Here is a 47,518-nt window from a genome sequence, read left to right on the forward strand (position 1 = left end):
GAATAACCATTAAGTAATCATTTATTGTAAGGTCAACGCCGAATACTTGGGCAATAAAGACAGTTGCTACCCCCTGCATAATCGCAGTACCATCCATATTGATAGTTGCACCAAGCGGTATAGTAAAAGAAGCAACCGAATTATGCGCACCTAACTTTTTAGTTGCGGTTTCTAATGTCACTGGCATAGTCGCGCTGGAACTCGAGGTGCTAAATGCAAACATGCAGGCATCTTTCATTTTTTTGAGGAAAACAACCGGGCTTAGCCCTGTAAGTAACTTAAACAAAATAGAGTAGTTAATAAACGCATGAATAAGCAGTGCCAAGACTACCACCATAAAGTATTTTCCAAGCTCAACAATTAAGCCCATATCGATGGTAGTAAATAACTTGGCCATCAAACAAAATACCCCGTATGGTGCAACGTTCATCAGTAAAGTGACAAGCTTTAGTACAATAGTGTTTAAATCTTCAAATACTGCGGCCAATCGAGCACCTGCATCTCCACTCAGTGCCATGGCAATACCAAACAACAGTGCGAACACAATGATTTGCAACATATTGCCGTTAGCCATCGCATCAATTGGGTTGGTTGGGAACATATTGATAATAACTTGAACTAAGGTTGGCGCTTGCTTTGCATCGAACGCGGCTGTGCTAGGTACTTCAACGTCTCCACCTGGAGCAAAAAACAGAGCCAGCGTTATCGCAACTGTAATTGCTATCGCAGTTGTGATCAGATAAAGACCGATAGATTTCCCACCTAATCGGCCTAACTTTTTCGGATCGCTTAGACTACACGTACCACACACTAATGAAATAAAAACTAAAGGAACAACAAGCATCTTTAAGCTTGCAATAAAGATTTGGCCACCGATATGAAACAAACCATCAACAAAAAAACCTTTAACAGGCAGGTCAAAAAGACCTAAAGGTATAAGTACTTCTTTGCTGTCGCCAAGTATGGTCTGGAGTATAAAGCCTAACGCTACGCCTAATACCATACCTATCATAATGCGCGCCGTTAGGCCCATTTTTTGATTTTCTGACATTGTCCTAACACTATGTATTTTAAAATCCGTAAAGCTTAACAGGCTTAGCGCAGATGAACAGCATTTAGCGATAGAAAATCGAGTTAATCTAATAAAAAATTGTGATTTTATCGCTAAAATTGGGTTACTATTGAGCAATAATAAAATTAACTTAGCTAGGGAGACAGGTAAATGCCCTTGATGCGCTATTTTGGCTTGCTGATAATCGCATTTTTACTGACTGCATGCGGCGGTGGCGGCAGCATTCAAAAAGATACTGACAATGGAAATGGTGATGGTAGTGACGGCACATACGCTATAACATTATCAGGTTCAGACAGCGACGGTAATACAGCAAATACACTTTCGTCCACTTCTCCTCTTATTATTACAGCAACATTAACAAAAGATGGCAGCGCGCTTGCCAACAGTCGCGTTGTTTTTGAAAGCGATGAGTTTGCAGTAATGGAACCTAGTTCAGGTTCAGTGTTAACTGATACAGAAGGGAAAGCTTCGGTTACTCTAAAGGTAACCAATGTGGTTGGAGCTGGTCGCATTACAGCGTCTTATGAACAAGGTAGTAACGCAGTATCAAAGACGTTCGATTTTACCTCTCAAGGTGGTGGTGATAACTCAGATAATACGGCCTCAGGTAAGCTTGAGGTGATGCTACTAAGCCAGTGTCCTGTGGGCTGGGATACAAATCGTGACCAAGCAATGATAGATCCAATTGCGGCGGGGTGTACGCGTGTTAATCAAGTGTCATCAAATGAAACTGCCGATATTTTTATCAAGCTCACCTCAAGTCAAACAAGTGATGCAATCGCTAATGCGCTAATTAGTGCTGAAACTACATTGGGTACCATTTTACCTGCAACTGGCACAGCGTTAACTGATAATTTTGGTATTGCTATCTTAAAGTTTCAACCAGGAAATCAAGGTGGAGCAGGGACGATAACCGTAAATTCACCAGACTATGTTGATGTTACCCAAGCAATTAACTTTAACGTCGGTGTTGCGCAGCTAAATGTGTCTATTGATAACGGCCTGGTTGATGGTAATGGCGTTCAACAACAGCTTTCAGCTGGTGGTAGTACCGTGATTACTGTGACGCTGAAAGACCAAAATGGTGCCTTAATTAATAGCGCATTTGAGGTGGCATTTAGCTCTCCTTGTTCATCTGCTACACCGGCTTTGGCCGAACTTGATGAAAGTGTGAACACGTCAAACGGTATTGCACGTTCCACTTACCGTGCTAAAGGCTGTCAAGGTGAAGACCGCATTTCAGTGACCATCCAAAACGGTAGTTCGCCAATTAACAAAGAAACCACGATTGAGATCGACAGTGCACTTGCACAAGCCGTACAGTTTTTGCCAGAAGAAGAAGGCTTCAACCAGTTTATTGCTTTACCTCCGGGCGAAGGGGGCTTGCCGACGCAGTCAGTCGTGAGCTTTAAGCTAGTCGATGAAGACAATCTTGCAATTCCCCGTGCTCGTGTTGATTTCAGGTTATCTGATGAGCAAGGCTTGGCCTCTCTCACGCAAATTACGGGTAATACCAATGCTAATGGTATTGTGAGAACGACGGTTAAGTCAGGTATCGTGCCGGGACCACTCGTTGTTAGTGCATGTTATATCCCAGAGGAATCTTACGTTAACTTGCCAGATGGTGACGCAATAACTTGCTGGACAGATATTGCAAAGGCATGTAATGATACAGATGCCACAAACGATGATGTTCGTTGTCCTACCGGCGTTATGCATACAATCCCACTAAGTGAACAGATTTTTGGTGTTTCTTCAGGCTTAATATTAAGCTCTGGTGTTACCGATCAAGATACATTTGATGCCTCTCCAACCACGTTTAATACCAACTCACTTAATTACAATGGGGTAACCACCAATATAAGGTTATTTTTTGGCGATCAATTCAACCAATTTAATGCTGATGGGGTCGCAGCAACCGTTATTGCAGAGGCTGGGGCAATAGGTAGCCTTGATTCTGATACTACTTATGACTGTCGAACCAACAATGCTTCTTGTTCTGTAGTTTGGCGTAGTCAAGGTGTCCGTCCTTTTACTGATCCGAAGTGGGGCAATCGGCTAAATAGTATTCCACCTCGTAAGGTTGGCGTAGTTCCTAACACTTCAGAAAATTGGAATTGTGATCCATACTTTGGCCAAGCTGCTCCTTGTATTGGTGGCATGAAGAGACAAAAAGATGCACCATTAGAAGGAACAGACCCGTTTGCTGACGACCGGATAGTTATGGGCGGTCGGGTGAGCGTGTTAGCTTTCGTTAAAGGTCAAGAGACTTATGTTGACAAACCGTCAAGCGATGGTGTTTCACGTCGAAATGGTCAATTTGATATTGGTGAGTTCCGCGAAGAATTTGACTTATCAGAAGCATTCCTTGATACCAATGAAAACTTCCGTTTTGATGAAGCGATATGTGACACGTCACCTAATACAGGACCTTGTTCACCAACGGGAACAAGTACCGGTGGACATGATGATATTTGGATCGACAACGATAATAACGGCTTTTTTAATCAGCCAGACGGTCGTTATAATGGCTTACTATGCTCACCAGAAGCTGAGGGTGATGCAAAGGGGCAGTGCTCAAGAGAGTTGGTAAATGTATATAGTCAGTTTGAACTTGTGATGTCTGGTGATGACGTATATACACGTTTCACTGTTGCAAAAGGCGATATAGGTGGAAGCTGCACTAGTTCTAGAGGATTGGTACTCGAAGTATCAGATGATAGTGAGCATTGTGATATAGAGTCAGTTGACTTTACTGTACAAAATGCTTGGCAATCGGTACCAATCACAATTTATTTTTCAGATATATTTGGTAACCCACTACCTGCTGGTACCGAAATTGAGGTATCAACGAATAACGGCGAATTAGCGTCAGGTACTGTCACCTCTGCGGTTGGAAATACTAACACCGATATCGCACAAAGTATTACTGTAACACTGGTGCAGGAAACAGAACCAAATAATAAAAGGGACGGGTTTTTAACGATTAAATTTACCTATCCTGCCCTTGGGGATTCATCTGAGCAAAAGTCGGAGTCTGTAGGTATATTTGTCAGAGACGCAGGTTAATTCTTCAAATGCCAACTTTCGGGTTGGCATTTTTCTTTCTATTCCTTTATATTCCCGTGCCTTAACCTTATATAAAAGAAAACGTCCCTAAATTGGCTGTTTATTGTACATAAATTGGATAATAATTCAGTGATCAGGGAAAAGTTCGTATATTTAGCTTGTAACAATAGGTGTTTGTAGATATACCTATAAGTAATTCAACGCCCAAGTAAGGGCAAACACAGACAGAATCGGTCAAAAATAGGCAGCTATGGGCAAATCGCTAGTAATTGTAGAGTCTCCCGCGAAGGCAAAAACAATCAATAAATACCTCGGCAAGGACTACATTGTTAAATCCAGTGTGGGTCATGTTCGAGATCTTCCTACTTCAGGCGCAGGCAAAACAAAAGGTTTGGCAACTAAGTCGCCAGCTGAAGTACGCAAAATGTCACCTGAAGAAAAAGCGCAATACAAAAAGCAAAAAGACTATGCAAATTTGGTTGCGAGGATGGGGATTGACCCTGAAAAGGGTTGGGAACCGCATTACGAAATTTTGCCTGGTAAAGAAAAGGTAGTTCAAGAGCTACAAAAACTTGCTGAAGATGCAGACCACATCTATCTGGCGACGGATTTGGATAGAGAAGGGGAAGCGATTGCTTGGCACCTTGAGCAAATCATTGGCGGTGATGAAAGTAAATACAAGCGCGTGGTATTTAATGAGATCACCAAGAATGCGATAAAGCAAGCTTTTGAAGATCCAGGTGAGCTAAATACTGACATGGTATATGCACAACAGGCAAGACGATTCCTTGACCGTGTTGTGGGCTTTATGGTTTCGCCATTGCTTTGGCAAAAGGTTGCCAGAGGGCTGTCTGCTGGTCGAGTGCAATCAGTTGCAGTAAGATTACTTGTTGAACGAGAGCGTGAGATAAAAGCATTTATTCCAGAAGAGTTTTGGGATATTCACGCAGATGTTAAAGCAACAAAAGATGATATTCGCCTTGCGGTTACTAAGTTTAAAGGCGAAGCATTTAAACCAGTAAATAAAACTCAGGCTGATACTGCTGTACAAGTGCTCGAAAACAGTGCTTACGAAGTCGTCAAAGTTGAAGAAAAGCCAAGCAAGAGTAAGCCGAGTGCGCCATTTATTACCTCGACAATGCAGCAAGCGGCAAGTACTCGCTTAGGTTATGGGGTTAAGAAGACCATGATGCTAGCCCAGCGTCTCTATGAAGCTGGTTACATTACCTATATGCGTACCGACTCGACAAATCTATCCAATGACGCGCTTGAAATGTGTCGCGGCTATATCGAAAACGAGTTTGGTAATAAATATTTACCGGACGCGCCACTGCGCTACTCGGCGAAAGGAAATGCACAAGAAGCACACGAAGCCATTCGTCCTTCAGATGTAAACGTGTTGTCTGGCCACCTTGATGGCGTGGAAGCGGACGCTAAAAAACTGTATGAGCTGATTTGGCGTCAATTTGTGGCCTGCCAGATGACCCCAGCTGAGTATGATCTAACGACGCTTACCGTGGCGGCAGAAGACTACACCTTGAAGGCTAAAGGCCGCGTACTTAGATTTGATGGTTGGACCCGTGTACAACCTTCAGTTCGTAAGAAAAATGAAGAAGATCAAGCGCTACCAAGTGTAAGTGTGGGTGATAAACTCAACTTGATTGCATTAGACCCGAAACAGCACTTTACAAAGCCACCAGCGCGATATAGTGAAGCAAGTTTGGTTAAAGAGCTAGAAAAGCGAGGTATTGGCCGACCTTCCACCTATGCTGCTATTATCTCGACCATTCAAGATAGAGGCTATGTACGTGTAGAGAATCGACGTTTTTATGCCGAGAAAATGGGTGAAATTGTTACCGATCGCTTGGTGGAAAACTTCAACGACTTGATGAACTTTGATTTCACTGCGAAGATGGAAGGTCGACTGGATGATATTGCAGAAGGTGAGCGGGTTTGGACGCAGGTACTAGACAAGTTCTATGCTGATTTTTCTCATCAGTTAGAAATTGCTGCCGGTGATGAAAATGAAGGCGGAATGCGACAAAATGTCATGGTAGAAACAGACATTGACTGCCCAACTTGTTCAAGAAAAATGGGGATCCGTACAGCTTCAACCGGTGTTTTCTTGGGTTGTACTGGTTATAATTTGCCCCCCAAAGAACGTTGTACTACAACAATTAACCTTGTATCAGGTGATGAAGCTGTTGCAGCAGATGCTGACGAAGAAGCCGAAGCTGAGTCACTTCGTCATATGAAACGTTGCCCTATTTGTGAAACAGCAATGGACTCGTACCTCATTGATGAAACCAAAAAGCTTCATGTATGTGGTAATAATCCGGCATGTAAGGGTTATGTGATTGAAACTGGTTCATTCAAAATCAAAGGCTATGATGGCCCGGTTATTGAGTGTGACAAGTGTGGCGCGGATATGCAGCTTAAATCTGGGCGATTTGGCAAATATTTTGGCTGTACTAACGAGTCGTGCAAAAATACGCGAAAATTATTGAAAAATGGAGAGGCTGCGCCACCTAAGGAAGATCCAGTTCCATTACCTGAATTAGAGTGTGAAAAATCAGACGCGCATTTCGTGCTACGTGATGGCGCATCTGGTATTTTCTTAGCAGCGCATACGTTCCCTAAATCGCGAGAAACAAGGGCACCAAAAGTTGCAGAGCTTAAACGCTTTAGAGATAGAATTTCGCCAAAATTTTATTATTTGGCTGACGCACCAGAGCAAGACTCAGATGGAAACTTGGCAATTGTGCGTTACTCAAGAAAAACCAAGACTCAATATGTAATGACCGAAGTAGACGGTAAGGCTACTGGCTGGAAGGCAACTTACAGCAATGGTAAATGGGTTGAGGAAGAAAAGGCGACACGTAAGAAAAAAGCCTAACCGCTTTTAAGAACATAAGGCTGCTCAATCTCTTGAGCAGCCTCTTACCTGCATATGTTACTACTATTTGATTTCTACATCTTTGACTTTTTGATATCCAGTCGCTTGTAATTCATCGTTAACACAGCTTAGTACATACCTTTTTAGTTCGGAGGCTTGTACCTCATCATCTTTTGCCCAATCAAGGCACGTTTCAGTTAGCTCTTGAACCAAGTCTGCGGGTGCAACTGGTAACTCATCGTTTGCCTTTACCAAAGTAGAAGCAAATAAAGACAGAGCGATTAATGATGAAGTTAAGGTTTTCATTCGTTTTACCTGTTAATTGAAAGAACAAGTACGTTTTAAAGCAAAAATTAAAATAAAGAAAACGAATTAATTTTCTCTTAAAGAGCAAAAAATTGATTTAAGTTATGAACAATAAAACGTGAGAATTAGGATTCGTAATGCTACATTTAGCAGTTAAATGTAATCTTTAGAACAAGGTAATGAGTAATAATATGGAACAAGATGTTAGGTCTAAAAGTGAGCAGCCTAATCGCTACGAGCACCTTTTAGAGCGAACTCTTTTTAAGGGTAGATGGCTTCTAGCTCCTTTTTTTGTTGGTTTGCTATTAGCGATAGTACTACTGCTATTAAAGTTCTTTAAGCAGCTCTATGTCATGACTATCACCGCGCTTAGCGCGACAAATCAAGAGCTTTTAATTGGTATTTTGACACTGGTTGATACTGCTCTTTTGGCAGGGCTATTAATCATCATTATTTTTAGTGGGTATGAAAATTTTGTTTCGAAGTTAAATGTTGAACCGCAAGAAGATAAGCCTACCTGGATGGGAAAGGTTGGGTTTTCTGGCCTCAAAATCAAGCTTATTAGTGCCATTGTGGCTATCTCAGCCGTAGAACTATTAAAAGTATTTATTCACTCTCACGAGTTAACCAGCGAACAACTCGCATGGAAAGTTGGGATCCATATCACTTTTGTTATTTCTGGGGTGTTATTCTCTGTGACAGACTTTATAAACAGTCGGACGCATTCCCACTAAGCGTTACTCAACCTTCTTACTCGCATATAAAAGTAGCAAGCTGATAGCTATACAGTAGCCAAACATCACAAGTACGCTACTGATAGCTTGATGATGCTCTAAAAGGTAAGCTTTTAGAGCACTGTCTAAAACCAGAGCGAACATGCAGGAGAGTGAGAGTGAAATAGTATTGTTAACAATACTGCCAAGGGCAATACATAGCATAAAACTGGATACTGAGCCTGCAAAAATGAGAATATAAACGGAATAAGGTTGTGGTGCAGACAAGCTGTCGCAAACAACTATGATAATAAGTTGATATAGTGCCAGGCATAGAGCCAGTTTGCATGCGGCAATGTGATATGCCCGTTTAATGGAAGTCAGGCTCGAGTAGATAGGAAGCAAATAAAGTTGATCCCAGCTCATCCTAGTTTGTAACTTTGACCAACACACGAAAATCGCAACCATAATTGTCAGCACATCCATAAACATCATCAAAAACTGAGAGTTGGCATCAAAAAACACGGCGGCAATTATTGCAAGGAGACCTGCTAACACAAAAAGTTGGCAGGTTTGTAGCAGCAAGTTTCCAGAAAAATAACTCATAGGCATCAAAAAATGCCGAAACTTCTGTGTCAACCAAGCTGGCGTGAAAGTATGAACAGGTAGTAACCCCGTTTGAATATTATTAAGGTAGGTTTGATAGGCCTCTGGGTGCCAGTGGCAGTTTTTTTGCCTTGTAAAAATGAAGTATAAAGCAATGAGGCTCGGTGGGATCGCTAACGCGGCTAATGTAGTTGGTTGGTGACCAAAAAACATAGCAGCCATTAAAAGCAGCATAAAGAAGTAACTATTGTGCTTAAAGTGGCGACTGCTTCTTTGCGTGAGCAAAAAGAAGTAGCCGCAGTATGCGCTGGCAAATAGCATGCTACAGATAACCTCAAGCACCGGTTGGTTTATCATAGCTAGCGCATTGAACGCGTAGCCAAGTAATAAAATAAGTCCACCTTGCTTGTAAACATGATGCTTGAGCGCTGGGAATAACATTGCTCCTTCTTGCGCCTGAAGTTTTACAACTTGCCAGCAGAACGCCATCCATAAAGCACTAAGTGAGAAAACTAAAGCAAAACTTTGAAGATGTTGATCTGCTATCATGAACGCAAAAGGAGACACTAATGCGCCTAATACCCCAGGAATGAAAAAGTTGGCTGAGCCACATTCTTTCATCCACAGTCCAGAGAATCCTGACCAGTAATTTGCCTTGCCGATGAATCTCATTGATGTAGCTCCACAAAAAGCTGCTCAAGATTTGTGATGTTATGTTCTGGTTTTTTGGATCTTAAGTTACAGGAGCTTGCTTGATATACGGTAGAACGCTGAGACTGATGAAGTATTGTGGCTCCGGGTAAAGGGTCGCTGGCGCTATTTGGAACAATTTTGATCTGTTCTTTTAAGCTGTCGAGCTCTCCCGAAACGAGTACCTCTCCGTCTTTGATGATTGCAATATGGCTCGCGATACGTTCGACATCTGAGGTGATATGGGAAGAGAAAAGCACCCCTGAACCTGCGTCCAATGCCAACTCAAACAAATCACTCATAAAAGCTCGGCGTGCAATGGGGTCTAAGCTGGAAACGGGTTCATCCAAAATCAGTAACTGTGGACGGTATGACATAGCCATGATAAGCGCTAAGCTTTGTTGCTGCCCACCAGAAAGGTTACTAACTAGCGCGTTGCCATCAAGCTCAAGTCGCGATAGCCATGTTTGCTCTAGCGTACTGTCCCAGTTAGGGTAAAAGCTTCTGTGTAGTGCCAGTGCATCATTGACTTTAAATCCTTGATAGCCACACGGTTGTTGGGGTACATATCCGATTCTTTGCTTGCACGAAGGACTAAGCTGTCGATTGTCACTGTCTAAACATCTTACGACCCCTGTGTTTTGTGAGATCAGCCCAAGGGCGATACGTAGTAATGTGGTTTTACCCGCACCATTTCGCCCCAATAACCCCATCACCATACCCGGCTCAATAATAAGGTTGATATTGTTTAAAACAGCTTTGCCTGCAAACTGCTTATTTACTCGCTCAAATTCTAGTAGTGGGCTTGTCATTATTCTTGTTCCCAGTTTTTATCTATCAATGATAACAACTCTGTTTTACTTATCCCCAGCTGTTTAGCGTCAGTGATTAAAATACTTAAATTTTTTTGCAGAAGGTTGTCAGTTTGTTGCATGGCTAGTTGCTTTGCTACTCGGGTTGGCTGACCGCGTCTGCGCTCAAGCCAACCTTGATCTACTAGTTGCCCAATTGCACGAGATACTGTCATGGGGTTGACTGCAAAGTACTCTGCAAGTTTTCTCACCGAAGGCAATTCGTCTCCGGGATGTGCTTTACCTGACACAATTAACCGCACTATTTGATCAAATAGCTGTTTGTATATTGGCTCTGCGCTGTTGGGGTTGACATGAATAAGATCTAGCATTACTCTGATTCTACTGTATTAATACAATAATACACTGATACACTCATTTAAAGTTAGCATACTGGTGATGAGTCAACAAGGAATTAACTATGAAAAAGCCATTTAACATTAAGAAAAACTTAGTAAAGTTGGCGGCAGTACCCCTACTTATTAGTGCTGCGTTGCCACTTCGTGCAGCGACATCAGCAGTTGAATTAGCGCCTTGCTACGCTAAACACCTGAGTGATAGAGTGCAGTGTGGTAAATTGTCGCAACCATTAAGTGATGAAAAACAAGATCAAAAAATTGATATTCACTTTATGGTTATTCCTGCTATCAAGCCCTTATATCCGCAAGAAGCAATACTCGCGTTTGCAGGCGGTCCTGGGCAGTCGGCGACGAGCATCGCAGCGAACTTTGAGCGCATTTTAAAATATGCCAGAGAGAATAGAGACATCATCCTTGTTGACCAAAGAGGAACTGGAAAGTCTAATCTTTTACAGTGTGGGCTTGATGATCTCGCAAGCCAGTTTGCTGCGGATGATACTTTATTAGGTTTAGACTTTTACAAAGAAGACACTATTGAGTGTAAAGAAAAACTAGCGACAGACTTGTCTGATTACACCACACCCGCTGCGGCCAAAGACTTCGACGCGGTAAGAAAAGCGCTTGGCTATAGTAAGCTGCATTTATACGGTGGCTCTTATGGCACTCGTATTGCACTTGAGTATATGAGACAGTTCCCTGATAGCGTGGCGTCAGCAGTATTAGACGGTCTTGCACCAAGTAACCAAAGCTTATTAGCGATTGGCGGGGCGATTGAAGACTCGTTGAATGCGTTGTTTAAACAATGCCAGTCGGATAAAAAATGCTCCCAAGCTTACCCTAATTTAGCCCAGCGTTGGCAATCATTGCTTACTCAAGTTGAGCAAACTCCACTTAAAGTATCCGTTTTGCATCCAAGGACAAGTCAGCCATTAGATATGACAATGACCAAGTCTAAGCTGTATGGCGCAATCAGGATAGCTCTTTATGCTCATCCTTCAAGAGTATTGATCCCACTTGCTATTAGTGAAGCAAGTAAAGGTAACGTATTACCTTTAGTGGGTATGATGGCGCCGAATGAGGACGGTATGGATCTTGCCCTTGGTATGCATCAGGCCATTGTATGTGGTGAAGATTGGGCAAGGTTATCAGGTGCCGATAAAGAGAAGTACAGCAAGAATTATATTGGTAAGACAATGGTTGAAGGTCTCGATATTACCTGCCCAATATGGGATGTTAAACCGGTTTCTGATAGCTACTATGATCCTGTAGAGTCTGATATACCAACGCTTTTGCTATCTGGTGGTTTAGACCCAGCTACGCCAGCAAAGTGGGCTGAAGTGGCGATGGAAAAACTGACTAATGCAACCCATTTAGTGGCACCGACAGCAACCCATATTGTTGCGAGTCAAAGCTGTGCAAATAAACTTATTGCTAAGTTTTATGATGAAAAAGCAGTCGGAGATTTTGATACTAGTTGCCTTCAAGAAGATACACGTAAGCAATTCTTTATGAATATTAATGGCCCAGCCAGCATTGCTGATAAGGAGTAAGTCATGATCCAAGTAGATAACTTATATAAAAAAATTGGTGAAGTGAACGCGTTAGATGGGCTTTCATTCACTGCCAGTGATGGCCAAATTACGGGGTTACTAGGCCCGAATGGTGCTGGTAAAACAACATGTTTGCGCACTGTGTTTGGTTTGCTTCAGGCTGATAAAGGTCATGCCACGATAGATAATATTGATGTTGCTAAAGAGCCAACAAAAGCGAAACAGCAACTAGGCTTATTTCCCGATCCATGTGGGCTCTATGAGCGAATGACCCCACGTGAATACACTCAGTTTTATGCACAGTTGAGTGGTATGGAACCAAAGGCAGCCGCAGATGCCACACAAACGGTACTTGAGAAGTTACAGATGCTTGATATCGCTGATAGGCGTTGTAAAGGGTTTTCTCAAGGTCAGAGAATGAAAACAGCGCTAGCACAAGCGATTGTACATAAACCAACAAATATTGTTCTGGATGAGCCGACTCGAGGGCTGGATGTCATGAGTACCAGAGTGCTACGTGATCTGCTGTTGATGTTAAAAGCACAAGGTCACTGTGTGTTGTTTTCAAGCCACGTAATGCAAGAAGTCGCTGCACTTTGCGATCATGTGGTCGTGATGGCCAAAGGTAAAGTGGTCGCACAAGGCTCCCCGCAATCACTTTGTGAGCAAACAGGTAAAACCTCCTTGGAAGAAGCATTTATCACCTTAATTGGTACAGATGAAGGAATTGCGGCATGATGAAGTTGATTTCAATATTGTTTAAAAAAGAAGTGCTAGATGCAAGTCGAGATAAGCGCTCAGTAATGGCCGGACTTTACTACTGTATTGGTGCGCCTATCTTAATGTGTGTACTGTTTACTGTGATGTTTAAACAAATGGCATCACCAGAGGCATTAAAAATCACGATAAAAAATGCACATAATGCACCAAATCTCGTGCAGTTCCTTGCAAGTAAAGAAATTGAACATGGAGAGGGAGAGGAAGTTAAAGCGATTACTTTGGAGATCAGTGACGATTATCAGGTCAATATGACGCAAGGAAAGAGCGCCACGGTATTTATTATTGCGGATAAATCAGAGCAAAAACTACGTGCTTCAATTAATCGTTTGGAACGTAATTTGATGCTATACAACAGCGAAGTTGCTTCACTACGTCTGGTGGCCCGTGGTATTGACCCAACCATTGCCCGCGCGATCGACGTGCAAACACATGATCAAGCAACGCCTACTTCTAAAGGCGGGTTTGTGCTTGGGATTGCCACGCTATCTATTATTATTTCGCTTTTCTACGCTGCGATGGGGATGGCCATTGACAGTAGTGCAGGGGAGAGAGAGCGCAACTCTTTACAACTGTTATTGAGTCACCCAATAAGCACAACACATATTGTACTAGCTAAAGTAGGCGCAATTGCAGGTTTCTCGATCATTGCATTAATTTTAACCACTGTAGTCTCCAAGTTTGCATACAACATGGTACCGTGGGAAATGATGGGCTTTACCGTTATTATTGATTTTACGTTTATTGTTACAGCGATTTTAATTGGCTTACCAATAGCACTAATGTCTGCCAGTTTGCTTATCTTTATCTCTTTTCTTGCCAAGTCTTTTAAAGAAGCACAATCTTATGTCGCAATGGCGTTGTTTATTCCAGTAATGATGAGTATGGCGACAACGTATGATATCGCCACGGATATTATGCAGTGGATGCCTATCGCGGCTCAGCAAAATGCCATGATAGAGATCATCAAAGGTAATGCTATCCCTGTACCGCAGTTATTACTCTCTAGTGCGGTAACTTTGGGGCTATTTGCTATCTTTACCTACTTAAGTAGCCGCATGCTGAAAAGTGAAAAAGTGGTGTTCGGATTATAATATCAATGAATTAGTTCGCTTGAGATCTACACCCTAAGATAAATGAAAATGGCGCTCCATGTAAGCGCCATTTTTTGTATTTAACCTCACTGTAAATTCACGTATAATCAGCGCCCCATAATTGATGTAGTAATGTAGCAAAGCTTGAAAGCTTTACTACAGACTTGAGTAAGTATGAGTACGGCACCTAACACCATGATAGAGCAAGATAATCGTAAAGAAGTTTTAGAGTTCAATAAGCTGCAAAAGCGTTTGCGCCGCAATGTCGGTAATGCCATTAAAGATTATAATATGATCGAAGAAGGTGACGTCGTAATGGCTTGCATCAGTGGTGGTAAAGACTCATTTGCAATGCTGGATATTTTGCTAAATCTAAAAAAAGCAGCGCCGATCCATTTTGATGTTGTAGCGGTAAACCTAGATCAAAAGCAGCCCGGTTTCCCTGAGCATATTTTGCCTGAGTACTTTGAAAGCTTAGATATTCCATACTACATCATAGATAAAGATACCTATTCAGTGGTTAAAGAAAAAGTACCTGAGGGTAAGACTACCTGTGGGCTCTGCTCTCGTTTACGCCGTGGTACTTTATATTCTTTCGCCGAGAAAATTGGCGCGACGAAAATAGCGTTAGGTCACCACTTAGACGATATTGTTGAGACACTGTTCCTAAATATGTTCTATGGCGCGAGAATGAAGGCGATGCCACCAAAGCTGCGTTCAGATGATGGTCGCAATGTGGTGATCCGCCCACTAACTTATGCTCGCGAAAAAGATCTGCTTCAGTATGCCGAGCATAAAGACTTTCCAATCATTCCATGTAACCTATGTGGCTCACAAGAAAACTTACAAAGGCAGAATATCAAGTCTATGTTGGTGGAATGGGACAAGAAAACCCCAGGCCGTGTGGAGAATATTTTTAAATCTATTCAAAACGTTAGCCCAAGTCAGTTGGCAGATACAGAGTTATTCGATTTTGAAAGTTTGCCTCTTGATAGAAATGGTGAACGAGAAGCGTATGACTTTAATGAGGCTGTAGTTTCGTCAACAAATATAGATGAGTCACTCTTTATTGATGTGACAAATATTTAATACCTATTAGCATTAATATTTGCTCAATTTGAAGGCGTAAATTTGACGCTAACTGCGTTAAGATTTTCTTATTTAGAACAACTAAATAGCAAAATTTTTTCCGAGTTATCGACAAGATTCTCTCACCTCACAATAGACCACTTAATTACGACAATTGGGATAACTTCTCATTGCGCTAGGTGCCTTTACCTAGCGCTGTATTTAGCTTCCTTTTAAAGTGGCTTTATCAGTCCGCCTTTTTGCTCAAATCTCCAATCAATCAACCCCATTTTGACTTTATTACTGAACAGTATTGCTGAACAGTTTGCGCTGCCCGATAGAAGGTTCATGTTTAACAAAACGGGCATGGATGCTTCCTTCATCCTCGGGTTAATGGGTATTACATGCGTTCGAGGCTGAGGTCGGAGCGGGGAACTCTATCAGTGCTTAATTAAAAGTTTATCATCAGGAGCAATCTAATACTAACTGTGTTGGAAATTGCAATTATTTTCTATTTGTTATTTTAAATGCAACTAATAATTGTTACTATTTGTGTGCTGTTTTTATAATTATCTTGTGTGACCCCTAATGAACAAAATATCTAAGCTTTCCCTTATTGTCTTAGCGATAATGTATCCCTCGCTGCAAGTGTCAGCAAAGCAACAAAATGCTCAAGAAGAAATGACAGAGCAAGAGATTGAAACGATCACGGTGGTGAGCCGAACATTGAATCTATATCGTAATGGTGAGTCCACTACGGCAAAGCTTGCGGTTGACCCATTAAATTCAACTCAGATGATTACCTCGCTGAATGCGAATTTGATCCATGACTTAGGTGCAAGAGACGCTAAGGACTTATACCGCAATATTGCAGGTGTTAGTCAATTCAGTTATGCCGGAGTCACAGCACGTGGTTTTCGTCAGGAAGAAATTTACTTTGACGGCTTAAGAGGAGACCCATACGTTGGTTTTAACGTACCGCAACTTTTTAATGTTGAACGTGTCGACTTTTTAAAAGGACCATCAGGTATGCTCTACGGACCTGGTGCACCAGGGGGGCTATTTAACTACATTACAAAAAAGCCACAAACAGAATTTAGTGCAAATACACGTATCATCTTTGGTACAGACAACCGTTTTGGCGGCTCTGCAGAAGTCACCTCTGAAGTTGCTGAAGCACAAAGCATTCGACTCGGCGCGTTTTATGAACAACAAGATACCTATCGTGATAACAGCGCCAGTGAAGTCGCAATAATTGATGCAGGCTATGCCTATGACTTTGATGATGCACGTCTGGTACTGCAATATACACACTACAAACAAGATCTTGATGCTAACCGACTTCGCGGTGTGCCAGCAGATGATAGTGGCGAGTTTTTGACCTACCCCCAATGGAATCATAATGAACCATCCGACTTTTTAGATCTGACATCGGATGTACTACAAGCGAGTTTAGTTGGTGAGCTAACTTCATCTCTAAATTACGACGTAGCACTGCGCTATATTGATAATGAGCAATCACAGAACTATCATGAGCCAAGGGCGTTAATAGACAGTGACGGTAATGGGAAGATTGACCTAGTAGCGCGTGAGTTTCGCGATCAATTAAGAGCGCAATCCCAACTGTCGTTTGCTGCAAACTTTGTCTATGAGAGCCAAGCATTCAGTGCCGAACAGCGTACAGCATTTGGTATTGACATCTATTCAGGTGAAGAAGATGCCTTGTTAGGTCGTGCCTCTGCTTCAAATGACTTTATTTTCCGCTATCTAAATGGCACCTCTCTAAACTCTGATATTTTGCCACTGTCTTTGCATAAGCCACGTTATGGAGAAACAGACCCGAGCCAATACAATGTCAAATTTGCGCCACAGCGCACTACAAAGCAAAAGTGTAACGGTGCTTACGTTTTAAATGAACTAGCTTGGGATAAATTTACTCTAGTTAGCGGTATGCGTTTCGATAAGTTTGAGGACGATGCGAACGGCACTAAATTTGACGATAGCAACATCAGCTTTAGAGTGGGTGGTATTTATAAGCTATCTAACGACGTGTCGATATACTCACAATGGGCTGATTCTTATGAGCCTCAGGGCGTTTCGAGTCAGGATTTGCAAGCTGGTGGACCGTTCGACCCGACAACTGGCGACATCATTGAAGTTGGTGTTAATGCTGAGCTATTCAGCGGCAGTACGTTGTTGAAGGTGGCGGGTTACGAAATAAAGAGGCAAAACCTGCTGCAAAGTACAGGGGTCGACCCAGAACAAGATGGAGTTGATAATCTAGCTGCAATTGGTGAAATAACCAGTAAAGGTGTGGAGGTTGAACTTATCACTGACGTGACACCAGATTGGGTGGTGAGTTTTGCCTATGCTTATAATGATGCCAAAATCACGGCTGATAATGGCTCTGGTGGGATCCGCAATAGTGTCGGTGATAGATTTGCCAATGCGCCAGAAAATCAATTGGGCATTTGGACAAGATACCAGATCCCACAATGGAACTTAGCATTTGCTGTCGGTGGGAATTATGTCGATGAGCAATTGAGCCTATCGGGGCAAACGCTTAATTCATACTTTGTTGCTGATACTTCAATCATTTGGGAAGTAGACAACTACAGCGTGTTATTTAGAGTTGAAAACGTCTTTGACAAAGAATATGCCGAGTCTGGTTTCTTAGCACGTACCGGGCATTTCCCGGGCGACCCTAGAAATGCGTTTCTTGAGTTCACCTATAATTGGTAGTTTATCGTTGTCATCAGTCGTTGTGAGGGCTAAATGTTAGACAAAACCAAACAAAGAAAACGACTGCGGAAACTGTATGATTTGCATGCTTGGGTTGGTTTTCAGCTTGCGATGGTCATGTTTGTGATCCTCACAACCGGCACGATTGCAACGGTATCAAATGAAATTGACTGGCTTGTCTTCGATCAAATGCGAGCGACGGACAAGCCCCAAGGAAAGTCTGAGCATACTGCGACAGCTTGGCGTGCGATGTACGAGTCAATCTCAACGCAATACCCTGATGGACGTATGTTAACGTTAGGCACTATTGGAGGCGACTATTTTACATATCGAGCGCGTGTGTCGTTTGAGAGTGGTAAAGACAGATATGTACATGTCGATCAATGGACTTATGAAGTAACAGGGGATATTTCAACACTGACCGTACAACGGTTTTTTAGAGACTTCCATCGTTATATGTTTATGCCTGCTGTCCCTGGGTTACCAATCGTTACTTTTTTCGCTTTTGTCTTATTGATTTCTCTTTACACCGGTCTAAAAACCACAAAAAACTGGAAAGTAGCGCTTTGGCGTGTGCGACTAACAAAAGGGTCGAGGGTGCTATTAAGTGATTTACACAAGGTGCTAGGGTTGTGGGGACTCTGGTTTACTACCATAATTATTCTGACGAGCTTTTGGTATTTATTTGAGTTTGGTTTACGGATAGTCGATCATAGTTTGGAGCCAAGAACGCCAAAAATAGAACAAATCAAATCAGTTCAAGGGCAAGTCGCGCTCTCTGGTGAGCAGTTCGAGGCTGCTTTTAATCAAGCTCAGGGGGCTATCAACGGTTGGACTATCACCAGTGTACATTTTCCAAGAACAGAAACATCTGCACTACGCTTTCAAGGTGTAGCCAGTAACCCATTACTTCGTGATCGTGCTCATAAAGTCTATATCAACCCCGCAACATTAGCGATCGTCGAGGTCCAAGCGCCGCAAAACCTAAAACTTAGCAGTTATCTCAATGAGTATGCCGATCCACTGCACTTCGGCTATTTTGCTGGGCTGGGCTCAAAATTGGTGTGGTTTTTAATGGGGGTTGCATTGAGCGGAATGTCATTAACAGGTGTGTTGATGACATGGAAGCGGACAAAATCATCACATATCACTCGAGCACAACTCGCTACCGCTCCACTCTTTTTGCTATCCGCGTTTTACTTCGTGTTCTGGATACAGAGATATATCTAGTCATGACAGGTTACTCTTGATTTTTCCTTAATTTTGGTAGCCTGACTGGCAAGTAGAACAAGGGTTTTATTTTATTGAACCTAGAGGCTGGATTTTTCGTATAAATAGTTGTTATTTATGAATAGTTCTAAGAGTTAGTAAACGGATAGAGCGAAAAAGCAACGAGTAGTGAATTGATACTCCAGCCTTTGTTTGCCTGCATGACTTACTATATAGTTGATAACAACCCTATTTAAACGCACATGGCGAAAGTAAATGTGCACGAGAGGCTTCGGTGAGACGACTACCACTAACATTTAAGTACATATTTTGTATAGCGGCTTTGGCAATGGGGGCCACAAATGTGCATGCCCAAGAGAGCATGTCGCAGCAAACTTGGCAAACTTCGACATCTTTACCCGTAGCATTTCAGGAAATTTATCCGACCGTTTTTATCAATCGCATTTTTGTAGGTGGTGGGTTTAGTGCTTCGGAGCTGGAGACTTTTCAAGGGCTTGGTCCGTCCGATAAGGTGTATCTGTTAAATCCATCGGAGGAGATATGGAAGCGTGCTCCCTCTTTACCTGATCCGAGGCACCATATAGGGTTTGCAAGTAATATTCATTACCTCTATGCAATAGGTGGATTTAGCGGAACAAAGGGAGCAGTATGGAAACCTCAATCGACAGTATATCGCTTAGATGGTCGCCTCAGACGTTGGGTGTCAGCACCAAGTTTACCAAGTCCTTTAGCTGAATCTGTATATGCTAGCATAGGGATGAATATTCATGTTATTGGTGGCAAGACTCTTGATGATGATTCTGTTAGCAACCTTGATAGTACAGCGCACTATGTATTAAAAAACAATGCTTACTGGAGTAGAGCAAAGCCGTTGCCGAGCCCAAGAAGTTCTGCGGCCAGTGCCGTGATTGGCGATGATATTTATGTAATTGGTGGGCGGACAAGCGGGGATGAAGCTACAAATTTAAACACGGTAGAAGTTTATAACAGCACAACTGATTCTTGGAGAGCGTTGGCACCTCTACCCATAGCTGCAGCTGGTTTAGCCGCAAGCGTGATTAACGGTAAGATCTTGGTTACTGGTGGCGAAGCTCTTGATTATCAAAATGAACAGGATACTGGCAAGGTTTACAAGTCTGCATGGCTTTATGATCCAAAACTTGATGCCTGGCAATCGTTGCCGGATATGCCATTTCCACGTCATGGCCATGGTCAAGTGAGTCATAATGGCTGGGTTTATGTGATGGGAGGCGCTTCAAAACTAGGCCCCAAAGAAACGCTAAAGAGTACGGTTAAATTCAAGTTACCCGATTAGTGCACTGTCACAAAAACAACGTAAATCTGAGGAGGAGTCTAATAAGACTCCCCTTGTTATTAGAGGAATATCAATCTGCTAGCGGTGATTGATAGCCATCAGGCTTTAATGCCAATACATCACAGTCAAGACTGTCGATAACATGCTCAGCAGTATTACCTACAAGCGCTGCGCTCAAGCCGGTACGACCAACAGTACCAATAACGACAAGTTCAGCATCTTTCTCTTTGGCAACATGCGGGATCACATCTTCAGGTAGACCTTCTTTGATAATGCAGTCATGTCTGTCAATCGAGAAGGTATCTGCTAACGCAAAGGTTTCATCTTCATGGTGTTTTTTAACCGCTTCATTGTACTGCGATGGATTAAACTCGGGGATCTCAATAGCAATATTGACAGGCGTCGCAGGATAAGAGTTGACCAAACTGAGCTTCGCGTTTGCCAACCCACATAAAAATTGTGCATCAGTAATAATGCGCTTATTTAACGTTTGGTGTTGCTCATTATCACTTACAGAGTTGACTGCGGCGATAATATTGCCTTGCTCAGGCCATGCGTGATCTTTCACCAGTAGGAGCGGAGCGGGGCACTTTCGAATAAGATGCCAATCGGTAGGTGTAAAGATAACGGACTTTAAAGTGTCATGCTCGTGAGTAGATTTAATGACGAGGTCATACTCATGCTCAAGCACGGTTTTGATGATGGCTTCGTATGGACGGTTATGCCAAACTACTTTGGTTTTTATATTGACGTCGGGGAAAGCTTTGACCATATCCGCCAGCCACAGCTCTCTATCTTTGATCACGGCTTCACGCATGCTTTCACGTTCGTCTTTAGATAACATGGTTGTCATCTCGTAAGAGAAGTCGTAGATAGACATAAATGCGGTGATATCTGCACCGGTACGTTTAGCGAGGTTAATTGAACGCGCTAGGCTATTCTGACGCTCTTTGGTTGGGTCAATAACGGTGAGTATATTTTTAATTTGATCCACGACTATCTCCTTAAAACGGCAAATTAACAATCAGAGCCGCAAGCTAGTATTACCTTTGCGACTCTATTGAGTGTAACCGATCTTACTTAAGGATAAAGCCCTAACAATAATTAGTTTGTTTTAAATCAAGATGCGATTGCTGCTGTTTCAGCGAGTGCCTCAGCATCATTAATCGTAATGAACTTACCTTCAACCTTTATGATCCCTGCTTTTTGAAAACGACTGAGCAGGCGGCTGATAGTCTCAACGGTTAAACCTAAGTAATTGCCAATTTCACCACGCGTCATCGTAAAGCGAAACTCTTTGCGAGAAAAACCGCGTTCACCAAAGCGGTTGGAGAGATTAAATATAAACGTAGCTAGGCGCTCTTCCGCTGTTTTTTTGTTAAGAAGCAACAGCATTTCTTGGTCATAATTAATTTCACTACTCATTAAACGCATGATTTGCTGGCGTAACTTAGGTAATTTTCCAGCAAGTTCATCTAACGTATCAAATGGGATCTCACATACCATTGAGGTCTCTAATGCTTGTGCAAAGCTTTGATGCTGCATCTTATTGATGGCATCAAAACCAACGAGATCACCCGCTAAGTGAAACCCTGTGATTTGTTCATCACCTTGCTCTGACAGGGTATAACTTTTAAATGAACCAGAACGAACAGCAAAAATAGCATTTAGCTTACTACCAGATTCAAACAGATAGTCACCTTTATGCAAGGGCTTTTTGCGCTCGATAATTTCATCCAGCTTATCCATTTCGCTGCCATTTAATGAAAAGGGCAAGCATAGCTGGCTGATGCTGCAATTGTTACAGCTAATGGTGCATTGGCTCTTTGAGCGATTTTGATTACTTAAGTCCATAAAATTTCCATAAGTCTATGACGCACACGAAGGCACTCCAGTTACTACTCATTTTTTGAGTGGCCTGGAGTGCCGCAAACTCTCACAACACGCAAAAGATGAAACTGTTTTTAATTGGAGCTCCTACTCTCAAAAATGTCACTAGTCATCTAAAATGATGAGTTTGCTTAGATAAGGATAGGTTAATGTACTAGCTTATCAGTTGCAATAATAATTAGATAAACGCCGTACCAAATCAGTAAGTTTCCCATGATAATTCGTGTAACTAGATGATTAATAAACTTTTGTAATAGTAACGCGGATTGTCCCATGGCAATAAGCGCAGGTAGAGTGCCTGCGCCGAAAGCGAGCATAATCAATGCGCCTTCAAGTGGGCTTTTAGCTTGGAGTGTCCAAGTTAGCGCCGAATATACTAATCCACATGGTAACCATCCCCACAATACGCCATATAGAAAGGCCTTTGGCTTTGTATTGATTGGTACCAAATATTTATTTAGCTTAACTATATGCTGCCATATTAGGCTTTTCGCTAGCGATTCAAGCCACTTTAGTGTGCTGGCGAGGCGCATAATATATATGCCTACCAATATCATAAAGACACCGCTCATCAATTGCAGCACATTGGCAATCATAGTATTTTGTTTTGCTAAACTTGCACCTAGTAGCGCAACTAATGCGCCTGCTAACGCATAGCTGCTGATACGGCCGACGTTGTAAAGTATAGCAACAACTAAACTTGGCAATTGTTTACTGGCAAGCTGTAATGAGCTGGCTATTCCCCCACACATGACCAAGCAATGTCCACTACCAGCAAGCCCCATGATAAGTGCACTCAGCAGGCTAACCTCATTCATGTTAATTATCTTGGTCTGACTTATTTGTGGAGCGTTTAGCGTTATTTTCGTCCGCTTTTATTTTATCGTCGTCAAATAAAATGCTGTGGCCTTGTTTATTCAAGTCGGAAAATTGCTCACTTCTTACCGCCCAGAAGAAAATACCAATTGCAATAATGACGAATAAAATAGCGATAGGTATTAATACGTAGATAATACTCATAGTTTTAATAGCCTTAATGAATTTCCAATTACGATGATGGAGCTTGCTGACATACCGATCACCGCAATCCAAGGGGGGATCAAGCCAAGTGCCGCGAGCGGTAAGATGGAGCCGTTGTACATTAATGAAATGGTGAGGTTTTGCTTTACAATCCTTCGTGTTTGCTTCGCTACCTGCTGTAGTGCCAAAATGGCGTTTAAATCACTGTTGAGTAGTACGACATCCGCTGTGTTTTTTGAAATATCAGCGCCAGTATCCATCGCAACAGATAAATGAGCACTATTAAACACAGGGCTATCATTAATACCATCACCCACCATAGCGACCACTTCACCTTGCTCTGACCACGTATCTACTGCTTGTTGCTTAAGCTCTGGTGTACAGCCAATTTGATAACTATCGAGCGCCAGCTGAGCAGATAGCTCCTTACCTGCGTTAGAGCTATCACCTGTGAGCATGTGACATGTAAGGCCAGCTTGTTGTAGTTTCTCTACGACAGACTCCGCATTATTTTTGACCTTGTCGTTGAAATAAAAATCGGCAATGGCTTTACCATCAACAAATAATGTAGCTTGCGCAAAAGAAGCATGGTTATTAAACCAATGACTTTTACCCAAGGCTAACTCATGGCTACGCCAGCGGCCTTTAATACCTGACCCTGCAATGACTTCAACATCTTGAATTAAGTTATCTGCAGGTGTTATGTGGGCAAATGCACGTGCAATAGGGTGCTCTGAAAAACGCTCTAATGCTGCCGCAAGTTCTAGAATTTGAGATTCTGTATATTGAGTCTGTAGTATTTCAACATGTTTAATTGAAAAGCGACCATCCGTCAAAGTCCCTGTTTTGTCAAACGCCACGCGTGTGAGTTTTGTTGCAGTTTCAAGGACATGTGCTTCTTTGATTAAAATTCCTTTTTTGGTTAGCGAAGCCACAGCGCAGGTTAAAGCAGTTGGTATAGCCAAGCTTAGGGCGCAGGGGCAGGTCGCAACTAACACCGAAATTGTAACCCAAAACGCTTTATCTGGTGAAATAGGATACCAGCCAATTGCTGTTATGGATGCAAATACAAGTAGGCAGGCAACAAACCATTGAGCCACTTTGTCGGTTACTTCGACCAGTTTTGGGCGTTTTGTAAGTGCATTATGTTGTAACCGTATTATCTGGTTCAACAGGGTGTTCTGACCAATTTTATTAATTTCTAGCGTGATCACACCATCGTGATTAACAGTACCGGCATATACCTGGTGACCTTGATACTTTTTAACAGGTTGGTGTTCACCTGTCATCATAGACTCATCAACAGTGGTATTACCGCTGATGACTATGCCATCCGCTGGAATGGTCTCGCCAGCCTTGACTAGTATACGATCGTTGAGTTTAAGTTTTTTTGCTGCGATATGCTGTTCGTTGTTCTGATCATCGATTTTTCTGGCAGTCAGCGGTAGTAATTTTTGTAGGTTAGCGGTAAATTCGCTGGCTTTTAATCGAGCTCTAAACTCTAAATATTTACCCAATAATAATAAAAAGGTAAACATACAGATAGACTCAAAATATACCTCACCGACTTCCATAAATGTGGCATAGGTACTCGCGCCATAGGCACCAAAAATAGCTAAGGAAACCGGCAAATCCATATTCAGTTGTTTGGCTTTTAGCCCTTTAACGGCATTGGTTAAAAATGGCATTGCTGAATATAAAATAACCGGGGAGGCAAGGATCAGGCTTATCCAGCGGAAGTATTGCTCAAAATCTTCTTCCATTCCTGAAAACATGCCAAAATACATGGCAAATGCAAACATCATGACTTGCATGGTCATCAAACCCGCAACACCTAGCCGACGGATATATGCTTTTGCTACAGCTTGTTTTTGGGCGGCTTCTTCATCGGCTTGAAAGGGGTAAGCTTTATAACCAATTTCCATTAAGGATTTTATGATGTCACTGAGCTTAACTTTTTTGTCTTGCCACACTATCATCGCGCGATGAGTTGAGGTGTTGACATCGACACGAATGATCCCCCCAAGAGCCAATAGTTGTTTTTCTATTAGCCAAGCACAGGCGGCGCAGCTTATGCCTTCAACACTCAATAACACCTCTTTGGTGTCGCCGCTCGTCTCTACGAAATCTTCTTGTATCTCGTCATTATCGTAGCTGAGCAGCATTTTTAGCTGCTCGGGGATCAGCTCTTCGACTTTTCCCGCACTTTCAGTTCGGTAAGTGTAATAATCGCTCATCCCTTGAGAAATAATAGTTTCTGCAACGGCCTGGCAGCCGATACAACACACAGGTTGAGTATTACCCTCAAAGGTAACTGAGCCTACAAATCCCTTGGGAATAGGCTCTAAACAATGAAAACACGAGTTGGCCATGGCAGTTTACTTATACTGAGGAGTAATTGCGATGATGCCATTGTGTGGAAGTTGGATCTTTTCTTTCATTTTCCAACTATTATCCATAGGCTCTATAAATACAGTAAATGCACCTTCATGGGGTTCATCAAATAAACCGGTGAACGCTCCGCTGGCATTTTTAGTAAGGGTGACGTCGAAATCGTATTTTTCTATGGTGCGGTGATAAAAAGAGAGTTTTAGTGCGTGAACTTTTGAAGCGTCGCCTTTGGTGAATTTAAACGTTACTTTTTGTTCTGCAACTTGCAGATCACCATGTAAGTAGAGTGCTTTGGCTTTATCAAACTTACTGAGTTCGAGATTGATCGCTTTACCTTTTTTGTAGTAATCATCAACGACCATATCGGGGCCATTACCGACGGCAAATGTGATGAGAAAAACACAGGCAACGACAGTGACAAGTGGGAAAAACATTAAAAACCAAGGCCAAAAATTCTTATACCAAGGGGTAGGGTTCATAGTTGCTCACATGGCTATAAAACTTGCGGATATTCTACCGTAAGTTACGGTAAATACCTAAAAAAAAGCCTCCAAATAGGAGGCTTTTTTGATCTCAAATAAAGTTCTAAACGGGCTGTTTACTTGTCTTGTGACAGGCTGTAAACATACGCCGTTAACAGGTGAACTTTATCTTCACCTAAGATGTCTTTCCAAGCTGGCATTACACCGGCACGGCCATGACGAAGTGTATCTTCAACTGCACGTTGAGAACCACCATAAAGCCAAATATTATCGGTTAGGTTTGGTGCTCCGAATGGTAGATTATGGGCAACAGAACCTTTACCATCCATACCGTGACATGCTGCACACATCGCAAATTTAGCTTTACCTGCATCCGCATCTTTTTGGTTAACAGTACGTCCAGACAGACTGAGTACATAAGCCGTCATTTCTTTAATACCTTGATCACCAAGTGCATCTTGCCAACCAGGCATTGCGGCAACACGACCGTGAAGTAATGTCGCTTTAATTGCGTCTGGTGTTCCGCCGTATAACCAATCTTTGTCAGTTAGGTTTGGAAAGCCTGTACCGCCACGAGCGTCAGAACCGTGACATTGTGCACAGTTTTGTGCAAATAGACGTTGACCGATCTCAAGTGCTTCTTCGTTTTCAGCTAATGCTAAAACATCTTGCTTAGCAAATTCTTGGAAGATAGGGCCAAAACGGTCTTCTGCTGCTTTCACTTCTTGGTCAAGCTGAACCCACTCGCCATTGGCTTTAGCTTCAGCGATCGCGTTTTTGGACTCTTCCAAAGTAGTAATACCTTGGTTTGAACTCGTCCAGTTCAAAAAGCCCTTAAAATTACCAAGACCTGGATAGGCTGCAAGATAATAAACAGACCAAACAAAAGTTGCGAAGAACATGTATGTCCACCACTTAGGTAGTGGGTTGTTTAGTTCCTCAATTCCGTCAAACTCATGACCACAGCTCTCGCCTTCTTTGACGCCTACATAGTTTTTTAGGTTCCAAAGCAGCAAGCCGAAAATCAGAGCTAGACATGCAAGGGTTAGTACGATAACCCAAATACTCCAAAAGCTAGTCATTTTTCAGACTCCTTTTCCTCGTTAGAGATAGTGCTATTGTGTTTTTTCTCATCTTCAAAAATGGCATTAGCTGCGTCGTCGAAACGGCGCTTAGAACGCTTGCTATATGCCCACACAACAATCACTAAAAACAGTACCAAAATTACCAGAGTCAAAATGCCTCTGTATGTGCCGTAATCCATAACAATTACTTCAAATGTGTGCCAAGTTGCTGTAAGTAAGCGATTAGTGCTTGCATTTCTGTTGCACCTTCGCCACCGTTCATCGCGTGGATTTCATCAACTTGCGCTTGTAGTTCAGCATCATCACCGTAGCCTTTGCCATTGTAGCGGTCTGACGACTTGTCAATACCAAAAGCATCACGGAACACTTGTAATTTTTTCAGAGTATAAGTGGTATCTACCTTAGTAGTATCAAGCCAAGGGTAGCCAGGCATATTTGACTCAGGTACTACAGAGCGAGGATCCATTAGGTGCGCATAATGCCAATCGTCTGAATAACGTTGACCAACGCGAGCAAGGTCTGGACCTGTGCGCTTGGAGCCCCACTGGAATGGGTGATCCCATACCGACTCACCTGCTACAGAGTAGTGACCATAACGCTCTACTTCATCACGGAATGGACGAACCATTTGTGAGTGACAGTTATAACAACCTTCACGAACGTATATGTCACGACCTTCCATTTCAAGCGCAGTCAGTGGGCGTAGACCCTCTACCGGCTGAGTGGTATCTTTTTGGAACATTAGGGGAGTGATTTCAACTAATGCACCAAAGCTAATCGCGAATACCGTTAAGATAGCCATTAGGCCAACGTTCTTTTCGACGATTTCGTGTTTGTTTGTTGAGTTATTGTTGCTCATACTCGACACCCCTTAAGCCACTTGCGGGTTTGCATCAGTGGCTAATTGACCACTTTTTGCAGTAACCGTACGGAATACGTTGTAAGCCATTACTAGCATACCAACCACGATGAATACACCGCCTAGGAATCGCATAATATAGAAAGGCTTAGAAGCTTCTAGTGACTGAACAAAGCTGTACATTAATGTACCGTCAGCATTAACTGCACGCCACATTAGACCTTGCATAACACCAGAGATCCACATTGCAACGATGTAAAGTACAACACCTACTGTGTGCAGCCAGAAGTGCGTATTAACTAGCTTGATGCTGTACATATTACCGTGACCAAATAGCGCAGGGATTAAGTGGTAAATTGCACCGATAGAAATCATAGCAACCCAACCAAGTGCACCTGAGTGTACGTGACCAACAGTCCAGTCAGTATAGTGAGAAAGTGCATTTACTGACTTGATAGCCATCATCGGACCTTCGAACGTAGACATACCGTAGAAAGATAGAGATACAACTAGGAAGCGCAGCACTGGGTCAGTACGTAGTTTGTGCCAAGCGCCAGATAGCGTCATGATACCGTTGATCATACCACCCCAAGAAGGAACGAATAAGATAACTGACATCACCATACCTAAAGACTGAGTCCAGTCAGGTAGCGCAGTGTAGTGTAAGTGGTGAGGACCTGCCCAAATATAAAGAGAAACAAGCGCCCAGAAGTGAACAACTGATAAACGGTATGAGTATACCGGACGACCAGCTTGTTTTGGTACGAAGTAGTACATCATACCAAGGAAGCCCGCAGTTAATAAGAAACCTACTGCGTTGTGGCCATACCACCATTGAACCATTGCATCTACAGCACCTGCGTAGATTGAATATGATTTAGTTAAAGATACAGGGATAGCCATGCTGTTTACAATGTGAAGCACTGCAACAGTAATGATGAAGCCAGCATAGAACCAGTTTGCTACATAGATGTGTGACACTTTACGCTTGATAAGAGTACCAAAGAATACTACAGCATAAGTAACCCATACTACTGCAATTGCGATATCAATTGGCCACTCTAGTTCAGCATATTCTTTAGAAGAAGTAATACCTAGAGGAAGCGTGATAGCCGCAGCTACGATAATGGCTTGCCAACCCCAAAAGGTAAATGCGGCAAGTTTGTCAGAGAACAGGCGCGTTTGACACGTGCGCTGAACAACATAGTAAGAGGTTGCAAATAGTGCACTTGTACCAAATGCAAAGATTACTGCGTTCGTGTGTAACGGACGAAGTCTAGAGTAAGTTAACCATGGAATGTCGAAGTTTAACGCAGGCCACGCAAGTTGCGCTGCGATAAATACACCTACACCCATGCCAACAATGCCCCAAATCACTGTCATGATAGCGAATTGGCGTACAACTTTATAATTGTACTCAGTTTGTGATGCTACTGTTTGGCTCATTTTCTGGATTCCGCTGCAATTTATTGCGATTAGAAATGAATTACCTGAATTACAGGCCCTAGTTATATTTCCTCAAGCCCGTCATGTTTTAACTCAAAATATGAGTGAAAACCTAACCAGCCCGAGAAACCTTTATTTTTGCGAGGAAATGATAATTTTTTTGCTTATGAAAAGATACCTAAAACGCCTAAAATTATGACATCAATCAAGTTTTCAAACGCTTTTTGTTCGCTTCTTAAGCAACCTAGCAATTCCCCCGAAACTTGCGTACACTGCGCAGGATTCAGAAGTGACGGTAAACCCCTATGGTTGTAAAGCAATTAACAATAGGATTGCTAGGTATTTTCCTCGTGGCCTGTTCAGACCCAAATATCATTATACATGAAAGTTCAGAAAAAAGTGAAAGTTCAGTAACAAGAAATGTCTGTAAATTTTCATCACCATGTAACTTAACACCTCAGGTCTCTATTTATCTGGGCTCTGGGCAGGTAGAACCTGAAACCGAATTTACCATAGGACTCAAAAGTGCGACTAAAGTAGTGGTGCATTCAGCTTGGTTGGAAGGTGAAAACATGAATATGGGCAGAATTCCAGTCTTCTTCGACGCAGACACACTAGAGGCAACGACAATGGTTGGTATGTGTACGGATAAATCGATGCGTTGGATGTTACGTTTGGAGTTGAGTTTGGACGGAGAACGGCTTTTTGCATCTCATGTTATTGCGGTTAACTATCGATGATTAAAACGGTTTTTATTGAGTATTTAAAATTTGCACTGGAACAAAAGTTGATAGAAGCGACTGCTGCTGCAAACAGTGCTCGTGCAGATGCGACTCATGAACAAAGCGCTGCTGAAACCCAATATGACTCACTCAGCATTGAGTATGGTTATTTGGCTGAAGGGCAAAGCGAGCGCGTTGATGCAATGTATTTGGCAAAGCAACAGATCCTCAATCAGGTGAGTAATCCAGTTAGTAACACGATTACCTATAATGCGTTAGTTGCAATAGATGATGAACAAGGTGACCGCCATTGGTTTTATTTTGCACCAAGTGAAGGTGGTCTAAAAATTCAATATAAAGAGACCCCTGTACTTGTAATCACGTTTGACGCACCACTTGCAAAGCGCTTGCAAGGGCTTACCATCGATGATGATATTTCGTTTTTATTCAATGGTCAGGAACAAACTTTAACGGTGTCGCAAATTCTCTAGAGATTGCTTACAGCTATTTATGAGAACAGCTTTTTGCGTACTACGTCACGATACGTTGAAGGAGACTTGCCGATCAGCTGGCGAAACACACGACTCAATTGACCTTGAGAGTTGAACCCACAGGTCAGGGCAATATCCTGTATGGATAGATTGCTACTTGCCAGTAGCTCTTTACACATTTCAACCCTTACTTGCTGTAAGTAGCCGATCGCTGTTTGACCCGTAGCTTGTTTAAAACGGCGATTGAAGGTGCGATAACTCATATCAAACTGACTTGCTACAGCTGGTAAAGTGATCTCATCAGCGGCATTGTTCTTGAGCCAAAATTGGATTGCGGCGATCTGTTCGTCAGCATGACGGTCAACCGCACCTTCTAAATAGCGCTGCTCTTCATATGGTTTTCGGATCTCGTGAGAAAAGTTTTGCTGTACATGATGTGCTGCATCTGTGCCGTATAACAGTTCTATAAGATGAACTATAACGTCTGCCAGCGCATTGAGACTGGCGATGGTGTAAATCCGCTCGGATTGCGTGATAAAGTAATCTGGTTTTAATTCGACATTAGGATAAAGCTGCGAGAATTGCTTGGCAAAATGCCAATGGGTTGTGGCTGAATGGCCGTTTAACAACCCTGAGCTGGCTAAAAAACACACCCCTGTACCAACACCAATTAAGGTGCTGCCTGCTTCCCACGCATCTGCGAGAGATGCGCTCAATTCTTGATTCTGTTTTACTATAGGTCGTGGATTACGCCAAATACTCGGTACGATAATATAGTCATACAAGGGTAATGCGCTAAAATCGCTTTGTGCTTCTAATGTGATGTATTCATCCGCTTTTATTGCCTCACCRTGACTACTACAAAGCACAATGTCTAAAGGGGTATAAGCGTCTTTTAGATGTACTTTCGCAAAGGCTTGTCCTGCTTTTAGCATCTCCAATGGTAAAGTAACACTCGTAATGAGCATATGTCGATAAAGAACAATGGCGATTTTTGTACAAGGCTTCATCTGCTCCGACCTCTTTAAGTTGGCGAAAATTGATTTATATATGGCGTATTTTGATAAGAGCTATGTGAAAATGCAATTAAAATCACAGCATTATCTTAGTTCAGAAGTAGAAATAACATGACAGCATTGCCAATTATTGTAGGAATGGGGGGGATTAACGCCGCTGGGCGCACCTCTTTCCATCAAGGCTTTAAACGGATTGTACTTGACAAATTAGRGGCCAAAGACAGACAAGAAACATACTTAGGTCTTGCAAGCTTGATGAACTTAGTCCGTTTTATTGATGGTCAACTTGTAGATAACGACAACCAAGTAATAAGAGAATCTGAAGTTGAATCGCGTTTTGGTGAGCAGATCTTAGCGGGTACGTTAATTCGTAAGATCGAAAAAAACCACTTTGATGTTGATGCTACTCCTTGGCAGCAGAAACTGACAATGAAAACGAATAACGACAGTAAAATTGTATTTAACTGTCGCAAACGCGATTTACCTAATCCCACACCTGAGAGTTGGCAAATACTCGAACTCGATCCGAAAACAGTCGAAGTCACCATTACGGATCAAGTTGAAGTAAAACATGACAGCTACAGAGATAACCCGATTAAAGCTGCTGGACAATTACCAACAGGGTTTGATCCCGCGTTGATGTATAACAGTCGCTATCAGCCCAGAGGTTTGCAGGCTACGATTTTTGCCGCTACGGATGCTATCCGCTCAACTGGTCTAGAGTGGGAAAATGTGATGAACAGTGTACACCCTGATCAAATAGGTACATATTCAGCGTCTATTGCAGGGCAAATGCACGATGAAGGGCTAGGGGGACTAGTTCGTAGCCGTTTACGTGGTGATAGGGTAAGCACCAAACAGCTAGCGCTCGGACTCAACACGATGTCCACTGATTTTATCAATGCGTATGTGACAGGAAGCGTTGGCACTACATTTACAACAACAGGCGCATGCGCAACCTTCCTATATAATTTACGCGCCGCGGTTAACGATATACAAGCAGGTCGGACTCGCGTAGCAATCGTTGCAAGTGTTGAATGTGCCATTACTCCTGAAATTATAGAGGGGTTTGGGAATATGGGAGCGCTGGCGAACGAAGAGGGGTTACGTAAACTTGATGGCACTGATGAAGTAAACTATCGCAAAACAAGCCGTCCTTTTGGCGAAAATTGCGGCTTCACTATCGGAGAAGGTGCTCAAGTGGCTATCTTAATGGATGATGCTTTAGCACTGGAATTAGGTGCCCATATTATGGGATCTGTAGCAGATGTGTTTGTTAATGCTGATGGGGTAAAGAAATCGATAACCGCCCCAGGTCCTGGCAACTATATTACTATGGCTAAATCAGTTGCACTTGCTCAACAAATTGCCGGTTCAGAGGCGTTAGCAAAACGTAGCTTTATTCTTGCCCATGGCTCAAGTACACCACAAAATCGTGTTACAGAGTCACTGATATATCATAAATTAGCACAAACGTTTTCGATCAATGGCTGGAAAGTCGCGGCGCCAAAAGCGTATGTTGGTCACACCATTGCGCCAGCTTCTGGCGATCAATTAGCAATGGCACTGGGGGTGTTTGAATACAATATCATGCCAGGGATAACAACCATTAGCGGTGTTGCTGATGATGTATATGACGAGCATTTAGATATTCGTACCGAGCACTATCATTGCGACCCTATGGATATAGCGTTTATAAATTCAAAAGGGTTTGGTGGAAATAACGCCACTGCGACTATGTTTTCTCCTACACTCACCAAAAAGCTGATAAGTAAGCGTTATAATCAAGAACAACTTACTGAATATGAGCAAAAATTAGGGCAAACATCACAGCGGCAGGTTGCGTATCAATACGCCGCAGATCATGGTCAATTTGAGATTATTTATCGCTTTGGCGAGGGGATGATTGATGAATCTGCACTGGTGATAAGCGAACATGAACTGTCTATTCCAGGGTTTACACAAAGCATTCAATTGTGCTCACATAACCCCTATGCAGATTTGACTGAATAAATAAGACAAGAAAGATTAATGTTAAGCAAGCAAGGCGTACAGGATGTACGCCTTTTTTCGTCACAGAAATAAAGTTTGCTGAAGTGAGAGGCTGAGATTAAAGTTATAGCAATTGATGTTAATACACTTCCCCGAAAGGAATATCAGCATGCGAAAAATCAAAGGTAGCACTTTATTCTTGCCGCTACTGGGCACTTTACTTCTTATCTCCAGTAGTTACTCGGCTCACAGCAAACCGACATTGACAGCAGAGCAGTCTGATCCCAAGACTATGGCGTGGATGCAAGGTTTCCCGCCCAAACCAGATAAGCGGATAACGCAACCCGATAGTAACTTTTTTAGTTTTCCTAAATTGCGGTGGTCTGTGTGCAATATGAGAGCGCTCTTGCCAACAGAAAGCATAAAGCGTCAGATTGCTGGTTATCGGCCACTAGAGTTTGATTTACTAGCAGGTATTGACGATGTGACATTTTTACCATCAGGAAGTGACAAGGAGCTTACTTGGGAACAAAGCCTGAAAGCAAATTATACTGATGGCATCATAATTTTGCATCAAGGCAAAGTTGTCTATGAACGATACTTTGGCTGCTTAGATCAAACTCAAAATCATGCTGTTATGTCTATGACAAAGTCGGTGACAGGCCTTATTGCTGAAATGCTTATTGCAAGGGGAAAGCTAGATGAAAACCTTATGGTATCCAGTATTATTCCTGAATTAAAAAATTCAGCTTTTGGCGGCGCAACCGTGCGCCAGGTGATGGATATGACAACTGCACTAGAATATAGTGAAAACTATGCAGATCCAAAAGCGGATATATGGCAGTACGCATTTGCAGCAAACCCACTGCCAAAACCAAAAGGATATGAGGGGCCGCAAGGTTATTTTGAATACCTGCAAACGATTAAAGCAAGCGGTGAACATGGTGAATCGTTTGGGTACAAAACAGTAAATAGTGATGTACTAGGGTGGATTATTTCTCGTGTAACTGGGAAAAAGTACAACGAGGTGGTATCTGAGCTCTTGTGGCAACCCCTAGGCATGCAGCAAGATGCAGACGTTACTGTTGATGGTCTCGGCACTCCTTTTGCTGGAGGCGGGATAAGTGCTAGCTTACGTGATATGGCAAGACTTGGCCTTACGATGTTAAATCAGGGGAAAGTAGCAGGTATACAAGTTATTGACAAAGCTGCTGTCGGTAGCATTGTTGCAGGTGGGTCTACCCAAGCTTTTGAGAAAGCGGGATTTGCCACTTTGCCAAATGGCAGCTATCGGAGTATGTGGTGGCACTTTCATAACCAATATGGCGCGTATGCTGCGCGTGGCGTACATGGGCAAACAATTTATATTGCACCAAAAGCTGAAATGGTTATTGTGCGCTTCGCATCACACCCAAGTGCAGGTAATAGCGTCATTGACCCGACTTCATTGCCTGCATACGCTGCAGTAGCGGAGTATTTGATGTCTAAAAATCAATGAGTGCTTAATACCAATTTGACTTAATACTTGCTCAATTTGAAGGAGTAAATCTGACGCTAACAGCGTAAAAAATTTCTTATTTAGAACAACTAAATAAGAAATTTTTGCCTTGCCTACACGGATGTAGGTACCTTGGAGATAGCAGGACGCGGTAGCGGAGTTATCGACAAGATTTTCTCGCCTCAAAATAGACCACTTAATTAAGAAAATTGGTATAACAAATCACATTATTAGCTATCTACCAGGCTTTCTTATTATTCAAGAGTTCAGCCACTACAAAACATAGTCTAGTCACGGCTTACAAAGTGACGGTGATGAAAGGCTAGATGCTCATCAATAAAACTTGAGATGAAAAAATAACTATGATCATAGCCGTCATGAGTGTTCAGTGTGATAGGGTAACTGGCGTTTTCAGCTGCCTCTTTAAATAACCAAGGTTTTAGCTGCGCTTCTAAAAACTGATCCTCAGTGCCTTGCTCTATCAATATCGGTCTTTTTACTGGCTGGTCGTAATTCGTCATTAATACCGTGGCATCATACTGCTGCCAGTGCTGGGGCTCGTCCCCCAAATAACCTGAAAAGGCTTTTTCCCCCCAAGGGCAGTTACTCGGGTTAACGATTGGGCTGAACGCTGAAATGCTGGTATACATATCTGGGTTTCTGAGTCCAATGACAAGGGCGCCATGACCACCCATTGAATGACCACTAATGGCTTTTTGATTGTTGACAGGGAAGTGCGCTTCGACAAGCTCTGGTAGTTCTTGTGTCACATAATCATACATCTGATAGTGCTTATTGTATGGTGCTTGTGTGGCATTGACATAAAAGCCGGCACCGAGGCCAAAATCGTAACTAGCATTTTCATCGTCAGCCACATCTTCTCCACGTGGACTGGTATCCGGTGCCACTATGGCAATACCTAGTTCGTTGGCTTTTTTAAAAGCTCCTGCTTTTTGCATGAAGTTTTCATCGCTGCAGGTTAACCCTGAAAGCCAATATAACACAGGCACTTTTTTCCCTTCATTGACAGTTTCAGGTAAAAAAATAGCGAACGTCATATCACACTGGGTTGTTTGACTCGAGTGCTTATAGCGTTTGTGCCAGCCGTTTGACACTTTGTTGCTGGAAATCAGTTCCATCGAATTCTCCTTTATGAAGCGAGATAGGGCGCGAACGCGCCCTTGAAAAATATTGTTAGTAGTGGATCACTGACCGAATACTCTTGCCTTCGTGCATTAAATCAAAGGCGTCGTTTATGTCTTCAAGCTTCATAGTGTGAGTGATAAAGTCATTGAGCTTGAACTCACCGTCCATGTAGCGCTCGACAATCTCAGGAAGCTCCGAGCGGCCTTTTACACCACCAAAGGCACTACCACGCCATACTCTACCTGTGACGAGTTGGAAAGGACGTGTTGATATTTCTTGTCCTGCACCTGCAACACCGATGATAACAGACTCTCCCCAGCCTTTGTGGCAGCACTCAAGTGCACTTCTCATGACATCGACATTACCGATACATTCAAATGAGAAATCGACTCCGCCATCCGTCATGTCAACGATAACTTCTTGGATTGGCTTATCAAAATTCTTAGGATTGATAAGATCCGTAGCACCAAGTTTTTTCGCAAGTTCGAATTTGTCCTCATTGATATCAACGCCAATAATACGGCTCGCACCAGCCATCGTTGCACCAATGATAGCGGATAAGCCGATACCACCAAGGCCAAAAATAGCCACGGTATCGCCTTTTTGCACTTTAGCAGTATTCATTACTGCGCCCATACCCGTAGTCACACCACAGCCAAGCAAGCAGATCTCTTCCAGAGGCGCTTCCTTATTTACTTTAGCCAAAGAGATTTCTGGCAATACCGTGTACTCAGAAAAGGTTGACGTGCCCATATAATGGTAAATGGGTTTACCGTCTTTATAAAAGCGAGTTGTGCCATCTGGCATTAAACCTTTGCCTTGGGTTTCACGGATCTGCTGACAAAGGTTCGTTTTACCAGATTTACAGAACTTACATTCGCCACACTCTGGTGTGTACAATGGGATCACGTGGTCGCCAACGGCAACGCTGGTAACGCCTTCACCGACCGCTTCAACGATACCTGCGCCTTCATGACCTAAGATGGCTGGGAATACGCCTTCTGGATCGTCGCCAGACAAAGTGAAAGCATCGGTATGACATACGCCCGTTGCAGTGATTTTTACTAAGACTTCGCCTTTTTTCGGTGGCATTACATCCACTTCTTCAATGCTAAGAGGTTGGCCCGGGCCCCACGCTATGGCGGCTTTAGATTTAATAAATTCAGACATAGTGTTTTCCTTTCTTTAAAACATGATGAAAAGTATAACGGCTTTATAATTTTTGATAATCTATAAAAATAATAAAGACTTTTACGTGAGTGTAATAATGGACAGATGGGTTGGTATTGATGAATTTGTTGCCGTAGCAAGTTATGGCTCATTCAGTGCAGCGGCAATACAGCTGAATACGTCAGTCGCGCAGGTGAGTCGTCGCGTAAAAATGCTTGAGCAAAGATTAAACGTACAGCTATTAATGCGTACCACAAGAAAGCTTGCCTTGACCCAAGAAGGAGAGGTTTTTCTATCTCATGCAAAACATTTACAGCATGGATTAGATGATGCGACAGCGGCGATAAGACAGCGTGACAGACAGCCGACGGGAAAGTTAAAGCTCACTGCACCAGTTATGTATGGTGAGTCTTATGTGATGCCTGCAGTAGTTGAATTTATGCGTTTATATCCCAAAGTGGAAGTAGAAATGCACCTTACCAATAACCAAGTCGACTTACTTGATAAGGGATTTGATTTGGCGATCCGACTTGGGAAATTACAGGACTCTTCGCTAAGAGCAAAACGCTTAACGACACGTAGTACCATGGTGTGTGGTGCAAACAGCTATTTGAATCAACGGGGTCAGCCGCACACCTTGGATGAGCTTTTGGATCACAACTGCTTAATTGGCAATAGTAGTGAGTGGCGTTTTGTTGAGCATGGCAGGACTAGGCAGATTAAAGTCGGTGGTTCGCTTCGTTGTAATAGTGGCTGGGGGCTGGTGGAAGCTGCAAAGCAGGGGTTGGGTTTAGTGCAACTACCACACTATTACGTTAAACCAGCGCTCGATAAAGGCGAGCTGACAGAAGTCTTGACCAATTTTAAGCCCGAGGAAGAGGGAGTCTGGGCGTTATATCCGCCCAGACAATTTGTAGCAACTAGTTTACGTTTGTTATTAGACCATCTAAGCGAATGCTTTAGTCAGCCGTAGCCATTGTTTCTATTGCTTGGCTCAATGCGATTTCGCGGCTAGCACAAAACGCACTGTCCCCTAAACGCTCATGAATATTCAAACGTTTTAGCTTGTCAGTAGTTTCGGTGTTTGGAGAGTAAATAAAGACTCGGCACTGGGCGTCTAATGCGTCTGTAATCGCATTCTCAATAGCCAAGCCGACGGTGACATCTATCATAGCAACGTCGCTTAAATCTAACACCATTGCATTGTACTCACTTATTTTACGGTGTTGTCTTGCGATTGCTTTTGAAACGCTGAAAATCATTGGTCCAGATAGATAAAAGAACAATAGTTTACCGTTGGCTTGATCCAATAACTCACTTTCTTTTTTCGTCAGAGGTACGTCTTCATCACTATCACTATCGCTTATTGCTTTCACGTGGTTTGCCTGCACGCGACTCAAGCGCTCAATTACCATAACGTTAGAAATAAAAACACCAAGCCCTACAGCAACGATAAGGTCTACAAACACAGTCAGTAGCATTACACCATACATAATTGCCATTTGACTCATACTCAGCTTATGAGCGCGCTGTATAAAGCTCCAATCAAGAATGTTAAAGCCAACATACACAGCAATACCCGCAAGTACAGCCATCGGGATAGGCTCTGTTAACCCGCCTGCGATAAATACCACGGCCATTAAAATGAGCGCTCGAAATATGCCTGCTATTGGAGAGCGAGCCCCAACCTGAATATTAACGACGGTTCCCATTGTTGCGCCTGCACCAGGAAGTGCGCCAAATAAACCGGCAATAATGTTAGCTATACCTTGGCCTCTCAGTTCTTTATCTGAGTCATGCTCTGTTCTTGTCAAACTATCGGCAATCACAGCCGTAAGCAGAGTGTCAATACAGCCTAAGGTGCCAAGCACCAGCGCATCGATAAGCATCTCAACGAATAATTCAGGTGTTAAAACAGGAAATACAAGGCTAGGTAGCCCACTTGGTATTTCACCAATCCGGCGGATACTATCGGTATCAAAGATAATGACAGAGAGCAGTGTTACCGCTACTAGGGCAACCAATTGAGCTGGGACATACTGTCGCCACTTGCTTGGCATTTTGAATAAAATAGCCAGAGTAATGACACCCAAAAATAGCTCAGAGAAATGCAGATCCATCAATAAATTTGGGATATTTGATAAGGTGCCGATTACGCCACCTGCCGGAGCTTGGTGGCCAAGTAACGGGGCGAGTTGGAGGATAATGAGAATAACGCCAATCCCAGACATGAAACCTGAGATCACACTGTATGGCATTAGCGTAACGTATTTACCTAGCTTTAGTGTGCCAAGCAGTACTTGGAAGGCACCGGCCATCATCACTACAGTGAAGCCCATCGCAAGGCCATTTTCTGGGTACTTGCTCATCATCGCTGTCAGTACCGCTGTCATAATGACGGTCATAGGACCGGTAGGCTCAGAAATTAGTGAAGTTGAGCCTCCAAATAATGCGGCAAATAACCCAACAAGAATAGCGCCCCACATGCCGGCTTCTGCACCAGCACCGGAGGCTACCCCAAAGGCAAGTGCCAGGGGTAAAGATATAATAGCGGTGGTAACACCACCGAATAGGTCACCTTTGAAAGATGCGTGTTTAAATCTCTTAAATGTGATCATACTTTTGACTATAACGATCAAAGAATTGACGGCATTCTACTGATAAATGATATGCAGTGCTATGAAGGACTGGTACTACCATTTCCATGTTCAGTAGCATTATACCAATTAGTCTTAATACGAGCTCAATTTGAAGGAGTAAACCTGACACTAACTGCGTTAAAAACTTCTTATTCAGAACAACTAAATAAAAATTTTTGCCTTCTCGCCTCAAAATAGACCACTTAATTAAGATAATTGGTATTAGATACAAAAAAGCCAGTCTACATAGACTGGCTTTTYTATTTTTACTTAATCAACCTGAGCTGGCGAGGCCATTTCGGCACTCGCTTTACCCATCGGTGACTTGGAGCCAACACCTAGGCCACTATTTGCAACTACTTCACGAAGCTCATGTGGCATTGCCGGTGGTACCTGTGCAATGACGTCGTCATTCACACCTTGAGCCTTGGTCATTGGCGCTGCGGCGGTTTGGTTAAAGCGAATACGGCTATAGGTCGTATTACCATTCGCATTATGCGGTGGGGTTTCTTTAACCGTTTCAGATGCTATTTCTGCTTGTGGTGCAACTTCTTCAACCGTTTCAGATGCAGCTTCCATCTGCGGTGCAACTTCCTCAGCGGTTTCAGGCGCTGCTTCTGCTTGCGGTGTAACTTCCTGAGCGGTTTCAGGCGCTGCTTCAGTTTGCGGTGCCACTTCTTCAGCGGTTTCAGGCGCTGCTTCAGTTTGCGGTGACACTTCTTCAGCGGTTTCAGGCGCTGCAGCTTCAGTTTGTGGTGCAACTTCCTCAGCGGTTTCAGGTGCTGCTTCAGTTTGCGGTGCCACTTTTTCAGCGGTTTCAGGTGCTGCTTCTGCTTGTGGTGCAACTTCTTCAGCGGTTTCAGGCGCTGCTTCAGTTTGCGGTGTCACTTCTTCAGCGGTTTCAGGCGCTTCTTCAGTTTGCGGTGCAACTTCTTCAGCGGTTTCAGGCGCTGCTTCAGTTTGCGGCGTCACTTCTTCAGCGGTTTCAGGCGCTGCTTCAGTTTGCGGTACCACTTCTTCAGCGGTTTCAGGCGCTGCTTTTGCTTGCGGTGCCACTTCTTCAGCGGTTTCAGGCGCTGCTTCTGCTTGCGGTACCACTTCTTCAACTGACTTCGCTTTTAGCTCAGCCTCATATTCAGCGGCGGCTTGATCGGCAACTGGGATGAAAGCTGCTGACTGACCTTTTTCTGGTGTATCAGGACGGCGGCGACGTTGGCCTGCTGCTCTCAAATGACGAGGTGAACGTCTAGAACGTGTACGACCTTCTTTGTTCTCTTCATCATTTTCTTCAGCAAGTTGCGGTGTTGGCGCCTCTGTGTCATTTACCTTGATAACTTCGTCAGCAGAAACTGTGGTATCAATTTCTGGCTGTGTCTCTTTGGCAGTCTCGTGTTTTTCAGGCGTAGCGCTTTCGCTCACGACAGCTTCATGTTTTTCTGTTTTTTGTACCGTAGGCTTGGACTTTTTATGTCTCTGCTTCGGCTCAGGCTTCTGCTCAGATACTGCTTTTTCAGGCTGTTCCAATGGCTTGACTTCAACTTTTACTTCTTCAGTCGGAGTTGGCTCTGCTACATTGCTCTGCTCTGCGTTTGTATCCTGTACACGCACTTTCTTACGCAGATTACGTCTTTGTCTACGAGGTTTAACTTTCGCTTCTTTGACCTGTGTTTCAGTGTTCGCTGTTTCATTTACCGATTCATCAACAGCTGACTTACTGGAACGGTTGGTCTTGTCTTGATCTTGACGTTTTCTGTTATTAGGGCGACGGCGCTTACGATTATCACCTCGTTGCTCGTTGCTGGTGTTTTCATCTTTCGCTTCAACAGCAGTTTCTTTCTGCGGTTCATTACGACGACGATTATTGTTGCGACGACGGTTATTATTACGACGACGATTATCGCGATTGCTCGTGTCACGAGCTGGCTTTTCTTCACTTGGCTTTGTTTCTTCTTGGCTGTCACCAGCAAAGAGATTTTTAATCCACTGGCCAATCTTTGCGAGCAAACCGGCGCTGTCCTGGGTAGGTTTGGCTTCAGGCTTGCGTGCTTGTGGCTTTTCAGCCTGAGTTGGAGCAGGAGCTGGAGCCGGTGCATCAGGCATCACAACACCTTTGAGTACAGGCTCTTCTTTTACGTTTGCCTGTGGTTTTGCAACTTCAATAACCTCAGGCTCGGGCGTAATGATCTGCTCGTAGCTTGCAGCTTCGGTCGTTTCATCTTTGCGAAGTCGAACTACTTCATAGTGAGGTGTTTCCAAGTGCTGATTTGGAATAATAACAACATGACACTCGTGGCGCTTTTCGATGCGTTGGACAGAGCGGCGCTTTTCATTTAGCAGATACGCACCAACAGCAACAGGCACTTGTGCATTTACCTGTGCTGTGTTGTCTTTGATTGCTTCTTCCTCAATGAGACGCAGGATAGATAGAGCAATCGATTCGTTTGAGCGAATAGTACCTTGACCATCACAGCGAGGGCAAGTGTGTTGGCTCGCTTCACCAAGAGATGGACGTAAACGCTGGCGTGACATTTCTAATAGACCAAAACGAGAAATCTTGCCTATTTGCACGCGAGCGCGATCCGTGCGTACTGCTTCTTTCAAACGATTTTCTACTTCACGCTGATGGCGTGGAGGCGTCATGTCGATGAAATCGATAACAATTAAGCCACCAAGATCTCGCAAGCGTAATTGACGAGCAATTTCATCAGCGGCTTCTAAGTTGGTGTTCAGTGCCGTTTCTTCAATGTCGCCACCTTTCGTCGCTTTTGACGAGTTGATGTCGATAGAAGTTAGTGCTTCGGTAGGGTCTATCACAATTGAGCCACCAGAAGGTAAACGTACCTCTCGCTGGAAAGCTGACTCAATTTGACTCTCAATTTGATAGTGCGTAAATAGAGGCACATCGTTTTGATATAGCTTCACACGATTGATAAAGTCAGGACGAAAACGCTCTATGTGGGCTTTTGCTTCCTCAAAAACGCGAGGCTTGTCAATTAGAATTTCACCGATATCGCGACGTAGATAGTCTCGGATTGCACGGAAGATAACGTTACTTTCTTGGTGAATTAAGAAGGGTGCCTTACCGCTGTCTGCTGCATTCTGAATAGCTTCCCAGTGCACTAAAAGCGCTTTTAAGTCGTATTCTAGTTCTTCAAACGACTTTCCAACCCCTGCGGTACGAACAATTAGACCCATACCTTTTGGTACGTTCAATCGGCTCAAGGCTTCTTTTAGCTCGATACGTTCATCACCCTCTATACGACGTGAAATACCGCCGGCTCTTGGGTTATTTGGCATTAGCACCAAGTAGCTACCAGCTACGCTGATAAAGGTGGTTAAGGCTGCACCTTTTTGGCCACGCTCTTCTTTATCAACTTGAACGATAACTTCTTGGCCTTCGCGGATCACATCTTTGATATTTGGACGACCATTGAATGTGTAACCGTCAGGGAAGTAAGTTTTCGCAATTTCTTTTAAAGGGAGGAATCCGTGACGCTCAGCGCCATAATCAACAAATGCGGCTTCTAGGGAAGGTTCGATACGGGTAATTTTACCCTTGTAAATGTTCGCTTTTTTCTGTTCGTGACCTGGGCTTTCTATATCTAAATCATACAGACGCTGGCCGTCAACCAGTGCTACGCGCATTTCTTCTTGCTGCGTTGCATTGATCAGCATACGTTTCATATTGTAATTCTCTACTCAATTTATTTACAGCGCCTAATACGTTTTCCAGCGACAGCATGTTACGCCTTGGATACTCCGGTTTAATGATGCAGTCTCACGACTGGGGAAAAGGAGTATATTCACAGTTTCCGCTTTAAATCAGGGTAAAATCACTGATTAACTGTTCGCTTCTTCACATTTATTGGTGTCGCTAAGTGGTCATGCACGGGCTAGTCATACTTGGTTTGACAAGTTTGGTCATCGCCATCTTTTGACTCAATTACTTTGCGACATTCACGAGTTGCGGCCTGCTATGCACGGGTATTATTGCAACGGTGGTCAGCGTATCAGACAAATTTTAATTTCTTGCTTTTTGGTTTTTTTCGTGTCCAGTCATTAAACGAAATATTACGCGCTTCGCATTGACTGTTCGCACGTGTTTATCTTAGATGCTCGATAAAAGCTTTGGAAATATTAGCTCTAATCTGTATGATCTGCCATCCAAGATGTGCATCACGATTGTTTTTGCGATAAAAAGCACCTCGCAAAAATTTGCGGGCTGATTATCCCACTAATAACGTCGAGATAGCAACTAAATTATTACTCAAATCAGTGATTAGGCAATGTCAGAAAAACCCGCATTAAAAGTTAGCTTTGTTACCGTGACCGAAGACCAAGAAGGTCAAAGGATTGATAACTTTTTAGTTACGCATTTGAAAGGGGTGCCAAAGAGCGCCGTGTATAAGATCCTTCGCAAAGGGGAAGTGCGTGTTAATAAAAAGCGGGTAAAGCCGGTTTATAAGCTGCAGATGAACGATGAGATCCGCATCCCACCTGTACGTGTTGCAGAAAAAACAGAGTTTGTACCTAAGAATCTTGATAAAGTGGCAAACCTTGAAGATGCGATTCTATACGAAGATAAGTACCTGATTGTTATAAATAAGCCAGCCGGTATGGCTGTGCATGGTGGTAGTGGACTGAGTTATGGCTTAATTGAAGCACTGCGAGCATTAAGACCACAAGAACAAAGCTTAGAACTGGTTCATCGCTTGGATAGAGATACATCAGGTTGTTTACTGATTTCCAAACGTCGCGCGGTACTAAAAGGTCTCCATGAGCAATTAAGAGAAAAAACCATGGAGAAGAATTACTTGGCATTGGTCGCTGGGCAATGGGATGCAAAGCATAAAAACGTGACTGAGCCACTTCGTAAAAACACCCTAAAATCAGGTGAGCGTGTGGTGCGCGTTGATCACGAGCAGGGCAAGGCATCACATACACGATTTAGAGTTATAGAACGGTTTGAATCAGCAAGCTTAGTTCAAGCCTCTCCTGTGACAGGTAGAACGCATCAAATTCGCGTCCATACACAGTGTAAAGGCCATCCAATTGCATGTGATGATAAGTACGGTGATCAAGTGTTTGATGCACAGATGCGCGATATTGGTTTGAGCCGGCTATTTTTACATGCAAAAGAACTCAGGTTTATACACCCTAAAACAGAAACCACGCATCATGTTGAAGCGCCTTTAGATGCTGCACTGGAGTCATGTTTACAAAAGCTAAGGAAATAGCATGCGCTACAAATGTGTAATTTTTGATTGGGATGGTACGGTGATGGACTCAGTACCAAAAATTGTCAATACAATTCATTTGGCGGCAAAATCATGTGGTATTGCGCCTGTGAGCGATGAAATGGCAAAAAGTATTATTGGTTTGTCGCTACCTAAAGCCATGCAGGTACTATTTCCTCAGCATCATGAACAGGTAGATTCATTAGTCCAAGCGTATAAATATAGTTATTCAAATGAAGATGAGACGCCGTCACCTATTTTTGCTGGAGTTGAGTCATTATTAAAGCAGCTTCGAGATAGAGGTGTGAAAATCGCGGTGGCCACAGGGAAAAGCAGGACGGGGCTGGATAGGTTGATGGCGCAATATGGCCTAACTGAGTATTTTGTTGCAACAAGGACTGCATGTGAGGCTGAATCTAAACCCCATCCTGATATGTTACTGCAAATTTTAGCAGAGCTTGGGATCGACGCCCAACAGAGCGTTATGATTGGTGATTCAATCATTGATATGGAACTTGCCAAGAACGCCGGTGTTGATGCGATTGGAGTGACTCTGGGTGTGGCTTCCAAAGAGCAGTTATCGCAAACATCAGCGTGCCATATTTGTGATAACTACCAAGACCTCTCGCAAATATTACTGGCTTGATTGTTCAGCTAACACATCGACGCCAAACTCCAGTAGCATTTTAGTTAATTGAATGAGTGGAAGACCGATAAGCGTATTGGGGTCTTCCCCTTCTAGCTTATCAAACAGACAGATCCCTAATCCCTCGCTTTTAAAGCTTCCTGCACAGTTATAGGGGGCTTCTGCATCACAGTAATTGTTGATCTGCATTTGAGTCAGTTTTCGAAAATAAACGTGAAATGGCACTACGTCAGTAAGTGTTTTACCGCTTTGAATGTCAAAAACCGTCAAACCGGTCAAAAACGTTACGCGATTATTGCTAAACAAGCTTAGTTGCTTTACCGCGTTTTCCTTGTTATGAGGTTTTCCAAGGATCTCACCGTCAAAGAGTGCAACTTGGTCCGAACCAATGACAATACCTTTTTGATACTTTTTAATAGATGCTTGGGCTTTTAATTCACTCAGTCGAGCAACTAGTTGCTCTGCCGATTCATCTTCGCGCGCTCGCTCGTCTATATCTGGAGAAAATGACATAAAAGGCAGCATTAATTTTTTCAAAATTGACTGCCTAAATGGCGAACTAGAAGCTAGAATAAGAGGCGTTTTCATGGAATTTTTATCTCTGTGATAACATTGCCTACAGGATAAAGTGCAATAACGCGAAAAACAAAGGGAAAGTGTATTTTTACTTTGACTAACACAGTAACTATCTATATGATGCAGCCCCTATGCAAAAGGTGAAAATTCCCATCACTCTTGATCCATGCAGAGCAGCGCAACGTCGAGCATCTTATGACGGTGTTGTAACGCTCGAAGAACTTTCTCGATTGCAGCAAGTTGTGCAAGATCAAAGTAGTGAAATAGCGGTAGATATTCATTTCAACATCGACGAACAAGGTCTGGTGGTTGTGCAAGGCAAAGTCCAAGCGCATCTTACACTTGTGTGTCAGCGTTGTAATGATGAATTAGGGTTGGATTTGGAACAAGACTTTGCGTATTCGCCAGTCGGATTAGGTGCAGAGTCGGATGATCTTCCCGAGCGTTATGATGTATTGGAACTTGACGAAGAGGGTGAAGTTAATCTTAGACAACTAGTCGAAGACGAGCTATTACTCGCTATACCGATAGTACCTATGCATGATGAAGCGCAATGCTCTTATTCTGATGAGCCAAAGAGCTTTGGTGAAATTGAAGCAGAAGATAGCAAACCAAATCCATTTGATATTTTGAAACAACTTAAGAAAGATTCTTAGGAGAAGGCTAATGGCGGTACAAAAAAGCAAGAAGTCACGCGCACGTCGTGGTATGCGTCGTTCACACGATGCGATCAGTGGACCAGCTCTAACTGTAGATCAGGTTTCTGGCGAGACTCATCGTCGTCACCACGTGACTGCTGACGGTTACTACAAAGGCGTTAAAGTAATTTCTAACTAAGAGATTGCTTTATGCTGACCGATCTAACCATTGC

Annotated in this window: 40 protein-coding genes; 19 read left to right on the forward strand and 21 right to left on the reverse strand. The window is 43.1% G+C overall.

What is annotated here, in order from left to right:
* Nucleotides 1–1,051: dicarboxylate/amino acid:cation symporter (locus EAG18_RS18520; protein ID WP_148098526.1), on the reverse strand; the 1,051-nt coding region annotated here is incomplete at its 3' end.
* 171 nt (nt 1,052–1,222) lie between these two features.
* Here EAG18_RS18520 and EAG18_RS18525 point away from each other — a divergent pair.
* Together EAG18_RS18525 and topA are read left to right on the forward strand one after the other, a co-directional pair.
* Nucleotides 1,223–4,144: a hypothetical protein gene (locus EAG18_RS18525; protein ID WP_125253847.1), complete on the forward strand. Its 2,922-nt coding sequence runs from the start codon at nt 1,223–1,225 to the stop codon at nt 4,142–4,144.
* A 250-nt stretch (nt 4,145–4,394) separates the two neighbouring features.
* The gene (topA, locus tag EAG18_RS18530) at nt 4,395–7,040 is read left to right on the forward strand and encodes a type I DNA topoisomerase (RefSeq protein ID WP_125253848.1); all 2,646 of its coding nucleotides are present in this window, start codon (nt 4,395–4,397) and stop codon (nt 7,038–7,040) included.
* A 63-nt stretch (nt 7,041–7,103) separates the two neighbouring features.
* On the opposite strand, the gene EAG18_RS18535 is transcribed toward topA, so the two are convergent.
* Nucleotides 7,104–7,346, reverse strand: coding sequence for a hypothetical protein (locus EAG18_RS18535; RefSeq protein ID WP_125253849.1), 243 nt, complete (start codon nt 7,344–7,346; stop codon nt 7,104–7,106).
* 179 nt (nt 7,347–7,525) lie between these two features.
* Here EAG18_RS18535 and EAG18_RS18540 point away from each other — a divergent pair, with 179 nt between their 5' ends.
* Entirely contained in the window at nt 7,526–8,080 is a 555-nt protein-coding gene (locus EAG18_RS18540; protein ID WP_125253850.1) for a TIGR00645 family protein, read from the forward strand.
* Nucleotides 8,081–8,083: 3 nt separating this feature from the next.
* Here the strand turns inward: EAG18_RS18540 and EAG18_RS18545 are convergent, their stop codons facing one another.
* From EAG18_RS18545 to EAG18_RS18555, 3 genes are read right to left on the reverse strand one after another with little or no spacing between them, the layout of a single operon-like run.
* Entirely contained in the window at nt 8,084–9,337 is a 1,254-nt protein-coding gene (locus EAG18_RS18545; RefSeq protein WP_125253851.1) for a hypothetical protein, read from the reverse strand.
* Nucleotides 9,334–10,167 carry an ABC transporter ATP-binding protein gene (locus tag EAG18_RS18550; protein ID WP_125253852.1) on the reverse strand — a complete coding sequence of 278 codons (834 nt, stop codon included), beginning with the start codon at nt 10,165–10,167 and terminating at the stop codon, nt 9,334–9,336. Before EAG18_RS18550 ends, EAG18_RS18545 begins: the two co-directional genes overlap by 4 nt.
* A complete protein-coding gene (locus EAG18_RS18555; protein ID WP_125253853.1) occupies nt 10,167–10,538 on the reverse strand; it encodes a GntR family transcriptional regulator in 372 nt (123 codons plus the stop codon). The genes EAG18_RS18550 and EAG18_RS18555 overlap by 1 nt, the downstream gene beginning before the upstream one ends.
* 89 nt (nt 10,539–10,627) lie before the next feature.
* Here EAG18_RS18555 and EAG18_RS18560 point away from each other — a divergent pair, with 89 nt between their 5' ends.
* The 7 genes from EAG18_RS18560 to EAG18_RS18590 all read left to right on the forward strand — a co-directional run bounded on the left by EAG18_RS18560 (nt 10,628) and on the right by EAG18_RS18590 (nt 20,341).
* Entirely contained in the window at nt 10,628–12,115 is a 1,488-nt protein-coding gene (locus EAG18_RS18560; RefSeq protein ID WP_125253854.1) for an alpha/beta fold hydrolase, read from the forward strand.
* A gap of 3 nt (nt 12,116–12,118) precedes the next feature.
* Nucleotides 12,119–12,853: an ATP-binding cassette domain-containing protein gene (locus tag EAG18_RS18565; protein ID WP_125253855.1), complete on the forward strand. Its 735-nt coding sequence runs from the start codon at nt 12,119–12,121 to the stop codon at nt 12,851–12,853.
* Complete coding sequence (locus EAG18_RS18570; RefSeq protein ID WP_125253856.1) at nt 12,850–13,986, forward strand: ABC transporter permease; 1,137 nt, start codon at nt 12,850–12,852, stop codon at nt 13,984–13,986. The genes EAG18_RS18565 and EAG18_RS18570 overlap by 4 nt, the downstream gene beginning before the upstream one ends.
* A gap of 195 nt (nt 13,987–14,181) precedes the next feature.
* The gene (gene ttcA, locus EAG18_RS18575; RefSeq protein ID WP_125253885.1) at nt 14,182–15,075 is read left to right on the forward strand and encodes a tRNA 2-thiocytidine(32) synthetase TtcA; all 894 of its coding nucleotides are present in this window, start codon (nt 14,182–14,184) and stop codon (nt 15,073–15,075) included.
* Between the two features lie 567 nt (nt 15,076–15,642).
* The gene (locus tag EAG18_RS18580; protein WP_125253857.1) at nt 15,643–17,796 is read left to right on the forward strand and encodes a TonB-dependent receptor; all 2,154 of its coding nucleotides are present in this window, start codon (nt 15,643–15,645) and stop codon (nt 17,794–17,796) included.
* 33 nt (nt 17,797–17,829) lie between these two features.
* Nucleotides 17,830–19,026, forward strand: a complete 1,197-nt coding sequence (locus EAG18_RS18585) for a PepSY-associated TM helix domain-containing protein (RefSeq protein WP_125253858.1) — start codon at nt 17,830–17,832, stop codon at nt 19,024–19,026.
* 328 nt (nt 19,027–19,354) lie between these two features.
* The gene (locus EAG18_RS18590) at nt 19,355–20,341 is read left to right on the forward strand and encodes a kelch repeat-containing protein (protein ID WP_125253859.1); all 987 of its coding nucleotides are present in this window, start codon (nt 19,355–19,357) and stop codon (nt 20,339–20,341) included.
* Nucleotides 20,342–20,411: 70 nt separating this feature from the next.
* On the opposite strand, the gene uspE is transcribed toward EAG18_RS18590, so the two are convergent.
* From uspE to ccoN, 10 genes are all read right to left on the reverse strand, one after another.
* Nucleotides 20,412–21,335 carry a universal stress protein UspE gene (gene uspE / locus EAG18_RS18595; RefSeq protein ID WP_125253860.1) on the reverse strand — a complete coding sequence of 308 codons (924 nt, stop codon included), beginning with the start codon at nt 21,333–21,335 and terminating at the stop codon, nt 20,412–20,414.
* Nucleotides 21,336–21,460: 125 nt separating this feature from the next.
* Nucleotides 21,461–22,195, reverse strand: coding sequence for an FNR family transcription factor (locus tag EAG18_RS18600; RefSeq protein ID WP_125253861.1), 735 nt, complete (start codon nt 22,193–22,195; stop codon nt 21,461–21,463).
* Nucleotides 22,196–22,377: 182 nt separating this feature from the next.
* A complete protein-coding gene (locus EAG18_RS18605; RefSeq protein ID WP_125253862.1) occupies nt 22,378–23,049 on the reverse strand; it encodes a sulfite exporter TauE/SafE family protein in 672 nt (223 codons plus the stop codon).
* 1 nt (nt 23,050) lies between these two features.
* The gene (ccoS, locus tag EAG18_RS18610; RefSeq protein ID WP_125253863.1) at nt 23,051–23,251 is read right to left on the reverse strand and encodes a cbb3-type cytochrome oxidase assembly protein CcoS; all 201 of its coding nucleotides are present in this window, start codon (nt 23,249–23,251) and stop codon (nt 23,051–23,053) included.
* Entirely contained in the window at nt 23,248–25,623 is a 2,376-nt protein-coding gene (locus tag EAG18_RS18615; protein ID WP_125253864.1) for a heavy metal translocating P-type ATPase, read from the reverse strand. The genes ccoS and EAG18_RS18615 overlap by 4 nt, the downstream gene beginning before the upstream one ends.
* Nucleotides 25,624–25,629: 6 nt before the next feature.
* Entirely contained in the window at nt 25,630–26,121 is a 492-nt protein-coding gene (locus EAG18_RS18620) for a FixH family protein (RefSeq protein WP_125253865.1), read from the reverse strand.
* Between the two features lie 119 nt (nt 26,122–26,240).
* Nucleotides 26,241–27,206, reverse strand: coding sequence for a cytochrome-c oxidase, cbb3-type subunit III (gene ccoP, locus EAG18_RS18625; protein WP_125253866.1), 966 nt, complete (start codon nt 27,204–27,206; stop codon nt 26,241–26,243).
* A complete protein-coding gene (locus EAG18_RS18630; protein WP_125253867.1) occupies nt 27,203–27,388 on the reverse strand; it encodes a cbb3-type cytochrome c oxidase subunit 3 in 186 nt (61 codons plus the stop codon). Before EAG18_RS18630 ends, ccoP begins: the two co-directional genes overlap by 4 nt.
* Before the next feature lie 5 nt (nt 27,389–27,393).
* The gene (gene ccoO, locus EAG18_RS18635) at nt 27,394–28,068 is read right to left on the reverse strand and encodes a cytochrome-c oxidase, cbb3-type subunit II (protein ID WP_125253868.1); all 675 of its coding nucleotides are present in this window, start codon (nt 28,066–28,068) and stop codon (nt 27,394–27,396) included.
* A 12-nt stretch (nt 28,069–28,080) separates the two neighbouring features.
* Nucleotides 28,081–29,514: a cytochrome-c oxidase, cbb3-type subunit I gene (ccoN, locus tag EAG18_RS18640; RefSeq protein ID WP_099028745.1), complete on the reverse strand. Its 1,434-nt coding sequence runs from the start codon at nt 29,512–29,514 to the stop codon at nt 28,081–28,083.
* A 350-nt stretch (nt 29,515–29,864) separates the two neighbouring features.
* Here ccoN and EAG18_RS18645 point away from each other — a divergent pair, with 350 nt between their 5' ends.
* Nucleotides 29,865–30,254, forward strand: coding sequence for a hypothetical protein (locus EAG18_RS18645; RefSeq protein WP_275557339.1), 390 nt, complete (start codon nt 29,865–29,867; stop codon nt 30,252–30,254).
* On the forward strand, nt 30,251–30,727 hold the full coding sequence (locus EAG18_RS18650) for a transcription elongation factor GreAB (RefSeq protein ID WP_125253870.1): 477 nt from the start codon (nt 30,251–30,253) through the stop codon (nt 30,725–30,727). Before EAG18_RS18645 ends, EAG18_RS18650 begins: the two co-directional genes overlap by 4 nt.
* A gap of 17 nt (nt 30,728–30,744) precedes the next feature.
* Here EAG18_RS18650 and EAG18_RS18655 read toward each other — a convergent pair whose 3' ends face one another.
* Nucleotides 30,745–31,737 (reverse strand): helix-turn-helix domain-containing protein, encoded by a 993-nt coding sequence (locus EAG18_RS18655; protein ID WP_125253871.1) that lies wholly within the window; start codon nt 31,735–31,737, stop codon nt 30,745–30,747.
* Between the two features lie 117 nt (nt 31,738–31,854).
* On the opposite strand from EAG18_RS18655, the gene EAG18_RS18660 reads away from it, so the two are divergent.
* Both EAG18_RS18660 and EAG18_RS18665 read left to right on the forward strand, forming a co-directional pair.
* Nucleotides 31,855–33,756, forward strand: a complete 1,902-nt coding sequence (locus EAG18_RS18660) for a beta-ketoacyl synthase (protein ID WP_125253872.1) — start codon at nt 31,855–31,857, stop codon at nt 33,754–33,756.
* 148 nt (nt 33,757–33,904) lie between these two features.
* Nucleotides 33,905–35,233: a serine hydrolase gene (locus tag EAG18_RS18665; RefSeq protein ID WP_125253873.1), complete on the forward strand. Its 1,329-nt coding sequence runs from the start codon at nt 33,905–33,907 to the stop codon at nt 35,231–35,233.
* A gap of 287 nt (nt 35,234–35,520) precedes the next feature.
* Here the strand turns inward: EAG18_RS18665 and fghA are convergent, their stop codons facing one another.
* Complete coding sequence (gene fghA, locus EAG18_RS18675; RefSeq protein WP_125253875.1) at nt 35,521–36,372, reverse strand: S-formylglutathione hydrolase; 852 nt, start codon at nt 36,370–36,372, stop codon at nt 35,521–35,523.
* Nucleotides 36,373–36,427: 55 nt separating this feature from the next.
* Complete coding sequence (locus EAG18_RS18680; protein ID WP_125253876.1) at nt 36,428–37,549, reverse strand: S-(hydroxymethyl)glutathione dehydrogenase/class III alcohol dehydrogenase; 1,122 nt, start codon at nt 37,547–37,549, stop codon at nt 36,428–36,430.
* Between the two features lie 97 nt (nt 37,550–37,646).
* On the opposite strand from EAG18_RS18680, the gene EAG18_RS18685 reads away from it, so the two are divergent.
* The gene (locus EAG18_RS18685) at nt 37,647–38,522 is read left to right on the forward strand and encodes a LysR substrate-binding domain-containing protein (RefSeq protein WP_125253877.1); all 876 of its coding nucleotides are present in this window, start codon (nt 37,647–37,649) and stop codon (nt 38,520–38,522) included.
* On the opposite strand, the gene EAG18_RS18690 is transcribed toward EAG18_RS18685, so the two are convergent.
* Together EAG18_RS18690 and rne are read right to left on the reverse strand one after the other, a co-directional pair.
* On the reverse strand, nt 38,509–40,167 hold the full coding sequence (locus tag EAG18_RS18690) for a SulP family inorganic anion transporter (protein WP_125253878.1): 1,659 nt from the start codon (nt 40,165–40,167) through the stop codon (nt 38,509–38,511). The two genes, EAG18_RS18685 and EAG18_RS18690, sit on opposite strands and share 14 nt — an antisense overlap.
* Before the next feature lie 291 nt (nt 40,168–40,458).
* On the reverse strand, nt 40,459–43,872 hold the full coding sequence (rne, locus tag EAG18_RS18700; protein WP_125253880.1) for a ribonuclease E: 3,414 nt from the start codon (nt 43,870–43,872) through the stop codon (nt 40,459–40,461).
* Nucleotides 43,873–44,474: 602 nt separating this feature from the next.
* Here rne and rluC point away from each other — a divergent pair.
* Both rluC and EAG18_RS18710 read left to right on the forward strand, forming a co-directional pair.
* Complete coding sequence (gene rluC / locus EAG18_RS18705) at nt 44,475–45,425, forward strand: 23S rRNA pseudouridine(955/2504/2580) synthase RluC (RefSeq protein WP_125253881.1); 951 nt, start codon at nt 44,475–44,477, stop codon at nt 45,423–45,425.
* A gap of 1 nt (nt 45,426) precedes the next feature.
* A complete protein-coding gene (locus tag EAG18_RS18710) occupies nt 45,427–46,071 on the forward strand; it encodes an HAD-IIIA family hydrolase (RefSeq protein WP_125253882.1) in 645 nt (214 codons plus the stop codon).
* On the opposite strand, the gene EAG18_RS18715 is transcribed toward EAG18_RS18710, so the two are convergent.
* On the reverse strand, nt 46,060–46,659 hold the full coding sequence (locus tag EAG18_RS18715) for a nucleoside triphosphate pyrophosphatase (RefSeq protein WP_125253883.1): 600 nt from the start codon (nt 46,657–46,659) through the stop codon (nt 46,060–46,062). The genes EAG18_RS18710 and EAG18_RS18715 overlap by 12 nt on opposite strands.
* A 119-nt stretch (nt 46,660–46,778) precedes the next feature.
* Here EAG18_RS18715 and yceD point away from each other — a divergent pair, with 119 nt between their 5' ends.
* Nucleotides 46,779–47,303: a 23S rRNA accumulation protein YceD gene (yceD, locus tag EAG18_RS18720; protein ID WP_125253884.1), complete on the forward strand. Its 525-nt coding sequence runs from the start codon at nt 46,779–46,781 to the stop codon at nt 47,301–47,303.
* Between the two features lie 10 nt (nt 47,304–47,313).
* On the forward strand, nt 47,314–47,484 hold the full coding sequence (gene rpmF, locus EAG18_RS18725; RefSeq protein WP_070985127.1) for a 50S ribosomal protein L32: 171 nt from the start codon (nt 47,314–47,316) through the stop codon (nt 47,482–47,484).
* Nucleotides 47,485–47,518 lie beyond the last annotated feature (34 nt).

It is taken from the genome of Pseudoalteromonas sp. J010, from assembly GCF_003934235.1.
Taxonomy (GTDB): Bacteria; Pseudomonadota; Gammaproteobacteria; order Enterobacterales; family Alteromonadaceae; genus Pseudoalteromonas; species Pseudoalteromonas peptidolytica.

Coding starts and splice junctions, on each gene's coding strand:
- EAG18_RS18685 (WP_125253877.1), top strand. CDS start 37,647: ATGGACAGATGGGTTGGTATTGATGAATTTGTTGCCGTAGCAAGTTAT.
- EAG18_RS18555 (WP_125253853.1), bottom strand. CDS start 10,538: ATGCTAGATCTTATTCATGTCAACCCCAACAGCGCAGAGCCAATATAC.
- rne (WP_125253880.1), bottom strand. CDS start 43,872: ATGAAACGTATGCTGATCAATGCAACGCAGCAAGAAGAAATGCGCGTA.
- EAG18_RS18585 (WP_125253858.1), top strand. CDS start 17,830: ATGTTAGACAAAACCAAACAAAGAAAACGACTGCGGAAACTGTATGAT.
- EAG18_RS18690 (WP_125253878.1), bottom strand. CDS start 40,167: ATGATCACATTTAAGAGATTTAAACACGCATCTTTCAAAGGTGACCTA.
- EAG18_RS18590 (WP_125253859.1), top strand. CDS start 19,355: ATGGGGGCCACAAATGTGCATGCCCAAGAGAGCATGTCGCAGCAAACT.
- rpmF (WP_070985127.1), top strand. CDS start 47,314: ATGGCGGTACAAAAAAGCAAGAAGTCACGCGCACGTCGTGGTATGCGT.
- EAG18_RS18525 (WP_125253847.1), top strand. CDS start 1,223: ATGCCCTTGATGCGCTATTTTGGCTTGCTGATAATCGCATTTTTACTG.
- EAG18_RS18600 (WP_125253861.1), bottom strand. CDS start 22,195: ATGGACTTAAGTAATCAAAATCGCTCAAAGAGCCAATGCACCATTAGC.
- ccoP (WP_125253866.1), bottom strand. CDS start 27,206: ATGACTAGCTTTTGGAGTATTTGGGTTATCGTACTAACCCTTGCATGT.
- EAG18_RS18535 (WP_125253849.1), bottom strand. CDS start 7,346: ATGAAAACCTTAACTTCATCATTAATCGCTCTGTCTTTATTTGCTTCT.
- EAG18_RS18650 (WP_125253870.1), top strand. CDS start 30,251: ATGATTAAAACGGTTTTTATTGAGTATTTAAAATTTGCACTGGAACAA.
- fghA (WP_125253875.1), bottom strand. CDS start 36,372: ATGGAACTGATTTCCAGCAACAAAGTGTCAAACGGCTGGCACAAACGC.
- EAG18_RS18560 (WP_125253854.1), top strand. CDS start 10,628: ATGAAAAAGCCATTTAACATTAAGAAAAACTTAGTAAAGTTGGCGGCA.
- topA (WP_125253848.1), top strand. CDS start 4,395: ATGGGCAAATCGCTAGTAATTGTAGAGTCTCCCGCGAAGGCAAAAACA.
- EAG18_RS18710 (WP_125253882.1), top strand. CDS start 45,427: ATGCGCTACAAATGTGTAATTTTTGATTGGGATGGTACGGTGATGGAC.
- rluC (WP_125253881.1), top strand. CDS start 44,475: ATGTCAGAAAAACCCGCATTAAAAGTTAGCTTTGTTACCGTGACCGAA.
- EAG18_RS18615 (WP_125253864.1), bottom strand. CDS start 25,623: ATGGCCAACTCGTGTTTTCATTGTTTAGAGCCTATTCCCAAGGGATTT.
- ccoN (WP_099028745.1), bottom strand. CDS start 29,514: ATGAGCCAAACAGTAGCATCACAAACTGAGTACAATTATAAAGTTGTA.
- ccoO (WP_125253868.1), bottom strand. CDS start 28,068: ATGAGCAACAATAACTCAACAAACAAACACGAAATCGTCGAAAAGAAC.
- yceD (WP_125253884.1), top strand. CDS start 46,779: ATGCAAAAGGTGAAAATTCCCATCACTCTTGATCCATGCAGAGCAGCG.
- EAG18_RS18680 (WP_125253876.1), bottom strand. CDS start 37,549: ATGTCTGAATTTATTAAATCTAAAGCCGCCATAGCGTGGGGCCCGGGC.
- ccoS (WP_125253863.1), bottom strand. CDS start 23,251: ATGAGTATTATCTACGTATTAATACCTATCGCTATTTTATTCGTCATT.
- EAG18_RS18620 (WP_125253865.1), bottom strand. CDS start 26,121: ATGAACCCTACCCCTTGGTATAAGAATTTTTGGCCTTGGTTTTTAATG.
- EAG18_RS18665 (WP_125253873.1), top strand. CDS start 33,905: ATGCGAAAAATCAAAGGTAGCACTTTATTCTTGCCGCTACTGGGCACT.
- EAG18_RS18605 (WP_125253862.1), bottom strand. CDS start 23,049: ATGAATGAGGTTAGCCTGCTGAGTGCACTTATCATGGGGCTTGCTGGT.
- EAG18_RS18570 (WP_125253856.1), top strand. CDS start 12,850: ATGATGAAGTTGATTTCAATATTGTTTAAAAAAGAAGTGCTAGATGCA.
- EAG18_RS18630 (WP_125253867.1), bottom strand. CDS start 27,388: ATGGATTACGGCACATACAGAGGCATTTTGACTCTGGTAATTTTGGTA.
- EAG18_RS18550 (WP_125253852.1), bottom strand. CDS start 10,167: ATGACAAGCCCACTACTAGAATTTGAGCGAGTAAATAAGCAGTTTGCA.
- EAG18_RS18715 (WP_125253883.1), bottom strand. CDS start 46,659: ATGAAAACGCCTCTTATTCTAGCTTCTAGTTCGCCATTTAGGCAGTCA.
- EAG18_RS18545 (WP_125253851.1), bottom strand. CDS start 9,337: ATGAGATTCATCGGCAAGGCAAATTACTGGTCAGGATTCTCTGGACTG.
- EAG18_RS18565 (WP_125253855.1), top strand. CDS start 12,119: ATGATCCAAGTAGATAACTTATATAAAAAAATTGGTGAAGTGAACGCG.
- EAG18_RS18540 (WP_125253850.1), top strand. CDS start 7,526: ATGAGTAATAATATGGAACAAGATGTTAGGTCTAAAAGTGAGCAGCCT.
- ttcA (WP_125253885.1), top strand. CDS start 14,182: ATGATAGAGCAAGATAATCGTAAAGAAGTTTTAGAGTTCAATAAGCTG.
- EAG18_RS18580 (WP_125253857.1), top strand. CDS start 15,643: ATGAACAAAATATCTAAGCTTTCCCTTATTGTCTTAGCGATAATGTAT.